General features: G+C 50.5%; 56 protein-coding genes (2 of these 56 running past the window's edge). 30 read left to right on the top strand and 26 right to left on the bottom strand.

Annotated features, from left to right (window positions below; genetic code table 11):
• Positions 1 to 866, bottom strand: the 5' portion of a protein-coding gene (cydA, locus tag G434_RS02165) for a cytochrome ubiquinol oxidase subunit I (RefSeq protein ID WP_000884361.1). 703 nt of this gene lie to the left of the window's left edge; the window shows 866 of its 1,569 coding nt (coding positions 1-866); its start codon is at positions 864 to 866; its stop codon lies beyond the left edge, outside the window.
• An 805-nt stretch (positions 867 to 1,671) separates the two neighbouring features.
• On the opposite strand from cydA, the gene G434_RS02170 reads away from it, so the two are divergent.
• The 11 genes from G434_RS02170 to cobO all read left to right on the top strand — a co-directional run bounded on the left by G434_RS02170 (position 1,672) and on the right by cobO (position 13,710).
• Positions 1,672 to 2,616 (top strand): hypothetical protein, encoded by a 945-nt coding sequence (locus G434_RS02170; protein ID WP_001305591.1) that lies wholly within the window; start codon positions 1,672 to 1,674, stop codon positions 2,614 to 2,616.
• An 80-nt stretch (positions 2,617 to 2,696) separates the two neighbouring features.
• A complete protein-coding gene (locus tag G434_RS0126180) occupies positions 2,697 to 3,119 on the top strand; it encodes a hypothetical protein (RefSeq protein WP_000613115.1) in 423 nt (140 codons plus the stop codon).
• 547 nt (positions 3,120 to 3,666) lie between these two features.
• On the top strand, positions 3,667 to 4,116 hold the full coding sequence (gene glmS / locus G434_RS02175; protein ID WP_000710394.1) for a methylaspartate mutase subunit S: 450 nt from the start codon (positions 3,667 to 3,669) through the stop codon (positions 4,114 to 4,116).
• The gene (gene glmL / locus G434_RS02180; protein ID WP_001167707.1) at positions 4,116 to 5,504 is read left to right on the top strand and encodes a methylaspartate mutase accessory protein GlmL; all 1,389 of its coding nucleotides are present in this window, start codon (positions 4,116 to 4,118) and stop codon (positions 5,502 to 5,504) included. Before glmS ends, glmL begins: the two co-directional genes overlap by 1 nt.
• Positions 5,505 to 5,522: 18 nt before the next feature.
• The gene (locus tag G434_RS02185; RefSeq protein ID WP_000423334.1) at positions 5,523 to 6,968 is read left to right on the top strand and encodes a methylaspartate mutase subunit E; all 1,446 of its coding nucleotides are present in this window, start codon (positions 5,523 to 5,525) and stop codon (positions 6,966 to 6,968) included.
• The gene (locus tag G434_RS02190; protein WP_000695027.1) at positions 6,968 to 8,209 is read left to right on the top strand and encodes a methylaspartate ammonia-lyase; all 1,242 of its coding nucleotides are present in this window, start codon (positions 6,968 to 6,970) and stop codon (positions 8,207 to 8,209) included. The genes G434_RS02185 and G434_RS02190 overlap by 1 nt, the downstream gene beginning before the upstream one ends.
• A gap of 3 nt (positions 8,210 to 8,212) precedes the next feature.
• Positions 8,213 to 9,583: an acyclic terpene utilization AtuA family protein gene (locus G434_RS02195; protein WP_000124259.1), complete on the top strand. Its 1,371-nt coding sequence runs from the start codon at positions 8,213 to 8,215 to the stop codon at positions 9,581 to 9,583.
• Positions 9,580 to 9,897, top strand: coding sequence for a DUF4387 domain-containing protein (locus tag G434_RS02200; protein WP_000813947.1), 318 nt, complete (start codon positions 9,580 to 9,582; stop codon positions 9,895 to 9,897). Before G434_RS02195 ends, G434_RS02200 begins: the two co-directional genes overlap by 4 nt.
• 160 nt (positions 9,898 to 10,057) lie before the next feature.
• Positions 10,058 to 11,338 carry a dicarboxylate/amino acid:cation symporter gene (locus G434_RS02205; RefSeq protein ID WP_000724204.1) on the top strand — a complete coding sequence of 427 codons (1,281 nt, stop codon included), beginning with the start codon at positions 10,058 to 10,060 and terminating at the stop codon, positions 11,336 to 11,338.
• 107 nt (positions 11,339 to 11,445) lie between these two features.
• Entirely contained in the window at positions 11,446 to 13,098 is a 1,653-nt protein-coding gene (locus G434_RS02210) for a class I fumarate hydratase (RefSeq protein ID WP_000042475.1), read from the top strand.
• Between the two features lie 9 nt (positions 13,099 to 13,107).
• Positions 13,108 to 13,710: a cob(I)yrinic acid a,c-diamide adenosyltransferase gene (cobO, locus tag G434_RS02215; RefSeq protein WP_000388207.1), complete on the top strand. Its 603-nt coding sequence runs from the start codon at positions 13,108 to 13,110 to the stop codon at positions 13,708 to 13,710.
• 33 nt (positions 13,711 to 13,743) lie between these two features.
• On the opposite strand, the gene G434_RS02220 is transcribed toward cobO, so the two are convergent.
• The 9 genes from G434_RS02220 to sdhC all read right to left on the bottom strand — a co-directional run bounded on the left by G434_RS02220 (position 13,744) and on the right by sdhC (position 25,251).
• Positions 13,744 to 14,649 carry a LysR substrate-binding domain-containing protein gene (locus G434_RS02220; protein WP_001214259.1) on the bottom strand — a complete coding sequence of 302 codons (906 nt, stop codon included), beginning with the start codon at positions 14,647 to 14,649 and terminating at the stop codon, positions 13,744 to 13,746.
• A gap of 665 nt (positions 14,650 to 15,314) precedes the next feature.
• A complete protein-coding gene (gene sucD, locus G434_RS02225) occupies positions 15,315 to 16,184 on the bottom strand; it encodes a succinate--CoA ligase subunit alpha (protein WP_000025458.1) in 870 nt (289 codons plus the stop codon).
• Positions 16,184 to 17,350, bottom strand: coding sequence for an ADP-forming succinate--CoA ligase subunit beta (gene sucC, locus G434_RS02230; RefSeq protein WP_001048602.1), 1,167 nt, complete (start codon positions 17,348 to 17,350; stop codon positions 16,184 to 16,186). Before sucC ends, sucD begins: the two co-directional genes overlap by 1 nt.
• 274 nt (positions 17,351 to 17,624) lie before the next feature.
• The gene (odhB, locus tag G434_RS02235) at positions 17,625 to 18,842 is read right to left on the bottom strand and encodes a 2-oxoglutarate dehydrogenase complex dihydrolipoyllysine-residue succinyltransferase (RefSeq protein ID WP_000099827.1); all 1,218 of its coding nucleotides are present in this window, start codon (positions 18,840 to 18,842) and stop codon (positions 17,625 to 17,627) included.
• 14 nt (positions 18,843 to 18,856) lie between these two features.
• Complete coding sequence (gene sucA / locus G434_RS02240) at positions 18,857 to 21,658, bottom strand: 2-oxoglutarate dehydrogenase E1 component (protein WP_001181473.1); 2,802 nt, start codon at positions 21,656 to 21,658, stop codon at positions 18,857 to 18,859.
• A gap of 349 nt (positions 21,659 to 22,007) precedes the next feature.
• On the bottom strand, positions 22,008 to 22,724 hold the full coding sequence (sdhB, locus tag G434_RS02245) for a succinate dehydrogenase iron-sulfur subunit SdhB (protein WP_001235254.1): 717 nt from the start codon (positions 22,722 to 22,724) through the stop codon (positions 22,008 to 22,010).
• A gap of 15 nt (positions 22,725 to 22,739) precedes the next feature.
• Positions 22,740 to 24,506 carry a succinate dehydrogenase flavoprotein subunit gene (gene sdhA, locus G434_RS02250; protein ID WP_000775539.1) on the bottom strand — a complete coding sequence of 589 codons (1,767 nt, stop codon included), beginning with the start codon at positions 24,504 to 24,506 and terminating at the stop codon, positions 22,740 to 22,742.
• Positions 24,506 to 24,853 carry a succinate dehydrogenase membrane anchor subunit gene (gene sdhD, locus G434_RS02255; protein ID WP_000254365.1) on the bottom strand — a complete coding sequence of 116 codons (348 nt, stop codon included), beginning with the start codon at positions 24,851 to 24,853 and terminating at the stop codon, positions 24,506 to 24,508. Before sdhD ends, sdhA begins: the two co-directional genes overlap by 1 nt.
• Positions 24,847 to 25,251 carry a succinate dehydrogenase cytochrome b556 subunit gene (sdhC, locus tag G434_RS02260; RefSeq protein WP_000263347.1) on the bottom strand — a complete coding sequence of 135 codons (405 nt, stop codon included), beginning with the start codon at positions 25,249 to 25,251 and terminating at the stop codon, positions 24,847 to 24,849. Before sdhC ends, sdhD begins: the two co-directional genes overlap by 7 nt.
• A 380-nt stretch (positions 25,252 to 25,631) precedes the next feature.
• On the opposite strand from sdhC, the gene G434_RS30095 reads away from it, so the two are divergent.
• The 7 genes from G434_RS30095 to G434_RS02290 all read left to right on the top strand — a co-directional run bounded on the left by G434_RS30095 (position 25,632) and on the right by G434_RS02290 (position 33,697).
• Positions 25,632 to 25,739, top strand: coding sequence for a hypothetical protein (locus G434_RS30095; protein ID WP_001513234.1), 108 nt, complete (start codon positions 25,632 to 25,634; stop codon positions 25,737 to 25,739).
• A gap of 205 nt (positions 25,740 to 25,944) precedes the next feature.
• Entirely contained in the window at positions 25,945 to 27,228 is a 1,284-nt protein-coding gene (gene gltA, locus G434_RS02265; protein WP_000785834.1) for a citrate synthase, read from the top strand.
• A gap of 389 nt (positions 27,229 to 27,617) precedes the next feature.
• Complete coding sequence (locus G434_RS02270; RefSeq protein WP_000472419.1) at positions 27,618 to 28,184, top strand: fimbrial protein; 567 nt, start codon at positions 27,618 to 27,620, stop codon at positions 28,182 to 28,184.
• Between the two features lie 50 nt (positions 28,185 to 28,234).
• Complete coding sequence (locus tag G434_RS02275; RefSeq protein WP_072256432.1) at positions 28,235 to 30,694, top strand: fimbria/pilus outer membrane usher protein; 2,460 nt, start codon at positions 28,235 to 28,237, stop codon at positions 30,692 to 30,694.
• A 15-nt stretch (positions 30,695 to 30,709) separates the two neighbouring features.
• On the top strand, positions 30,710 to 31,441 hold the full coding sequence (locus G434_RS02280) for a fimbrial biogenesis chaperone (protein ID WP_000143511.1): 732 nt from the start codon (positions 30,710 to 30,712) through the stop codon (positions 31,439 to 31,441).
• Positions 31,438 to 32,499 carry a fimbrial protein gene (locus G434_RS02285; protein ID WP_016238992.1) on the top strand — a complete coding sequence of 354 codons (1,062 nt, stop codon included), beginning with the start codon at positions 31,438 to 31,440 and terminating at the stop codon, positions 32,497 to 32,499. Before G434_RS02280 ends, G434_RS02285 begins: the two co-directional genes overlap by 4 nt.
• 151 nt (positions 32,500 to 32,650) lie before the next feature.
• Positions 32,651 to 33,697: an AbrB family transcriptional regulator gene (locus tag G434_RS02290; RefSeq protein WP_001376771.1), complete on the top strand. Its 1,047-nt coding sequence runs from the start codon at positions 32,651 to 32,653 to the stop codon at positions 33,695 to 33,697.
• On the opposite strand, the gene nei is transcribed toward G434_RS02290, so the two are convergent.
• The 5 genes from nei to ybgI are packed head-to-tail and all read right to left on the bottom strand — an operon-like array spanning position 33,694 to position 37,593.
• Positions 33,694 to 34,485 carry an endonuclease VIII gene (gene nei, locus G434_RS02295; RefSeq protein ID WP_001114002.1) on the bottom strand — a complete coding sequence of 264 codons (792 nt, stop codon included), beginning with the start codon at positions 34,483 to 34,485 and terminating at the stop codon, positions 33,694 to 33,696. The two genes, G434_RS02290 and nei, sit on opposite strands and share 4 nt — an antisense overlap.
• A 35-nt stretch (positions 34,486 to 34,520) precedes the next feature.
• Positions 34,521 to 35,255, bottom strand: a complete 735-nt coding sequence (gene pxpA / locus G434_RS02300; protein WP_000687174.1) for a 5-oxoprolinase subunit PxpA — start codon at positions 35,253 to 35,255, stop codon at positions 34,521 to 34,523.
• A complete protein-coding gene (gene pxpC, locus G434_RS02305; protein WP_000912719.1) occupies positions 35,245 to 36,177 on the bottom strand; it encodes a 5-oxoprolinase subunit PxpC in 933 nt (310 codons plus the stop codon). Before pxpC ends, pxpA begins: the two co-directional genes overlap by 11 nt.
• Entirely contained in the window at positions 36,171 to 36,827 is a 657-nt protein-coding gene (gene pxpB, locus G434_RS02310) for a 5-oxoprolinase subunit PxpB (RefSeq protein WP_001188343.1), read from the bottom strand. Before pxpB ends, pxpC begins: the two co-directional genes overlap by 7 nt.
• Before the next feature lie 22 nt (positions 36,828 to 36,849).
• Positions 36,850 to 37,593 carry a radiation resistance protein YbgI gene (gene ybgI, locus G434_RS02315; protein ID WP_000798871.1) on the bottom strand — a complete coding sequence of 248 codons (744 nt, stop codon included), beginning with the start codon at positions 37,591 to 37,593 and terminating at the stop codon, positions 36,850 to 36,852.
• A 270-nt stretch (positions 37,594 to 37,863) separates the two neighbouring features.
• Here ybgI and dtpD point away from each other — a divergent pair, with 270 nt between their 5' ends.
• Positions 37,864 to 39,345, top strand: coding sequence for a dipeptide permease DtpD (gene dtpD / locus G434_RS02320; protein WP_001032698.1), 1,482 nt, complete (start codon positions 37,864 to 37,866; stop codon positions 39,343 to 39,345).
• Between the two features lie 41 nt (positions 39,346 to 39,386).
• On the opposite strand, the gene phrB is transcribed toward dtpD, so the two are convergent.
• The 6 genes from phrB to G434_RS02350 all read right to left on the bottom strand — a co-directional run bounded on the left by phrB (position 39,387) and on the right by G434_RS02350 (position 43,267).
• The gene (gene phrB, locus G434_RS02325) at positions 39,387 to 40,805 is read right to left on the bottom strand and encodes a deoxyribodipyrimidine photo-lyase (RefSeq protein ID WP_000207154.1); all 1,419 of its coding nucleotides are present in this window, start codon (positions 40,803 to 40,805) and stop codon (positions 39,387 to 39,389) included.
• The gene (locus G434_RS02330; RefSeq protein WP_001076021.1) at positions 40,802 to 41,311 is read right to left on the bottom strand and encodes a YbgA family protein; all 510 of its coding nucleotides are present in this window, start codon (positions 41,309 to 41,311) and stop codon (positions 40,802 to 40,804) included. Before G434_RS02330 ends, phrB begins: the two co-directional genes overlap by 4 nt.
• A gap of 84 nt (positions 41,312 to 41,395) precedes the next feature.
• Positions 41,396 to 41,803 carry a contact-dependent growth inhibition system immunity protein gene (locus tag G434_RS02335; RefSeq protein WP_000790734.1) on the bottom strand — a complete coding sequence of 136 codons (408 nt, stop codon included), beginning with the start codon at positions 41,801 to 41,803 and terminating at the stop codon, positions 41,396 to 41,398.
• 12 nt (positions 41,804 to 41,815) lie between these two features.
• Positions 41,816 to 42,100: a hypothetical protein gene (locus G434_RS02340; RefSeq protein ID WP_001309346.1), complete on the bottom strand. Its 285-nt coding sequence runs from the start codon at positions 42,098 to 42,100 to the stop codon at positions 41,816 to 41,818.
• 82 nt (positions 42,101 to 42,182) lie between these two features.
• Positions 42,183 to 42,536, bottom strand: coding sequence for a hypothetical protein (locus G434_RS02345; RefSeq protein WP_001033414.1), 354 nt, complete (start codon positions 42,534 to 42,536; stop codon positions 42,183 to 42,185).
• A gap of 524 nt (positions 42,537 to 43,060) precedes the next feature.
• The gene (locus G434_RS02350; RefSeq protein ID WP_000424927.1) at positions 43,061 to 43,267 is read right to left on the bottom strand and encodes a YbfA family protein; all 207 of its coding nucleotides are present in this window, start codon (positions 43,265 to 43,267) and stop codon (positions 43,061 to 43,063) included.
• A gap of 312 nt (positions 43,268 to 43,579) precedes the next feature.
• Here G434_RS02350 and kdpF point away from each other — a divergent pair, with 312 nt between their 5' ends.
• From kdpF to kdpE, 6 genes are read left to right on the top strand one after another with little or no spacing between them, the layout of a single operon-like run.
• The gene (gene kdpF / locus G434_RS0126155; protein WP_001365534.1) at positions 43,580 to 43,669 is read left to right on the top strand and encodes a K(+)-transporting ATPase subunit F; all 90 of its coding nucleotides are present in this window, start codon (positions 43,580 to 43,582) and stop codon (positions 43,667 to 43,669) included.
• On the top strand, positions 43,669 to 45,342 hold the full coding sequence (kdpA, locus tag G434_RS02355; protein WP_000126623.1) for a potassium-transporting ATPase subunit KdpA: 1,674 nt from the start codon (positions 43,669 to 43,671) through the stop codon (positions 45,340 to 45,342). The genes kdpF and kdpA overlap by 1 nt, the downstream gene beginning before the upstream one ends.
• 22 nt (positions 45,343 to 45,364) lie before the next feature.
• The gene (gene kdpB / locus G434_RS02360; RefSeq protein WP_000087926.1) at positions 45,365 to 47,413 is read left to right on the top strand and encodes a potassium-transporting ATPase subunit KdpB; all 2,049 of its coding nucleotides are present in this window, start codon (positions 45,365 to 45,367) and stop codon (positions 47,411 to 47,413) included.
• A gap of 8 nt (positions 47,414 to 47,421) precedes the next feature.
• Entirely contained in the window at positions 47,422 to 47,994 is a 573-nt protein-coding gene (gene kdpC / locus G434_RS02365; RefSeq protein WP_001309344.1) for a K(+)-transporting ATPase subunit C, read from the top strand.
• Positions 47,987 to 50,671 (top strand): two-component system sensor histidine kinase KdpD, encoded by a 2,685-nt coding sequence (gene kdpD, locus G434_RS02370; RefSeq protein ID WP_001309343.1) that lies wholly within the window; start codon positions 47,987 to 47,989, stop codon positions 50,669 to 50,671. Before kdpC ends, kdpD begins: the two co-directional genes overlap by 8 nt.
• The gene (kdpE, locus tag G434_RS02375) at positions 50,668 to 51,345 is read left to right on the top strand and encodes a two-component system response regulator KdpE (RefSeq protein WP_000186111.1); all 678 of its coding nucleotides are present in this window, start codon (positions 50,668 to 50,670) and stop codon (positions 51,343 to 51,345) included. Before kdpD ends, kdpE begins: the two co-directional genes overlap by 4 nt.
• Before the next feature lie 111 nt (positions 51,346 to 51,456).
• Here the strand turns inward: kdpE and G434_RS02380 are convergent, their stop codons facing one another.
• The 3 genes from G434_RS02380 to seqA all read right to left on the bottom strand — a co-directional run bounded on the left by G434_RS02380 (position 51,457) and on the right by seqA (position 54,367).
• Positions 51,457 to 51,951, bottom strand: coding sequence for a hypothetical protein (locus G434_RS02380; protein WP_000851058.1), 495 nt, complete (start codon positions 51,949 to 51,951; stop codon positions 51,457 to 51,459).
• Positions 51,952 to 52,155: 204 nt separating this feature from the next.
• Complete coding sequence (pgm, locus tag G434_RS02385) at positions 52,156 to 53,796, bottom strand: phosphoglucomutase (alpha-D-glucose-1,6-bisphosphate-dependent) (RefSeq protein ID WP_001295675.1); 1,641 nt, start codon at positions 53,794 to 53,796, stop codon at positions 52,156 to 52,158.
• A gap of 25 nt (positions 53,797 to 53,821) precedes the next feature.
• Positions 53,822 to 54,367: a replication initiation negative regulator SeqA gene (gene seqA / locus G434_RS02390; protein WP_000848387.1), complete on the bottom strand. Its 546-nt coding sequence runs from the start codon at positions 54,365 to 54,367 to the stop codon at positions 53,822 to 53,824.
• 184 nt (positions 54,368 to 54,551) lie between these two features.
• Between seqA and ybfF the strand changes: the two genes are divergently transcribed.
• The 5 genes from ybfF (at position 54,552) to fur (ending at position 57,154) form a co-directional block, all read left to right on the top strand.
• Entirely contained in the window at positions 54,552 to 55,316 is a 765-nt protein-coding gene (gene ybfF, locus G434_RS02395; RefSeq protein WP_000773283.1) for an esterase, read from the top strand.
• A gap of 139 nt (positions 55,317 to 55,455) precedes the next feature.
• Positions 55,456 to 55,749, top strand: coding sequence for a LexA regulated protein (gene ybfE, locus G434_RS02400; RefSeq protein WP_001300829.1), 294 nt, complete (start codon positions 55,456 to 55,458; stop codon positions 55,747 to 55,749).
• Positions 55,750 to 55,888: 139 nt separating this feature from the next.
• Positions 55,889 to 56,419 carry a flavodoxin FldA gene (gene fldA, locus G434_RS02405; RefSeq protein WP_001018618.1) on the top strand — a complete coding sequence of 177 codons (531 nt, stop codon included), beginning with the start codon at positions 55,889 to 55,891 and terminating at the stop codon, positions 56,417 to 56,419.
• Positions 56,420 to 56,628: 209 nt separating this feature from the next.
• Positions 56,629 to 56,715, top strand: a complete 87-nt coding sequence (gene uof, locus G434_RS0126145) for a fur leader peptide (RefSeq protein WP_001695552.1) — start codon at positions 56,629 to 56,631, stop codon at positions 56,713 to 56,715.
• Positions 56,708 to 57,154: a ferric iron uptake transcriptional regulator gene (gene fur / locus G434_RS02410; protein WP_000131702.1), complete on the top strand. Its 447-nt coding sequence runs from the start codon at positions 56,708 to 56,710 to the stop codon at positions 57,152 to 57,154. The genes uof and fur overlap by 8 nt, the downstream gene beginning before the upstream one ends.
• An 84-nt stretch (positions 57,155 to 57,238) precedes the next feature.
• Here the strand turns inward: fur and chiQ are convergent, their stop codons facing one another.
• Complete coding sequence (gene chiQ, locus G434_RS02415) at positions 57,239 to 57,565, bottom strand: ChiQ/YbfN family lipoprotein (protein WP_000733592.1); 327 nt, start codon at positions 57,563 to 57,565, stop codon at positions 57,239 to 57,241.
• Positions 57,566 to 57,614: 49 nt separating this feature from the next.
• Positions 57,615 to 57,671 carry the 3' end of a chitoporin ChiP gene (gene chiP / locus G434_RS02420; RefSeq protein WP_001258828.1) on the bottom strand. Its footprint extends 1,350 nt past the window's final position, so the window shows 57 of its 1,407 coding nt (coding positions 1,351-1,407); its start codon lies beyond the right edge, outside the window; it ends in the stop codon at positions 57,615 to 57,617.

The following is a 57,671-nucleotide window of genomic DNA, read 5'->3' as shown; positions in this document are numbered from 1 at the left end:
GGGATCTGGATCGCAAATTTGTTCGTCTCCTCTTCCTGATCAGGAATGCCGAACAGAGTAAAGGCAGCAGGCGCAGGTTGCGTTTCCCACTCGGCTTCAATAGCAGCCAGTTTGGTTTTCTGCACGTCGCCCATTTCGTAACCAGATTCATCACCCAGAACAATAACAGACAGAACGGCAGCCATACCGAAGCTGGCAGCGATAGCAAAGGAGCGTTTAGCGAAGGCGAAGTCACGACCTTTCAGCATATACCATGCGCTGATACCGAGGATGAACATCGCGCCAGTCACATAACCAGACGCTACAGTGTGAACGAATTTCACCTGAGCAACCGGGTTAAGCACCAGCTCGGAGAAGCTCACCATCTCCATACGCATAGTTTCAAAGTTGAAATCGGACGCGATTGGGTTTTGCATCCAGCCGTTCGCAACCAGAATCCACAGTGCGGACAGGTTTGAACCGAGCGCCACCAGCCAGGTGACACACATATGCTGAACTTTACCCAGACGATCCCAACCGAAGAAGAACAGACCTACAAAGGTGGATTCGAGGAAGAAGGCCATTAGACCTTCGATTGCCAGCGGCGCACCGAAGATATCCCCTACATAGTGGGAATAGTAAGACCAGTTAGTCCCGAACTGGAACTCCATGGTCAGACCGGTAGCCACACCCAGAGCGAAGTTGATACCAAACAACTTGCCCCAGAACTTGGTCATATCTTTATAAATCTGTTTGCCGGAAAGGACGTAGACCGTTTCCATAATGGCCAGCAGGAACGCCATACCGAGCGTCAGTGGCACAAAAAGGAAGTGGTACATCGCGGTCAAGGCAAACTGTAAGCGCGACAGTTCGACTATATCTAACATCATGACTCCTTGCTCATCGCATGAAGACTCCGAGAGTGAACCCCGTTAGAAAGGGTCACACGCATGCCCCAATACAAAATTATTTGCTCGCCTCTATCGTTGCCATTTCATCAAAAGAGGAAAAGACAATGATAAAAAAGTTACAAATATGTTAATGAATAAACCAAATTGATCCCGTAATTATATTACGCCGCAAAATCCTTACAATAAACAGGTTTTTATTGAGCAAATTTGCATTTTTCGACAGTGATCAATTTATAGCGAAATTGTCACGATCTCACCAATTTGATCTACGACAATTTATCGTGTTTTGCAGATTTTTTTCAAGAATTAAAAATTGATTTATATCAAAACCAACCAAATATGTTAATTATGTATAAACCATAGATCATTGGTGATTTTATTGTTAATTTATTGTGAAATATTTATGCAACACAATTATTACAATGAAAAGGTATAGATAAAAAACCAGTGTTTTATTTAACAGAACCGCCTTATCCACTTTTTATAATACCAATTGATTAGATTAGCCAATTTGTTGCTATTTTACATAACATATTTTTATCAAAGTTAATTGATTGTTGCGTTTATGAGCACCGGCCGTAAGCCCGTTATGTTATTGTTTCATTAGTAATAATCACTTAAATGTATCGATGAAACAGGTATGACTTAGCGGGAGTGATTGTTTCTGAGTGAACAGAGACCACTTTCGCCTGATAAATGAAAAATGAGCGATTTTTGCAAGTTAGTTTTTCTATAGCCGAGTACGCTCAGCGCCTCGCTTGATTACAATGAGGTTGCTGCTATGAGTCCTGATAATATCAGTTCTGCTGTCAATCGCTTCTCAGGTTGGCCATCTAATGATCCTCTAAAAACAGATAAAGAATCAATGACATCACCCATGACTGTGCAGGTAATAAAGATGATTGCCGCCATCCTTGACCCACATCGGATAGTCGTTGGAATCGATACACTTTATACAACGCAGCGCGAAACATTTACCTCAGAGAGTCAACAGCTCATTGAATCAGCATTGCAAACACTTCATGTGATGAATTTAAATAACCTGGAAACAAATCTCGATGAGGAAGGTCACTATCTGGCTTTTGGATATAACGTTGACACTCCTGACAGAATAACCGTTTCTGCTTATAATGAAAAAAAGCCTGGCTGCTATGGCCAATGTCTTTTAATACAGGATGACGAAACAGACTTATTTAACCTGATAAAAGTTAAAATTTTTGAAGCCAGGCATAATTATGTCGCTCAATTGATGAGCGATCCGGAATTTATGTTCAAATTTAGTTATAGCGCTCAACAAAATAGATTAGAACCTCATCTTCTGGTTCCCACTTATTTCCCTCTAAAAACAAACGAACCGGTTACGCAAGAGGATGTACTGTTACTTTATCGTTTCTTTAAAATGGATGGTGATTTTAATATATTAACATCAGATGAATACATGAGTATCATGACACCTCTAATGAAGTGTGAGCGTAGCATCCACGACCACAACAGGTATGTGACGGGCAAAGATACCCTTCTTCTGGACTATCCTCCTTCTGGTAACCAGATATATTTCCATATTTTTCCTGACGAATCAGCAACACTAGTCCTTTATTTTTCAAACAATGACATTGAATGTTTCGTCTTTGAAAGAGATATTCCGAGCCAGTATCGCTTTTTCAAAATGTTTACCAATCTGGCACTGGTTATTGATCAGTTAACCGATGCCAATCAAATACTTTAATTTTTATATATTCCCTGTGGCAAATATTGCTAAACAATGCCCGGGGATTAATTTTTATTACTCACGGAAAGATTTAAATAATGATCCCATCTCAAATCTCTTTCAACACCCTTCCTGTCAATGCAACATACGCTTCAGAGACAACAGTTGACACACAAAAATTCTCTGACATCCTCTACTCAGCGGGGTGTTCCCTAAAGGATCTGGCTTATTTGAGCAGATGTCTGGCATCAATACATCCGACTATCGCCAAAAACATTTATGAAACAGAAAATCTCAGCGATCAAAAATTACTACATATTGATTGCCGTAGTACAAATGAAATCAAGATAAATATCTTTTTTGGTCAACAACGAGAAGGATTAATTGAAATTAGTTCTGACACAGTCATTTTTTCGATACTGTCTTCATTGATTGACTCCACCATTTCTAAATTTCAACACCAAAACCCCGTTAACGGTTCTGTAAATCCTGACCTATTGTATGAGGATTATACTGATTAAATCCCTCCTGTCGCGAAAAATGGCCTGCGTTATTGCCAGACGTAATAAAACTTTTGATTAACGTTTCTCGTACTGGTAGCACCTTCATGTACTTTTCTTTTTTACGAAAAATCAAAAGAGCTAACAAAGGTCATAATTCGCATGAATCATTAATTATTTGTTATTTTCAACATTATTTTTACATTAAGCAGAGATGAATTGCAGTGAAATTCGACTTAACTTTTATGAAATGCATTTACTCATGGCTAAAGCCACGTCACAAAAATGCAAATTAGAAGTTGATCACAATTATCTCAATACATCAAATCAAGTTAATTTTAAAAATTTAACATTCATGACATTAGTTGACATAACACACTGAATTAAAATGAGAATTTGAAAACACACTTTAAACAATCATTTCCCGAAAGACATTTTGAAAATAGATCAATTGCAACATTACGGTCAGATAAAGACACTCCTGTGATATTAAACCTGTGCCGTTATGAGCGGCCATAAATACGACGTGTGTAACTTATTTTACTCTCTGTCTTACAAAGGATTACCCATGAAGAAAGCAACACTTGTGATTGGCGTTATTGGCGCGGACTGCCATGCAGTAGGCAATAAAGTTCTGGACCGCGTTTTTAGCAACCATGACTTCAGAGTTATTAATCTGGGCGTAATGGTCAGCCAGGACGAATATATTGATGCTGCCATTGAAACTGGTGCTGACGCGATTGTCGTCTCCTCTATCTATGGGCATGGCGATATCGATTGTCTGGGCATGCGCGAACGCTGCATCGAGCGTGGGCTGGGTAACATCCTGCTCTATGTGGGCGGTAACCTGGTGGTCGGAAAACATGACTTCGCTGACGTGGAAACCAAGTTCAAAGAGATGGGATTTGATCGCGTCTTTTCCCCAAGTCATGACTTAGAAGATGTTTGTCAGCTGATGGCCCACGATATCAACCAACGTCATAACGTTGATACTCGCATTCTTGAAGAGGCAATCTGATGCAAATCGTCTCTGTCGATATTGGTTCGACGTGGACCAAAGCAGCCCTCTTCACCCGGGAGGGGGACGCGTTAACGTTGGTTAACCACGTTCTGACCCCAACCACCACCCATCATCTGGCGAAGGGGTTTTTCTCCAGCCTGGACCAGGTGTTAAACGTAGATGATGCCCTCCCCCTGTTAAACAGTGGTGAGGTTGCATTGAAGTATTCCTCCTCTGCCAAAGGTGGGCTGGCGGTTGCCGCAATGGGATTGGTGCCTTCTATCACCCTGGAAACCGCGAAAGTAACCGCTCACTCTGCGGGTGCTAAAATTGCGCAATATTACGCCTACAAGCTGAACCGCCGTGATATCCAGGCACTGGAAGAAACGCAGCCCGATATTCTCTTATTCACCGGCGGCACCGATGGCGGAGAAGAAAGCTACGGACTGAATAACGCCCGTGTGTTGGCAGAATCCAAACTCGACTGCGCCATTATTTATGCCGGAAACCGGGATATTCAGGACGAGGTGCAGGAGATCCTCGGGCATAAAGACCTGACCATCGTCGACAACGTTCTGCCCGATCTTGACCATCCGAACCCTTTAGCTGCACGCCAGGCTATCTGCGACATATTCCTTAAACGCATCGTTAAAGGGAAAGGGCTGGATGTCATTGTTGATAAAACAGGCGAAGAACCAATGCCGACACCATGGACGGTCTTTGAACTGGTTAAGGCAATCAGTAACGTCGATCACAGCTGGAAAGAGTTCATGCTGATCGACATGGGCGGCGCAACCACCGATGTCTATTCCGCCTGTGCCAACACGCTCTCGCCCGACACTGTTTTACATGGCGTACCGGAACCCTTCGTAAAACGGACGGTGGAAGGCGATCTGGGAATGCGCGTCTCGGCAATGGTGGTTGGTGAAAGTGCGAAAGAGTTAGTCAATGTGAATTTTGCTCAGCAACCCGCACAGCTGGACGCTTTTTATCATTACCTCCGCCATCTAGTCGCTCATCCCGACTACTTACCCGCGAATGCAGAAGAAAAATATTTCGATACCGTCCTGGCCGGACTGTGTGTGGGTTATGCCACCGAAAGACATGCGGGCACCAAAAAAGAGGTCTGCACCTGCGTCGGCAATGTCGATTTACAGATGGGACGAGACCTGACAACCGTGCGTAAAGTCGTGGGATCCGGCGGATGGCTCTCGCGTGCCAGTCAGTTCGATATGCATCACTGGTTGAAATACCGCGAGTTAAACGACGACGGTAAACGCATTCTCTTACCGACCGAATTTGAATATTACCGCGATTCCCGGGGGCTATTACCACTGCTGGCAAACGTCGCCAGAGTCGATCCGCTGGCCGCCGCGCGCACCAGTATTCAATGCTTAACCCTATAACAATTAAGGCTGCAATCAATGGAACTTCGAAATAAGAAATTAACCCATAACGAATTCATGACCGAGCGGCAACAGGTATTGAAAACCTGGGAAACCGGCAAGGATGTTGAAAACTTTGAAGATGGCGTTAAATACCAACAAACCATTCCTGAGCATAAACGCTTCTCTCTTGCCCTGCTGAAAGCAGACAAGGAAGGTAAAACTCTTAGCCAACCGCGCGCAGGCGTGGCGCTGATGGACGAACACATCGAACTACTGAAAACACTACAAGAAGAGTGCGATCTGCTGCCGAGCACCATCGATGCATATACCCGTCTGAATCGGTACGAAGAAGCTGCTGTAGGGATTAAAAAATCCATCGAAGCCGGAACCTCTAAACTGAACGGTTTACCGGTCGTTAACCACGGCGTCGCAGCTTGCCGTCGCCTCACCGAAACTCTGCAAAAACCGCTACAGATCCGCCACGGCACGCCAGATGCGCGTCTGCTGGCTGAAATCTCGATGGCCAGCGGCTTTACCAGTTATGAAGGCGGCGGCATTTCCTACAATATTCCGTATGCCAAACGCGTAACGCTGGAAAAATCGATCCGCGACTGGCAGTACTGCGACCGTTTAATGGGGATGTATGAAGAACACGGGATCCGCATCAACCGCGAACCGTTTGGCCCACTAACGGGTACGCTGATCCCGCCGTTTATCTCGCACTCTATCGCGATAATCGAAGGCTTGCTGGCGCTGGAACAGGGTGTGAAATCTATCACCGTTGGTTATGGACAGGTCGGCAGCCTGACGCAGGATGTTGCGGCGATCCAGTCTCTGCGTGAACTTGCACACGAATATTTTCAGAGCTATGGCTATACCGACTATGAATTAAGTACCGTGTTTCACCAGTGGATGGGCGGCTTTCCGGAAGACGAATCGAAAGCGTTCGCTATTATCTCCTGGGGCGCAGCCGTCGCGGGGATGTCTGGTGCCACCAAAGTCATCACCAAAAGCCCGCACGAAGCCTGGGGTATCCCGACTGCCGCTGCCAACATTCAGGGGCTGAAAGCCTCCCGCCAGATGCTCAACATGGTCAACGAGCAGAAATTCCCGCCGTGCCCTGCGGTTGAACTGGAAATTGAACTGATTAAGAGCGAGGTTCGCGCAGTACTGAATAAAGTGTTCGAACTGGGTAATGGTGATATTGCGCGCGGTACGGTGCTGGCATTTGAAGCGGGCGTACTGGATGTGCCGTTTGCACCAGCCGCGTGTAACGCGGGCAAAATTCTTCCGGTCCGTGACAACACCGGCGCGATACGCGTACTGGAAGCTGGAGCCGTTCCATTGCCAAAAGATATTCTCGACCTCCACCACGATTACGTTGCTGAACGCGCACGCTTTGAAGGACGCCAACCGACATTCCAGATGGTTGTAGATGACATCAATGCTGTATCCCACAGTAAATTAATAGGAAGACCATAATGAAAATAAAACAGGCCCTGTTCACCGCTGGCTACTCCTCATTCTATTTCGATGACCAGCAGGCGATAAAAAACGGAGCGGGTCATGACGGCTTTTTTTATACCGGGGAGCCGGTAACACAGGGGTTTAACGCCGTTCGTCAGGCCGGGGAGTGCGTATCGGTACAGTTGATTCTGGAAAACGGCGCGGTCGCCGTAGGTGACTGTGCTGCCGTACAGTATTCCGGGGCAGGTGGTCGCGATCCACTGTTCCTCGCTGAGCACTTTATTCCGTTTCTCAACGACCATATCAAGCCATTACTGGTAGGCCGCGATGTGGATGCTTTCCTGCCGAATGCCCGTTTCTTCGACAAATTGCGTATTGACGGCAACTTGCTGCATACCGCCGTGCGCTACGGATTATCACAGGCGCTGCTTGATGCTACCGCGCTGGCAACCGGCCGTCTGAAAACTGAAGTAGTTTGCGATGAATGGCAGTTGCCACGCGTGGCGGAATCCATTCCATTATTTGGTCAGAGCGGTGACGATCGATATATCGCCGTCGATAAGATGATCCTTAAGGGCATCGACGTGCTGCCCCATGCACTGATTAATAACGTCGAAGAGAAACTAGGCTTTAAAGGTGAAAAACTGCGCGAATATGTCCGCTGGCTGTCGGATCGTATTCTGAGCAAGCGCACCAGCGCACGCTACCACCCTACCCTGCACATCGATGTATACGGCACTATCGGTCTGATCTTCGATATGGATCCGCTTCGCTGTGCGCAATACATCGCCAGCCTGGAAAAAGAAGCGCAAGGCCTGCCGCTCTACATTGAAGGGCCGGTCGATGCCGGTAACAAGCCCGATCAAATTCGCCTGCTGACCGCGATTACCAAAGAGCTGACGCGCCTCGGTTCCGGCGTGAAAATTGTGGCCGATGAATGGTGTAACACCTACCAGGATATTGTTGATTTTACTGATGCCGCCAGTTGTCACATGGTGCAAATCAAAACCCCGGATCTGGGCAGTATTCACAACATCGTCGATGCGGTTCTTTACTGCAATAGCCACAGCATGGAAGCGTACCAGGGCGGCACCTGCAATGAAACTGATGTCAGTGCCCGCACCTGTGTCCACGTCGCCCTTGCCGCTCGCCCTATGCGTATGCTGGTAAAGCCAGGGATGGGCTTTGACGAAGGCCTCGATATCGTCTTCAACGAAATGAATCGTACTATCGCGCTGTTGCAGGCTAAGGATTAACAAATGGCTCGTTCTTTTAAAGTGTTATCGCCAACGGCAATCCTCGGGTATGGATTCCCGGAAGAGAGCTTCCGTAAAGCGATGGCAGAATCGCCCGATCTGATCGCCGTTGATGCAGGCTCTTCCGATCCAGGCCCCCACTACCTCGGGGCAGGCAAACCGTTTACCGATCGCGCAGGGGTCAAGCGCGATCTGCGCTATATGATCACCGCAGGCGTGCAAAATAATATACCGGTGGTGATCGGAACGGCTGGCGGTTCTGGTGCCGCACCACACCTGGAGTGGTGCCGAGAAATAATTCATGAGATTGCCCAGGAAGAGCACCTCTCGTTCTCAATGGCGCTGATCCCGGCAGACGTTGACAAAGCCATCGTCCACCAGGCGCTGGATAACGGCAAAATCACGGCGCTGGAGTTTGTCCCGCCGTTAACCCACGACGCGATTGACGAAAGTACGTATATCGTTGCGCAAATGGGCATCGAACCCTTCCAGCGGGCGCTGAAAGAAGGCGCGCAAGTGGTGCTGGGCGGGCGCGCTTACGACCCGGCCTGCTTTGCTGCGCTTCCGATCATGCAAGGCTTTGATGAAGGTCTGGCGCTGCATTGTGGGAAAATCCTTGAATGCGCGGCAATCGCCGCAACGCCCGGCTCAGGCTCTGACTGTGCGATGGGCATCATTGATGACAACGGCTTTACGCTGAAGACATTTAATCCGAAGCGTAAATTTACCGAAACGTCAGCGGCTGCACACACACTGTATGAGAAATCCGATCCCTACTTCCTGCCTGGACCTGGCGGCGTGTTGAACCTGAAAGGCTGCACATTTAAAGCGGTCAATGACAGCGAAGTGTACGTCAGCGGTTCTAAGCATGAAGAAACGCCGTATTCCCTGAAACTGGAAGGTGCGCGACGGGTGGGCTTCCGCTGTCTGACCATCGCCGGAACGCGCGACCCGATCATGATCGCCGGGATCGATAAAATCATCGATGAAGTCAAAACCAGCGTTTCGCGTAACCTGTCGCTCGACGATGACAGCATTCACATCAATTTCCACCTGTACGGCAAAAACGGGGTGATGGGCGACCATGAACCGATGCAAACTGCCGGGCATGAGCTGGGGATTGTCCTTGATGTAGTTGCACCGACCCAGGAGATTGCCAACAGCGTTTGCTCGCTGGTGCGCTCTACTATGCTGCACTACGGCTATGAAAACCGCATCGCTACCGCAGGCAACCTGGCGTTCCCGTTCTCCCCTTCTGATATCCAGGGCGGGCCAGTATACGAATTTTCCATATATCACCTGATTGAAGCCAACGACGCTCTGCGTTTTGATTTCCATATTGAACAGGTGACGCCAGAAGGAGTTCAGGCATGAAACAGTCAATTGTCTCACTGGCGCAAGTCATTCGTTCGAAAAATGCCGGACCTTACGAACTGGTTTTAGATATTTTATTTAAAACGAAAGAAAACTATGAGCGAGTTAAATCATCAGGGCAATTAACCCCAGAACTGATCGCGCGCTTATATCATGTTGAACCTGACTTTATTCACCGTATTGTCTGGTTTGATCCTTCTAACGCAGTAAAAATCGTCATGCCACGAGATATTATCTCCGGGAATGTAGGTGACAATGATGTCTATGGCGCACAGCAACATGCACCTTTATTAAATATGAGTTTCGATTTGTAAAAATCCGAACACTTTTAGCCAACTGACATCCCGTCACTTATTGCAGTTCAACACTTCAGCTATTTGTAAGGTTGTAATAGCAGGTAGATGCCTGAATCTCTATTCGGGCATCTACTTCTCCTGATTCTGATTTATCGCGGTGCACCTGATGGAGGAAAAAATGAAGAAAATAAGTTTAACCACGATGATTCTTTTGGCGCTGGTACTTGGAATGATTATCGGCGTAGTGCTCAATAACACTGCTTCACCGGAAACCGCAAAACTCTATGCGCAAGAAATATCGATATTCACGACGATTTTCTTACGACTGATAAAAATGATTATCGCTCCGTTAGTGGTCTCTACCCTGGTGGTAGGTATAGCTAAAATGGGAGATGCCAAAGCCCTTGGTCGTATTTTTTCTAAAACACTCTTTTTATTTATTTGCGCCTCATTGCTGTCAATTGCCTTAGGCTTGATAACAGTAAATTTCTTCATGCCAGGCACAGGAATTAATTTTGTTGCACACGGAGCCGAAACCACCGGAGTGGTCGCGTCAGAACCCTTTACGCTAAAAGTATTTATTTCGCATGCTTTCCCCACCAGCATTGTCGATGCCATGGCGCACAATGAAATTTTGCAAATCGTGGTGTTCTCAATTTTCCTCGGCTGTAGCCTGACGGCGATTGGCGAGAAAGGCAGCGCCATCGTTCACGCCTTAGATTCGCTGGCACATGCCATGTTAAAGCTCACTGGCTACGTCATGCTCTTCGCTCCCCTGACCGTATTCGCTGCTATTTCAGCATTGATTGCTGAACGAGGACTGGCAGTTATGGTGAGCGCCGGGATCTTTATGGGTGAATTTTATTTCACCATGTTATTACTTTGGGTGCTGCTTATCGGTCTGGCCATCGTTTATGTTGGCCCCTGCATCAGACGCCTGACCCGCGCCCTTTCGGAACCCGCCCTGCTGGCATTTACCACATCCAGTTCTGAAGCGGCTTTTCCGGGAACGCTTGAAAAACTGGAGCAATTTGGCGTTTCCCCCAAAATTGCCAGCTTTGTCTTACCCATTGGCTACTCATTTAATCTCGTTGGATCAATGGCCTACTGCTCCTTCGCCACAGTTTTCATCGCCCAGGCCTGCAATATCCATTTATCCATCGGTGAGCAAATCACCATGCTGTTGATCCTGATGTTGACCTCGAAAGGAATGGCTGGCGTACCACGCGCCTCAATGGTGGTTATCGCCGCCACGCTCAACCAGTTCAATATTCCGGAAGCGGGGCTGATCTTGCTGATGGGCGTTGATCCGTTCCTTGATATGGGGCGTTCAGCGACAAACGTCATGAGCAACGCAATGGGCGCTGCGATGGTGAGTCGGTGGGAAGGCGAACATTTCGGCGAGGGCTGTCGGGGTAAAGCATTAAAACCCAATGAATCGAACGTTGCTCTGCCCTGAGGGGGATCTTAAGCAATCAGAAGCCAATGACTACGCATTTTTATAAGCCGGATCATGAAGTTAGACGGCAATTAAGTAAAACTAACGTTTAAGGTGAAAAGTGAAATATGTCCAAACCATTTATCTGGCAAGAACCGTTTCTACAAAATAAAGACGGTACAGAATATACATTAATTAGCGATCAACATATTACAGTAACGGAATTAGACGGCGAAGAAGTGATAAAAATCGCTCCTGAAGCATTAACGCTGCTTGCCCGGCAGGCATTTTATGAAGCCTCTTTTTTCTTACGTTCCGCTCATTTGCAACAGGTCGCCAGCATTCTTAACGATCCGCAGGCCAGTAGTAATGATAAATACGTTGCGTTGCAGTTATTACGTAATGCTGAAGTCTCAGCAAAAGGGGTATTACCCAACTGTCAGGATACCGGCACCGCAACTATTGTTGCCAGTAAAGGGCAACAGATATGGACGGGAGGTAACGACGCTGAAGCCTTAAGCAAAGGCATTTACAGTACTTTCCAGGAAAATAATCTGCGCTTTTCACAAAATGCGCCGCTGGATATGTATACCGAAGTCAATACGCAAACCAATCTCCCGGCGCAGATTGATATCAGCGCTGTCGCTGGTAATGAGTACCATTTTCTCTGTGTTAATAAAGGGGGCGGCTCTGCCAATAAAGCCGCGCTTTATCAGGAAACCAAATCCTTATTGCAACCAGAAAAACTGACCGCATTTTTAATCGAAAAAATGAAATCGCTGGGCACCGCTGCCTGCCCGCCTTACCACATCGCCTTTGTCGTCGGAGGGCTTTCAGCCGATCAAACCTTAAAAGTTGCCAAGCTGGCCTCAACGAAATATTACGACAATTTGCCCACCAGCGGAAACGAGCAAGGACAAGCATTCCGTGATATTGAGCTGGAAAAAGTATTGCTCGAGGCCAGTCAGCAATTTGGTATTGGTGCGCAATTTGGAGGTAAATATTTCGCTCATGATATTCGCGTCATTCGTCTGCCGCGTCACGGTGGCTCCTGCCCGATAGCTATGGCGCTCTCCTGTTCTGCCGATCGCAATATCAAAGCAAAAATTAACAAGCACGGTATCTGGCTGGAAAAACTCGAACACAATCCGGGGCAATATATTCCAGCCTCACTGCGGGAAGAAAATCACGCGCAACATGTACAACTGGATCTAAACCGTCCGTTGCGTGACGTGATGCAGGATCTCGCCAGATTACCGGTAGGCACCCGCGTGTCGTTAAGTGGTCCCATCGTAGTGGCACGCGATATCGCCCACGCCAAAATAAAAGCGCGGCTGGATAACGGCGAACCGATGCCGGATTACCTGAAGCATCATATTGTCTATTACGCTGGCCCGGCGAAAACACCGGAGAACATGGCCTGCGGTTCACTGGGTCCAACCACGGGCGGTCGAATGGACGGTTATGTCGATACCTTCCAGGCTGCTGGCGGCAGTCTGGTAATGTTATCGAAAGGTAACCGCAGCCAGCAGGTCACCGATGCCTGTCACAAACATGGCGGCTTCAATCTGGGAAGTATTGGCGGTGCAGCTGCGTTACTGGCGCAAGAATATGTCAAAAGTCTGCGTTGCCTGGAATACCCGGAGCTGGGTATGGAAGCGGTGTGGATGATGGAAGTGGAAAATCTGCCCGCATTCATCCTGGTAGATGATAAAGGCAATAATTTCTTTAGTCAGTTTGAGCAGCAACACCGCTGCGCCAGTTGCCCTGCGGGACATTAAGGAAAATGAATGGAAGCGCGAATTTCAACTGAACGGCATGTGCAGCGCCAGCAGAAATTGAAGGAACAGGTCGATACGCGCGTCGCGGCGGCGATAGAGAAAAAAGGGATTTTGATTGTTTTCACCGGCAATGGCAAAGGGAAATCCACTGCCGCGTTTGGTACTGTGACGCGCGCGGTGGGTCATGGCAAAACGGTGGGGGTTGCGCAGTACATCAAGGGACAATGGGACAACGGCGAATACAACCTTCTCCAGCCGCTCGGGGTTGAGTTTCATATTATGGGAACCGGTTTTACCTGGGAGACACAGAACCGGCAAGCGGATATCGACGCGGCGAAAGAGGTCTGGTCGGAAAGCAAACGGATGCTGGCTGACAAGCGTTACGACTTAGTGGTGCTTGATGAGCTGACCTATATGCTGGCTTACCATTATCTGGATACCGAAGAAGTGATCGCTTCTCTGCAAAACCGCCCGGCACAACAAAGTGTCATTGTCACCGGACGCGGTTGCCACAGTCAGATATTAAAAATGGCAGATACGGTCAGCGAAATCCGCCCCGTCAAACATGCTTTTGATAACGGCATTCAGGCCCAGCCGGGCATCGACTGGTAATAACTGCGCCTGGCATCCCGCCAGGCGCAGGTTTTACATCTCCTGCGGTACAACCGATTTCGCCAGCAACCATTCACGAAATTGCTGCAAGTGCGGTGAGTCAAACTTCTCTTCCTGCCACGTCATAATAAAACGGTTACCGGTACGAATAGGCACATCACAGGGGATCACCATATCGCCACTATCCAAATCATGTTGAATAGCGAAACGTGGTAACAGCGCCACGCCGAGATTCGAGCGCACGGCGGCAATCAGCATTGAAAGCAAATCGAAACGTGGTCCGTTGTTGACTAGCGGACTGCTAACGCCAGATAAGGCAAACCACTCTTCCCAGCCAGTAATACGGGTACTTTGATGCAGAAGTGGTAATTCTGTAAGCAGTTCTGCCACTGACAGTTTTTGATCGGACATTGCAAGCAAACTGCCGCTGCATACCGGCAAAATCTCCTCTTCAAAGAGATATTCTACTTCCGCCCAGGGCGCGCAAAAATTTTCGCGCATAATGACAGCATCGTACTCCCGATTAAGAAAATCGCCGTTATTAGCTAAAGAGTGAATATTAACAATAATATCGGGATGTAACTTTGTGAATTCATGTAAATTTGGGATTAACCAGTGGGTACTAAACGTAGGATTCACGGCAAGTTCAATAACCTGAACCGTAGGCTGCCAGGTCATAATGGTATTGGTATCTCGTTCCAGCTTATTTAATGTTTCTTTTACTATCCCCAGGTAATACTTCCCTGCATCATTAAGAAAAATACGTTTTTTAGAGTGTGAAAATAACGGAGTATGTAAAAATTCCTCCAGCGCACTCACTTGTCTGAATACTGCACTTTGGGTCAACGCTAACTCCTCTGCCGCTCTGGTATAACTTTCATGACGTGCGACGACCTCAAAAGTCACCAGCAGCTCCGTTTTAGGTATTTTTCCTCGCATAATGCCGTCCCTTAAAAATAGTTTAAACCATCAAAAATACATTACTTATTACGAAGTAATGGTAACCAAAGCAGCAATAAATAATTTATAAGAATCATGATTGACATTTATAACCCAGTAAGCCTGGCGTGACAAATATCTTAATCAGATAATAATAATCCGAAAAGCACAGCGCCTTTCGAATTATCCGGAATCACATTAAGTGAAAATTATTAAATTGATATCATTTATCATATCTGTGGATATTATGATAAACAATCAACAAAGATTTTATTTTTGATTTATAGCATATCCCTCTAAGAATTTTTGCGATGCTGCAATATCCGGGGTAAAGACCCGATCCTGGCTGACAAATGGCACGACTTGACGATAAGCGGTGAACATCGCTTTTGTTGATTTACTTAACGCTACGGTCAAACGCTGGGAAGCCAGTGCATCAGGTAACGATTCGAAATTCGCCGTCGTTCTTATTCGTGGCTTGCGGTCGGTTGCGGCAATCCACAGTGGCTGTGGCCATGCAGTCAAGCCAGCGGTCAGATTTCGACCGTGGTTAACATTTAAGGCATAAAAAAGGCCATCATACGATGGCCAACCATGTCGAAACCGACAGCCCTTCGCCATTCCTGTAGAGGGAAGCGGCGAGGGCTATTTCTTATTACAGATATTTATTTCAGAACAGTTTTCAGTGCTTCACCGATATCCGCCAGGCTGCGAACGGTTTTCACGCCTGCGGCTTCCAGAGCAGCGAATTTCTCATCCGCAGTCCCTTTACCACCGGCAATGATGGCACCCGCGTGGCCCATACGTTTGCCTTTCGGCGCAGTCACACCAGCGATGTAACCCACAACAGGCTTGGTAACGTGCTCTTTGATGTACGCAGCCGCTTCTTCTTCAGCGCTACCGCCGATCTCACCGATCATCACGATCGCTTCGGTCTGCGGATCTTTTTCGAACATTTCGAGGATGTCGATAAAGTTAGAGCCAGGGATCGGGTCACCGCCGATACCGACACAGGTCGACTGACCGAAACCGTAATCCGTGGTCTGTTTAACCGCTTCATAGGTCAGTGTACCGGAACGGGAAACGATACCCACTTTACCCGGTTTGTGAATGTGACCCGGCTGGATACCGATTTTGCATTCACCCGGAGTGATAACGCCCGGGCAGTTCGGGCCGATCATACGAACGCCTGCTTCATCCAGTTTCACTTTCACGGTCAGCATATCCAGCGTCGGGATGCCTTCAGTGATGGTGATAATCAGTTTGATGCCTGCATCAATAGCTTCCAGAATGGAGTCTTTGCAGAACGGTGCTGGTACGTAGATAACAGAAGCGGTAGCGCCAGTAGCAGCAACAGCTTCACGCACGGTGTTGAACACTGGCAGGCCGAGGTGGGTGGTGCCGCCTTTACCTGGGGTTACGCCGCCAACCATTTTAGTGCCGTATGCAATGGCCTGTTCTGAGTGGAAAGTCCCCTGGCTACCGGTAAAGCCCTGGCAGATAACCTTGGTGTTTTTATCAATTAAAATGGACATTATTTCCCCTCCACTGCGGCAACAACCTGCTGAGCTGCATCCGTCAGACCTTTTGCTGCAATAATATTCAGGCCGCTGTCAGCCAGTTTCTTCGCGCCGAGTTCGGCGTTGTTACCTTCCAGACGTACCACGACCGGTACGTTAACACCCACTTCCGCTACCGCGCCGATGATACCGTCAGCGATCAGGTCGCAACGAACGATACCGCCGAAGATGTTAACCAGAACGGCTTTCACTTTGTCGTCAGAGAGGATGATTTTGAACGCTTCGGTTACGCGCTCTTTGGTTGCGCCGCCGCCAACGTCCAGGAAGTTAGCTGGTTCGCCGCCGTGCAGTTTAACGATGTCCATCGTACCCATCGCCAGACCTGCGCCGTTAACCATACAACCGATGTTACCGTCCAGCGCAACGTAGTTCAGTTCCCACTGTGCAGCCTGTGCTTCACGTGGATCTTCCTGCGACTGGTCACGCATTTCACGCAGATCAGGCTGGCGGAACAGTGCGTTGCCATCAGCGCCCAGTTTGCCGTCGAGGCAAATCAGATCGCCCTGTTTGGTAATGACCAGCGGGTTGATTTCGATCAGCGCCAGGTCGCGCTCCAGGAAAATGGTCGCCAGGCCCATGAAGATTTTGGTGAACTGCTGAACCAGTTTACCTTCCAGACCCAGTTTGAACGCCAGCTCGCGTCCCTGATACGGCATCGGACCAGTCAGCGGATCAAGCGCAACTTTATGGATCAGGTGCGGAGTTTCTTCCGCCACTTTTTCGATTTCCACGCCGCCTTCGGTGGATGCCATAAAGACCACACGACGGGAACTACGGTCTACAACGGCACCGAGATACAGCTCTTTAGCGATATCGGTCGCTGCTTCAACCAGAATCTGGTTAACCGGTTGGCCATTGGCATCTGTTTGATACGTTACCAGACGCTTGCCCAGCCAGTTTTCTGCAAAAGCACGGATGTCTTCTTTGCTGTTTACAACTTTCACACCGCCCGCTTTACCGCGGCCACCAGCGTGAACCTGACATTTCACTACCCACGGACCGGCACCGATTTTTGAAGCGGCTTCTTCTGCTTCGCGCGGAGTAGTACAGGCATAACCCACCGGGGCTGGTAAGCCATAGCGGGCAAAAAGTTGTTTTGCCTGATATTCATGTAAGTTCATGTGTTCTGTCCATCCTTCAGTAATCGTTATCTTTTAAACCGTAGACCGAATATTTCGTATCGCTTCCGGGTATTGTCGGTCACCCGTAGGCCTGATAAGACGCGCAAGCGTCGCATCAGGCATCGCGTGTCGGATGCGGCGCGAGCGCCTTATCCGACCTACATTGATGGTCCCCGTAGGCCTGATAAGACGCGTCAGCGTCGCATCAGGCTTCAATTGCCGGAGAAGGCGATAATGCCTCATCCGGTCTACAGTGCAGGTGAAGCTTAAACTACTACACGTCCAGCAGCAGACGCGTCGGATCTTCCAGCAACTCTTTGATCGTTACCAGGAAGCCCACGGATTCGCGACCATCGATCAGACGGTGATCGTAGGACAGCGCCAGGTACATCATCGGCAGGATCTCAACCAGACCATTCACCGCCATCGGACGATCTTTGATAGCGTGCATACCCAGAATTGCGCTCTGCGGCGGGTTGATGATCGGCGTAGACATCAGGGAACCGAACACACCACCGTTGGTGATGGTGAAGTTACCACCGGTCAGATCTTCAACCGTCAGCTTGCCATCACGGCCTTTGACTGCCAGCTCTTTGATTTTCTTCTCGATGTCTGCCATGCCGAGGGTATCGACATCACGCAGTACCGGCGTCACCAGGCCGCGCGGCGTAGAAACCGCCATGCTGACGTCGAAATAGTTGTGGTAAACCACGTCATCGCCGTCGATAGAAGCATTCACTTCCGGGTAACGTTTCAGGGCTTCAACCACCGCTTTCACGTAGAAGGACATAAAGCCCAGACGGATGCCGTGGCGTTTTTCAAACGCTTCACCGTACTGCTTACGCAGATCCATAATCGGCTTCATGTTGACTTCGTTGAACGTGGTCAGCATGGCGGTGGAGTTTTTCGCTTCCAGCAGACGCTCTGCCACACGCTTACGCAGGCGAGTCATCGGGACACGTTTTTCGCTACGTGCAACCAGAGCCGGTTGCGCCGCCGGAGCAGCCGCTGCCGGAGCAGACTCTTTCGCCGGGGCTTTCGCCAGATGTTTTTCCACATCTTCACGGGTCAGACGACCACCCACACCGGTGCCTTTAATGGCGCTGGCGTCGAGGTTGTGTTCAGCCAGCAGGCGACGGATCGCCGGGCTTAACGCATCGTTGTTTTGCTCTTCCAGAGACGCCTGCTGGCGTTGCGCCGGAGTGGACGCTTTCTCTTCAGATTTGGCGCTGGTTTCTTTACCGGCGCTGTTGCCTTCACGCAGGCGACCAAGGATCTGACGAGACGTTACCGTTGTACCTTCATCTTCCAGAACCGCATCCAGAATGCCGTCTGCTGATGCCGGTACTTCCAGTACCACTTTGTCAGTTTCGATTTCTACCAGCACTTCATCACGTACGACTGCGTCGCCGGGTTTTTTATGCCAGGTTGCGACGGTGGCATCGGCTACGGATTCAGGCAGGTCAGGGACCAGAATATCTACGCTACTCATTGTGTATCCTTTATTTATTCGACGTTCAGCGCGTCATTAACCAGATCTTGTTGCTGTTTCTGGTGAACGGACATATACCCTACCGCCGGAGAGGCGGAGGCCGGGCGGCCTGCATAACGCAGAGAAGCCCCAAACGGAATCACTTCACGGAAATGATGCTGGCTGCAGTACCATGCGCCCTGGTTGAGCGGTTCTTCCTGGCACCAGACAAAATCCTTGACGTGAGCAAACTGCTGCAACACTTCCTGCATCGCTTTATGCGGGAACGGGTAGAGTTGCTCGATACGCACAATGGCGACATCGTGTTGATTGTTCTTACGACGTTGTTCCAGCAGGTCGTAATAAACCTTACCAGAACACATCACTACACGCTTAACGCCCTTCGGATCAAGCTCGTCGATTTCACCGATGGCTGGCAGGAAGGTGCCGTTCGCCAGTTCTTCGAGGCTGGAAACCGCCAGCGGATGACGCAGCAGGGATTTCGGCGACATCACGACCAGCGGACGACGCATCCCGCGCAGCGCCTGACGACGCAGCATGTGGTAAACCTGTGCCGGGGTAGAAGGTACGCAAACCTGCATGTTTTGCTCAGCACAAAGTTGCAGATAACGTTCCAGACGCGCGGAGGAGTGCTCCGGCCCCTGCCCTTCGTAACCGTGCGGCAGCAACATCACCAGACCACACATCCGGCCCCATTTCTGCTCGCCAGAGGAGATGAACTGGTCGATAACCACCTGAGCACCGTTAGCGAAGTCACCGAACTGTGCTTCCCAGATAGTCAGAGTGCGTGGTTCTGCGGTGGCATAACCGTATTCAAACGCCAGCACGGCTTCTTCAGACAGTACGGAGTCCCAGACACGGAACGCGCCCTGGCCGTTATGGATGTGTTGCAGCGGCGTGTAAGTGGAACCGTTAGACTGGTTGTGGATCACCGCGTGGCGGTGGAAGAAGGTACCGCGACCGGAGTCTTCACCCGACAGGCGAACCGGAATGCCTTCGTCAACCAGCGTGGCGTAAGCGAGGTTTTCCGCGCCGCCCCAGTCGAACAGTTTCTCACCGGCAGCCATCGCCTGGCGATCGCCATAAATCTTGGCAACGCGAGACTGCATTTCAACTGCTTCCGGCACCGTGCTGATGCGTTTAGCCAGTTCCTGCAGGCGCTTCATCTCAACTTTGTTCGGGTACTCTTCGTCCCATTCGTGGTTGAGGTACGGTGACCAGGTGAAAGAGTGCATGTTCATCGGACGCCACTCTGCTACCACGCAATCGCCAGCATCCAGCGCATCGCGGTACAGGTTAACCATCTCGGTGGCATCTTCCAGCGTCGCGACTTTTTCTTGCTCCAGCTTGTCAGCGTAGATTTTGCGCGGCGTCGGATGTTTTTTGATTTTCTGATACATCAGCGGCTGGGTTGCGCTCGGCTCGTCGGCTTCGTTATGGCCATGACGGCGGTAGCACACCAGGTCGATGAAGACATCACGTTTAAAGGTGTTACGGAAATCGAGCGCCAGACGGGTCACAAAGGCAACGGCTTCAGGATCATCCGCGTTAACGTGGAAAATCGGTGCCTGAACCATCTTACCGATATCAGTACAGTACGGCGTCGAACGGGCATCCAGCGGGTTAGAGGTGGTGAAGCCAACCTGGTTGTTGATAACGATACGTACCGTACCGCCAACTTCATAGCCACGCGCTTTCGACATGTTCAGGGTTTCCTGAACCACGCCCTGCCCGGTCACTGCGGCGTCACCGTGGATGGTAATTGGCAGCACTTTGTTGCTGCTCGGCTCATCAAGTCTGTCCAGACGGGCACGAACAGAACCGATAACTACCGGGCTTACAATCTCAAGGTGAGACGGGTTAAACGCCAGCGCCAGGTGCACCAGGCCGCCATCGGTCTGGAAGTCAGACGAGAAGCCCATGTGGTATTTCACGTCGCCCGTGCCGAGGTGTTCTTTATGTTTACCGGCAAACTCGTCGAACAAGTCTTGCGGTTTTTTACCCAGCACGTTCACCAGCACGTTCAGACGACCACGGTGCGCCATCCCGAGAACCACTTCGCGGGTGCCGCTGTTGCCAGCGTGGCGGATCATCTCTTTGAGCATCGGGATTAACGCGTCACCGCCTTCCAGCGAGAAGCGTTTTGCGCCAGGGAATTTTGCGCCGAGGTAACGTTCAAGGCCTTCAGCGGCGGTCAGTTCGCTTAAGAAGCGTTTTTTCTCTTCGCTATTGAAAGTCGCGCGACCAGACTCGATACGCTGTTGGATCCAGCGTTTTTCTTCGGTGCTGGTAATATGCATATACTCGGCACCAATCGGGCCGCAGTAGGTTTGCTTGAGGGCTTCCAGCAGCTCGCCGAGTTTCATGGTTTCTTTGCCGCTGGCAAATGAACCGACGTTGAAGGTCTCCTGGAAGTCTGCTTCGGTCAGATCGTGGAAAGACGGATCCAGATCGGCCACTTTATCTTGCTGCCACAGTCCCAGCGGATCGAGATTCGCATGCTGGTGACCACGGAAGCGGTATGCGTTAATGAGCTGCAGGACTTTAACCTGCTTCACATTGGTGTCAGGGTCGGAGATCGTTGAAGAGTAACGTGAAGCGTCTTTCGCCAGGCGGCGGAAATATTCACGCGTTTGAGAGTGGAATTGATCCGGTTTGACTCCCGTACCAGGTAACTGCTGGAACGTCGAACGCCAGTTAGCGTCAACCGAGTCAGGATCGGTTAAGAAGTCTTCATAGAGCTGTTCTATCCAGCTCTGGTTTGCGCCAGAGAGGTAAGAAGAGTCCAACCAGGCTTTCAAAGCGCTGTTCTGCATCGTGATCCCTTAAGCATCTTTTTTATGCTTACTTCGCCGTGGATACTACCACGCACAGTGATGTGCGTGCCGGGGTTCACTTGCGAGCTCTTGTCTACGTAGTGGCTCGCGAAGGAACCTTTAAAAACTGTCTTAGTGTCAGGGGCAGTTTTTAAAGATTTCCTGCATTTCTTTTGTAGGCCGGATAAGGCATTCACGCCGCATCCGGCGCTGTTTGCCTGATGCGACGCTTGCGCGTCTTATCAGGCCTACGATTTCTGCATTTCTTTTGTAGGCCGGATAAGGCGTTCACGCCGCATCCGGCACTGGTTGCCTGATGCGACGCTTGTGCGTCTTATCAGGCCTGGGTTTACGCATTACGCTGCAACAACATCGACTTGATATGGCCGATGGCGCGCGTCGGGTTCAGCCCCTTCGGACATACACTGACGCAGTTCATGATGCTGTGACAGCGGAATACGCTGAATGCATCGCTCAAACCGTCGAGGCGGCTGTCAGTCTCGGTATCACGGCTATCGATCAGGAAACGATATGCCGCTAACAAGCCTGCCGGGCCGATAAACTTATCGGGATTCCACCAGAAAGACGGACAAGAGGTTGAACAACATGCGCAGAGAATACATTCATACAACCCGTCGAGTTTTTCGCGCTGCTCTGGCATCTGTAAATGCTCGCGAGCTGGCGGATTTTGTCCATTATTCAACAGGTAAGGCTTAATTTTCTCATATTGCGCATAGAATTGTCCCATGTCTACCACCAAATCGCGGATCACCGGTAAACCTGGCAGCGGGCGAATCACAATCTTCTTGCCCGGCTGGTTGAGTGCCGAAATCGGGGTAATACAGGCCAGACCATTCTTGCCGTTCATGTTCAGACCGTCGGAACCGCACACACCTTCACGGCAGGAGCGGCGGAACGACAGGCTGGGATCTTTCTCTTTCAGCTGGATAAGCGCATCCAGCAGCATCATGTCGCGACCTTCATCCGCTTCCAGGGTGTAATCCTGCATACGCGGAGCATCATCAACATCCGGGTTATAGCGATAAATTGAAAACTCGAGTCTCATTTTCCTGTCTCCGCATTAGTAAGTACGAATCTTCGGCGGGAATGCCGGGCGCAGTTTCGGTTCCATGTTGACGCTTCGGCGCGTCATGGATTCCGCCTCTGGCAGATACAGGGAGTGGCACAGCCAGTTTTCATCATCACGATCCGGGAAATCGAAGCGGCTATGCGCGCCACGGCTTTCGGTACGGAAGTTGGCAGAAACAGCTGTTGCATACGCCGTTTCCATCAGGTTATCCAGTTCCAGGCACTCAACGCGCTGGGTGTTGAACTCGCTGGAAGTGTCATCCAGACGGGCATTTTTCAGACGCTCGCGGATCACTTTCAACTGCTCAAGCCCTTTCGCCATCGCATCACCTTCACGGAAGACCGAGAAGTTATGCTGCATACATTCTTGCAGTGCTTTACGGATCGCCACCGGATCTTCACCGTTACGGTTGTTGTTCCAGCGATTCAGACGATCCAGAGACGCTTCTACATCAGACTCGCTGGCATCGCGCAGTGCGCCCTGCTCAGCAATAGACTCTTGCAGATGCAGACCCGCTGCGCGACCAAAGACCACCAGGTCCAGCAGCGAGTTGCCGCCAAGACGGTTAGCGCCGTGTACCGATACACAAGCGATTTCACCAACGGCAAACAGCCCCGGAACAACCACATCTTCGCCTTTCTCGTTCACCGTCAGCGCCTGACCGGTCACTTTGGTCGGAATACCGCCCATCATGTAGTGACAGGTTGGGATAACCGGAATCGGCTCTTTCACCGGATCAACGTGAGCGAAGGTACGGGAGAGTTCCAGGATACCCGGCAGACGGGATTCGAGAACTTCTTTACCCAGGTGATCGAGTTTCAGTTTCGCGTGTGGCCCCCACGGACCATCACAGCCGCGACCTTCACGGATTTCAATCATGATGGAACGCGCCACCACATCACGGCCCGCCAGGTCTTTGGCGTTCGGCGCATAACGCTCCATAAAGCGTTCGCCATGTTTGTTCAGCAGATAACCGCCTTCACCACGGCAACCTTCGGTGACCAGTACGCCCGCACCTGCAATGCCGGTCGGGTGGAACTGCCACATTTCCATATCCTGCACTGGTACGCCTGCACGGATAGCCATGCCGACGCCGTCGCCAGTGTTAATGTGGGCGTTAGTGGTGGACTGATAAATACGCCCTGCCCCGCCAGTCGCCAGCACGGTAGCGCGGGCTTTGAAATAAACCACTTCACCAGTTTCGATGCACAATGCGGTACAACCAACCACTGCGCCATCCTGGTTCTTCACCAGATCCAGCGCATACCACTCGGAGAAAATGGTGGTGTGGTTTTTCAGGTTCTGCTGATAAAGGGTGTGCAACAGTGCGTGACCGGTACGGTCAGCAGCCGCCGCAGTGCGTGCCGCCTGCTCGCCGCCGAAGTTTTTCGACTGACCGCCAAACGGACGTTGATAGATACGACCATCATCAAGACGCGAGAACGGCAGGCCCATGTGTTCGAGTTCCAGAATCGCTTCCGGCCCGGTTTTACACATATATTCAATCGCGTCCTGGTCACCGATATAGTCCGACCCTTTTACGGTATCGTACATATGCCATTCCCAGTTATCTTCATGGGTATTACCCAGCGCAACGGTAATGCCGCCTTGCGCAGAAACGGTATGGGAACGGGTCGGGAAGACTTTAGAGAGCAGCGCACAGGTCTGACCGCTCTGGGAAATTTGCAGCGCCGCGCGCATACCTGCGCCACCGGCACCAATCACAACTGCATCAAATTCTCTGACTGGCAATTTCATCACACACCCCACACCACAACGAATCCATAAATCACGTAAACCACCAGTGCAACGACAATCACCAGTTGCAGCATCAGGCGCAAGGCCAGCGGTTTAACGTAGTCGGTCAACACCTGCCACATGCCGATCCAGGCATGAATCAAGATAGAAAACAGCGCCAGCAGGGTGAACACTTTGGTGAACGCAGAGGCGAAGAAACCGATCCAGACTTCATATGTCAGCTCGCCACTGGTAGCGAAAAAACCGACCATATAAATGATGTAGAGCGTCAGGACGATAGCGGTAGCGCGAACGAGGATGAAATCATGTACGCCATTGCGTCCTAATGCGGAGGCGTTGCTTACCATACGAGGACTCCTGCGAGAAGTGAAAGCACGACAGTAATAACAAAGGAGATTTTGGCGGAGCGTTTACCCGCTTCGAATGTTTCTTCCAGATAGCCAAAATCCATCATCATGTGGCGAATACCTACGACGACGTGATACGCCAGAGCGGTAAGGATGCCCCACATGATAAATTTGACGAAGAAGCTGCCCATAATCGCGGAAGCTTGCTCGAAACCTTCAGGGGAAGAGAGGCTGGTACCCAGAAGCCACAGCAGGATGCCCACTGCAACAAAGGTGATCACACCGGAAACGCGATGGAGAATGGACGCTATCGCCGTGATGGGGAACCGGATGGTCTGTAGGTCCAGATTAACAGGTCTTTGTTTTTTCACATTTCTTATCATGAATAACGCCCACATGCTGTTCTTATTATTCCCTGGGGACTACGGGCACAGAGGTTAACTTTCTGTTACCTGGAGACGTCGGGATTTCCTTCCTCCGGTCTGCTTGCGGGTCAGACAGCGTCCTTTCTATAACTGCGCGTCATGCAAAACACTGCTTCCAGATGCGAAAACGACACGTTACAACGCTGGGTGGCTCGGGATTGCAGGGTGTTCCGGAGACCTGGCGGCAGTATAGGCCGTTCACAAAATCATTACAATTAACCTACATATAGTTTGTCGGGTTTTATCCTGAACAGTGATCTAGGTCACGATAACAACATTTATTTAATTTTTAATCATCTAATTTGACAATCATTCAACAAAGTTGTTACAAACATTACTAGGAAAAGCATATAATGCGTAAAAGTTATGAAGTCGGTATTTCACCTAAGATTAACTTATGTAACAGTGTGGAAGTATTGACCAATTCATTCGGGACAGTTATTAGTGGTAAACAAGTTTAATAATTCGGATTGCTAAGTACTTGATTCGCCATTTATTCGTCATCAATGGATCCTTTACCTGCAAGCGCCCAGAGCTCTGTACCCAGGTTTTCCCCTCTTTCACAGAGCGGCGAGCCAAATAACAAACGGGTAAAGCCAGGTTGATGTGCGAAGGCAAATTTAAGTTCCGGCAGTCTTACGCAATAAGGCGCTAAGGAGACCTTAAATGGCTGATACAAAAGCAAAACTCACCCTCAACGGGGACACAGCTGTTGAACTGGATGTGCTGAAAGGCACGCTGGGTCAAGATGTTATTGATATCCGTACTCTCGGTTCAAAAGGTGTGTTCACCTTTGACCCTGGCTTCACTTCAACCGCATCCTGCGAATCTAAAATTACTTTTATTGATGGTGATGAAGGTATTTTGCTGCACCGCGGTTTCCCGATCGATCAGCTGGCGACCGATTCTAACTACCTGGAAGTTTGTTACATCCTGCTGAATGGTGAAAAACCGACTCAGGAACAGTATGACGAATTTAAAACTACGGTGACCCGTCATACCATGATCCACGAGCAGATTACCCGTCTGTTCCATGCTTTCCGTCGCGACTCGCATCCAATGGCAGTCATGTGTGGTATTACCGGCGCGCTGGCGGCGTTCTATCACGACTCGCTGGATGTTAACAATCCTCGTCATCGTGAAATTGCCGCGTTCCGCCTGCTGTCGAAAATGCCGACTATGGCCGCGATGTGTTACAAGTATTCCATTGGTCAGCCATTTGTTTACCCGCGCAACGATCTCTCCTATGCCGGTAACTTCCTGAATATGATGTTCTCCACGCCGTGCGAACCGTATGAAGTTAATCCGATTCTGGAACGTGCTATGGACCGTATTTTGATCCTGCACGCTGACCATGAACAGAACGCCTCCACCTCCACCGTGCGTACCGCTGGCTCTTCGGGGGCGAACCCGTTTGCCTGTATCGCAGCAGGTATTGCTTCACTGTGGGGACCTGCGCACGGTGGTGCTAACGAAGCGGCGCTGAAAATGCTGGAAGAAATCAGCTCCGTTAAACACATTCCGGAATTTGTTCGTCGTGCGAAAGACAAAAATGACTCTTTCCGCCTGATGGGCTTCGGGCACCGCGTGTACAAAAATTACGACCCGCGCGCCACCGTAATGCGTGAAACCTGCCATGAAGTGCTGAAAGAGCTGGGTACCAAAGATGACCTGCTGGAAGTGGCTATGGAGCTGGAAAACATCGCGCTGAACGACCCGTACTTTATCGAGAAGAAACTCTACCCGAACGTCGATTTCTACTCTGGTATCATCCTGAAAGCGATGGGTATTCCGTCTTCCATGTTTACCGTTATCTTCGCGATGGCACGTACCGTTGGCTGGATCGCCCACTGGAGCGAAATGCACAGTGACGGTATGAAGATTGCCCGTCCGCGTCAACTGTATACAGGATATGAAAAACGCGACTTTAAAAGCGACATCAAGCGTTAATGGTTGATTGCTAAGCCGTTTACTTTCCGGACCCGCCTTTAATAGAGCGGGTTCTTTTTTATATGGCTGAACATAATAAATTGTAAAAATTAAACCAGATGCAAATACCCATTAATAAGGTGAAAAAATGTGACAAGTCACATACTGAGCAGAATGATAAGTTTATTTTTATACTTTCCTGCCGGTAGCATTGTTAACCCAATGAAAATTATGCATATCCATCCCACCCCATCTTTCATCTCATTAAACAATAAATTTATGCACTCAATTATTCCATTCTTTATATAACAAGCTTTTTAATATTGTTAAATAAAACCAAATACATTCAACTGTCAGTTAATATATTCTTGCCTCGCAACACTCTATCTCATTATTTAAAGGACTCAGCTATGTTTAAAGGACAAAAAACATTGGCCGCACTGGCCGTATCTCTGCTGTTCACTGCACCTGTTTATGCGGCTGATGAAGGATCCGGTGAAATTCACTTTAAAGGTGAAGTTATTGAAGCACCGTGTGAAATACATCAGGATGATATTGATAAAGAAGTTGAACTCGGTCAGGTGACCACCAGCCACATTAATCAGTCGCATCACAGCGATGCCGTTGCTGTCGACCTGCGCTTAGTCAACTGCGATCTGGAAAACTCCAACAACGGTTCCGGCGGCAAGATTTCTAAAGTTGCAGTCACCTTTGACAGCTCAGCGAAAACCACCGGCGCAGATCCGATTCTCAACAACACCAGCACGGGTGAAGCGACCGGTGTCGGCGTGCGTTTAATGAATAAAGATCAAAGCAATATCGTTTTAGGCACCGCTACTCCAGATATCGACCTGGCACCAACCTCCAGCGAACAAACGTTAAATTTCTTTGCGTGGATGGAACAAATTGATCAGGCTACGCCCGTAACACCAGGCGCAGTTACGGCGAATGCGACCTACGTACTGGATTATAAATAAGTATCACTTTGGCGGCGTCATCGCCGCCTTTCTTCAAATATTTATCAGGTATGGACACCGTGAATATTTATCGACTCTCTTTTATATCCTGCCTGGTCATGGCGATACCTTCCGCATTGGCGGTCGAATTCAACCTGAATGTCCTCGATAAATCGATGCGAGATCGCATTGATATTTCATTATTAAAGGGAAAAGGGGGCATTGCTCCCGGTGAATATTTTGTTAGCGTTGCAGTAAATAACAACCAAATCAGTAACGGACAAAAAATTGACTGGAAAAAGAACGGTGACCAAACCATTCCGTGTATTAATGATTTACTGGTAGATAAATTTGGTTTAAAACCTGAAGTTCGTCAGTCGTTACCACGGTTAAACCAGTGCGTCGATTTTAGCTCCCGGCCTGAAATTCTCTTCATTTTTGATCAGGCTAGCCAGCAACTGAATATCACTATTCCACAAGCCTGGCTGGCGTGGCACTCAGATAACTGGACTCCCCCCTCAACATGGAAAGAAGGTGTCGCCGGCGTCCTGATGGACTACAACCTGTTTGCCAGCAGCTACCGCCCACAGGATGGTAGCAACAGCACTAACCTGAACGCCTATGGAACAGCCGGAATTAACGCGGGAGCATGGCGTTTACGCAGTGATTACCAATTGAATCAGACCGATAGCGATGATAACCATGAACAGTCAGGCGAAATATCACGCACCTATCTTTTTCGTCCATTACCGCAATTAGGTTCAAAATTAACCCTTGGTGAAACGGATTTCAGTTCCAATATTTTCGACGGCTTTTCTTATACCGGCGCGGCACTGGCAAGTGACGATCGGATGTTACCGTGGGAGCTACGCGGCTACGCCCCACAAATCAGCGGCATTGCACAAACCAACGCCACCGTCACCGTGAGTCACTCAGGGCGAGTTATTTACCAGAAAAAAGTCCCACCAGGTCCGTTTATCATTGATGACCTTAATCAGTCCGTCCAGGGTACGTTGGATGTCAAAGTGACGGAAGAAGATGGTCGGGTGAACAATTTCCAGGTTTCGGCAGCATCGACGCCTTTCCTTACGCGCCAGGGGCAGGTTCGCTATAAACTTGCTGCCGGTCAGCCGCGAACATCTATGTCTCATCAAACTGAAAATGAAACCTTTTTTAGCAATGAAGTTTCCTGGGGGATGCTGTCAAATACCTCACTGTACGGCGGCCTGCTGATTTCGGGTGACAACTACCATTCTGCCGCAATGGGTATCGGGCAAAATATGCTCTGGCTTGGTGCATTGTCGTTTGATGTCACCTGGGCCAGTAGTCAGTTTGATACTCAGCAAGACGAGCGGGGCTTAAGTTACCGCTTTAATTACAGCAAACAAGTGGATGCCACTAACAGCACGATTTCGCTCGCCGCTTATCGCTTCTCAGATCGTCATTTTCACAGCTACGCCAACTATCTGGATCACAAATACAACGACAACGATGCGCAGGACGAAAAACAGACGATCAGCTTATCCGTGGGGCAACCGATTACCCCACTGAACCTCAATCTGTACGCCAACCTGCTGCATCAAACCTGGTGGAATGCAGACGCCTCCACGACCGCCAACATCACGGCGAGTTTTAATGTTGATATTGGTAACTGGAGAGATATCTCGATCTCGACGTCATTCAATACAACCCATTACGAAGATAAAGATCGCGACAATCAGATTTACCTGTCGATTTCGCTCCCCTTCGGTAACGGGGGGCGGGTCGGTTATGACATGCAAAACAGTAATCACAGCACCACGCACCGCATGTCGTGGAATGATACGTTAGATGAACGTAATAGCTGGGGCATGTCTACCGGACTGCAATCCGACCGTCCGGATAATGGAGCCCAGGTGAGCGGTAACTATCAGCACCTGAGTTCAGCGGGTGAGTGGGATATTTCTGGTACCTATGCCGCCAATGATTACAGTTCCGTCAGCAGCAGCTGGAGCGGTTCTTTCACGGCAACTCAATATGGTGCGGCGTTCCATCGTCGCAGCTCCACCAATGAACCACGTCTGATGGTCAGTACCGATGGCGTGGCAGATATTCCGGTTCAGGGCAATCTCGACTACACCAACCATTTTGGCATTGCGGTGGTGCCTTTGATTTCCAGTTACCAGCCTTCCACCGTGGCGGTGAACATGAATGACTTACCCGACGGCGTAACAGTGGCAGATAACGTTATCAAAGAAACGTGGATTGAAGGCGCGATAGGTTACAAATCGCTGGCTTCCCGTTCCGGTAAAGACGTTAACCTCATCATTCGCAACGCCAGCGGTCAGTTCCCTCCCCTCGGTGCGGATATCCGCCAGGAGGATAGCGGCATTAGCGTGGGAATGGTTGGCGAGGAAGGACACGCCTGGTTAAGTGGAGTCGCTGAAAATCAACAATTTACCGTGATCTGGGGTGATAGCCAGCGTTGCTCGATCCATCTTCCTGAACATATGGAAGACACCGCAAATCGCCTGATTTTACCTTGTCATTAATTAAGGAAATGAAAAATGACATTTATGAAAGGACTTCCCCTTTTGTTGTTGATTGCCAGTCTGTGCAGCTACGCTGCGCTACAACCCGATCGCACTCGCATTGTGTTTAACGCTAATGATAAAGCCACCAGCCTACGAGTGGATAATCGTAGCGATAAACTCCCCTACCTCGCTTATTCCTGGCTCGAAAATGAAAAAGGGGAGAAAAGCGACGATCTTCTGGTCGCCCTGCCACCGATACAACGTCTGGAACCGAAAGCAACAACGCAGGTGCGGATAGTCAAGCAAGCCTCGACCGCGAAATTACCGGGCGATCGCGAAACGCTATTTTTCTACAATATGCGTGAAATTCCTCCCTCCCCAGAAAAAAACAGCGGCCATGCCGTTCTGCAGGTCGCCATCCAGAGTCGTATCAAGGTGTTCTGGAGACCGTCCGCGTTACGCAAGAAAGCAGGAGAAAAAGTCGAGCTACAGTTACAAGTCAGCCAGCAGGGCAATCAACTTAACTTAAAAAACCCGACCGGCTATTACCTGACAATCGCCTACCTGGGACGAAATGAGCAAGGTGTTCTCCCGGGCTTCAAAACCGTGATGGTTGCGCCTTTTAGTACAGTAATTACAAACACCGGAAGTTATAGCGGCAGTCAGTTTTATCTCGGTTATATGGATGATTACGGCGCGTTACGCATGACGACGCTCAATTGCAACGGACATTGCCGTTTACAAGCAGTGGAGGCGAAGAAATGAGTACTGGCAAAGGATTGTTGCTCGTCATCTGTCTGTTATTTCTGCCATTGAAGTCTGCGCTAGCGCTGAACTGCTATTTTGGTACTTCCGGCGGAACGGTAGAAAAATCGGAAGCGATTCAACCCTTTGCTGTGCCAGGTAATGCCAAACCCGGCGATAAGATCTGGGAATCTGACGATATTAAAATTCCCGTCTATTGTGACAACAATACCAACGGCAACTTTGAAAGCGAACATGTCTACGCATGGGTAAACCCCTACCCGGGGGTACAGGATCGTTATTATCAACTCGGCGTGACATACAATGGTGTCGATTACGATGCCAGTCTGGGGAAAAGCCGCATCGACACCAACCAGTGTATCGACAGTAAGAACATTGACATTTATACCCCTGAGCAGATCATCGCGATGGGATGGCAGAACAAAATTTGTTCGGGCGATCCCGCTAATATTCACATGTCGCGTACCTTTCTCGCTCGCATGCGGTTATACGTCAAAATACGAGAAATGCCGCCGCATGATTATCAAAGTACGCTTAGCGACTATATCGTCGTGCAATTTGACGGTGCCGGTAGCGTTAACGAAGATCCTACCGCCCAAAACCTGAAATATCATATTACTGGTCTGGAAAACATTCGCGTGCTGGATTGCAGCGTCAATTTTTCTATTTCACCGGAAACACTGGTGATTGATTTTGGTAAATTTAATTTGCTGGATATTCGGCGACATAACATGACGAAAACGTTCAGTATTAAAACGACCAAGAGCCAAAACGATCAATGCACCGACGGATTTAAAGTCAGTTCCTCGTTTTATACTGAAGAAACGTTGGTTGAAGAAGATAAAGCATTGTTGATTAGTAATGGTCTGAAGCTACGTTTACTGGATGAAAACGCCTCGCCTTATACATTCAATAAATATGCTGAATACGCCGATTTCACCAGTGACATGTTGATCTACGAAAAAACCTATACAGCTGAACTTTCGTCCATTGCAGGTACCCCCATCGAGGCTGGGCCCTTCGATACAGTGGTGCTTTTTAAGATTAACTATAACTGATTTGCCATGATACCCTTTGCAGCCGGAAAGGGCATCTCTTTCAGAAAATTGCTGATTTTCCCCTTTTCCTTGATTGCTGTTATTTTTTCCTGGCCCGGCTTTCTTTATGCTGTATCGATACACCAAAGAAAAAATAATGAGGGAACGAAGGATGCCAGTTTTGCAGTGGGGAATGTTATGTGTGCTCTCACTTCTCCTTTCTATTGGTTTCCTCGCGGTTCATCTCCCGGCGGCGCTATTACTTGGGCCGATGATCGCCGGGATCATCTTTAGTATGCGCGGAATTACTCTGCAACTTCCCCGCTCTGCTTTTCTCGCCGCCCAGGCCATTCTTGGCTGCATGATTGCGCAAAACCTCACTGGTTCGATTCTCACCACGCTGGCCGTCAACTGGCCGATCGTGCTTACAATTTTACTGGTGACGCTGCTTTCCAGCGCCATCGTGGGTTGGTTATTGGTGCGCTATAGCTCACTGCCTGGAAATACCGGTGCCTGGGGTTCTTCTCCTGGCGGCGCGGCGGCAATGGTCGCTATGGCGCAAGATTACGGCGCAGATATTCGCCTGGTGGCGTTTATGCAATATCTGCGAGTGCTGTTCGTCGCGGGGGCCGCTGTTCTGGTCACCCGCATGATGCTGGGCGATAACGCTGAAGCGGTTAACCAGCAGATCGTCTGGTTCCCGCCAGTGAGCATTAATCTCCTGCTTACGATTTTGCTCGCGGTCGTTGCCGGTACGGCGGGATGCTTGCTACGTCTTCCTTCCGGCACGATGCTCATCCCGATGCTGGCGGGCGCAGTGCTCCAGTCTGGTCAGCTCATCACGATTGAACTCCCGGAATGGCTGCTGGCGATGGCGTATATGGCAATTGGCTGGCGGATTGGTCTTGGTTTCGATAAGCAAATCTTACTGCGGGCATTGCGCCCGCTGCCACAAATCTTGCTGTCGATTTTTGCTCTGCTGGCTATTTGTGCAGGTATGGCGTGGGGACTGACCCGGTTTATGCATATTGATTTTATGACTGCCTACCTCGCCACCAGTCCCGGCGGGCTTGATACCGTGGCGGTCATCGCCGCAGGGAGCAATGCCGATATGGCGCTTATTATGGCGATGCAAACCCTGCGCCTGTTCAGTATTTTGCTGACGGGGCCAGCCATTGCGCGGTTTATTTCAACCTATGCGCCGAAGCGGTCGGCCTAGTGCTGGCAGCCTGGACACCAGTAAAACGGGCGCGAGGACAACGTGGTTTTCTCAATGATGCTGCCACAGCGTTCACACGGTTCGCCATCACGATGAAAAACCTTAAAGCGAAACAACGCCCCATGATGTTTATTCTCATCCACCTGCCCCCGCGTAGCGTAAGAAAGTCGAGGAATATCCAGTAACGCGTGTGCGAGTGCATCCAGTTGCGCCGCACTGAGATCTTTCGCTTTATGATTGCCGGTTAACCCCACCTGCCAGAGGATCTCCACCCGCAAATAATTGCCAAGTCCTGCCAGAAACGCCTGATCGAGCAGTAATCCAGCAAACTGACGGTTACGAAAGCGCGGCGACAATAATCGTTCCTTTACCACCTCCGGCGTCAGATTCGGATCCAGCACATCGGGGCCAACGCGTTGTAAAAACGGATGCGTGGTCAGTTGTTCCGGGGTCAACATCTCAATATCCGAGGCGCTATAAAGCAGAATGGTTTTGTCAGCCGTTTGCAGTTTTACCCGCAATACTCGCGTGGTCTGCGGCTCTTCGCCGGTATCAACCACGCGCCAGACGCCGTAAAGCTGATTATGGCTGTAGAGCGTTAAACCGTTGGAAAAATGAGTTAACAACGCCTTACCTCGCGTTTCCACATGGGTAACGTGTTGACCGATAAGTTGTGATTGATAAGATTTTAACTGCGGGAAGGCAAACCAGACATCAGTTAGTGGTTTGCCTTTGATCGCCGCCTCCAGGTTATCCGCTGCACGGCGGATCTCCGGGCCTTCAGGCATGGTGATATCCTTTTTTCATTCTTTATTAAGCGGGGTTATGCTGCGACAACAATCCCCTTTTCGGCAAATGTAGAGCGTAGTCGGCGGGCGAACGCCAGTGCGTGCTCGCCATCGCCATGCAGGCAGACCGTTTGCGCCGTGACCGTTGCCCATTCGCCGGTGATGCTTTTGACTCTGCCGTGTTGCACCATCTCCAACGTTTGCTCCAGCGCCTGTTCTTCGTTTTCAATCAACGCGCCTGGCTGGCTTCGCGGCACCAGCGAACCGTCTGCCTGATAACCGCGATCGGCAAACACTTCCTCGCGCGTTGTCAGGCCATATTGCTTGCCTGCACGAATCAGCTCGCTTCCTGCCAGCCCGACGAGAATCAATGCCGGATCGCAAGCGTATACCGCTCTGGCGATGGCGTCTGCCAGTTGTGCCTCTTTCGCCGCCTGGTTGTATAACATGCCGTGCGGTTTGACATGACACATTACGCCGCCTTGCGCACGGGTAATCGCTGCCAGCGCGCCAATTTGATACAGCGTCTGGGCGTAAACGGTTTCTGGCGGCAGCTGCATGGCTCTGCGACCAAAATTTTCCCTGTCGGGAAAACTCGGATGAGCGCCAATCGCAACACCATTTTTTATTGCTTCACGCACGCAAGCCTGCATGGTTTGCGCATCGCCTGCATGAAATCCACAGGCAATATTGGCAGAGGAAACCAGCGTTAATAGCTCTGCATCGCTGGCATAGCCTTCGCCCAGATCGGCGTTCAGGTCAATTTTCATTGTGCAGCCGCCACGCTAATTGTTCGAAATAACGTTGCTGATCTTGCCGTGCTTTCAGTGCTTCTTCCAGTGAACACTGGACAAAATGAATCGGCTGACCGAGCGGAATTTGCGCCAGATGGTACATATCAGCCTCGATGATACAGGCAATACGCGGATAACCACCGGTGGTTTGCGCATCGTTCATCAACACAATCGGCTGGCCGTTATGCGGCACTTGCACCACACCCGGCAACAAACCGTGAGATAACAGTTCGCGATCGGTGGTGCGTTTTAAAATTTGCCCCTGTAAGCGATAGCCCATGCGGTTACTTTGCGGACTAAGCTGCCACGGCGAACGCCAGAATGCATCCTGCGAGGCGCGATCGAACTCATGATATTCCGGCCCCGGCAAGGCGCGAATGCGGTTGCCCCACAGCAGCTGTTTAACGCCCTGCGCTTCCATAAAATCACGCTTCGATTTGCCAATCGGGAGTCGGTCACCATCCTTCAGTAAACGGCCTTCCAACCCACCAATCCCCACTTTGAGATCGGTGCTGCATGACCCCATTACCGGCGGAACATCAATACCACCCGCGACCGCCAGATAACTGCGCATCCCGTGCTGCGGGCGTTTAAGCGTTAAACGCTGGCCTGCTTTCATCGGCAATCGCCAGCCGGTCCAGACGGCATTATCATCCAGCCGCGCTTCGCAACCTGCCCCCGTCAGGGCAAACCACCCATCAGTTTCGAACTCTACCGTTAACTGACCGAGCGTGATCTCCAGCGCGGGGGCATTGGCGTCATTACCCACCAGCAGGTTAGCAATGCGTAACGCAGGCATATCCAGTGCGCCGCAGTGGCTGATACCCGACTGGCGAAAACCGTGACGACCGCCATCCTGCACAGTGGTATACATGCCCGCACGAATAATCTTCAGCATACTCCCTCCTTCTGCGGTACAAAGCGCACGCTGTCTCCCGGACGTAATAAGATGGGTTCGTCACGCGCCGGATCAAACAGGCTGAGTGAGGTATGACCAATCAACTGCCAGCCCCCCGGCGTTGCCAGCGGATAAACACCAGTCTGCGGCCCGCCGATCCCGACAGAACCTGCCGGAACGAGCAAGCGCGGTTCAGCGCGACGTGGCGTGTGTAGTTGTTCCGGCAAACTCCCGAGATACGGGAAGCCCGGTTGAAAACCTAAAAACCAGACCACGTATTCCACGGAGGAGTGCAATTCAACAACCTGTTTTTCGCTCAACCCACAATGCGCCGCGACCACCGCCAAATCCGGTCCGCCTGCGCCACCGTAAACCACCGGAATTTCAATAAAACGAGACTCCGGCTCCAGCGCCTCACTCTCCTCCCACCAGCGTTGCAAACGCTCTATGGCATCCAGTGCCAGCGACTCAGGATTACGTAAAATCACCGTGATATTGTTCATGCCGGGAATGGCTTCAACCACATTCGGCATATCCACCAGACGCTGCGCCAGTCGCCAGATCCGTTTCTGGCTAGCCAGCGTCACCGGCGGTTCCAGCTCCAGCACTACCGCCGTTTCACCTATCAGATAACAACGCGCTCGTTGCACTTTCGATCCCTCTGATTATTCGTTATGCAGGATTAGGAATATCAATAAAGGTCACATCAAGATCGGTATTTTCATTCAGCCACTCGCTCAATGCGCGAATACCACCGCGTTCAGTGGCATGGTGACCCGCAGCATAAAAATGCAATCCCTGCTCGCGGGCTGAATGAATGGTCTGTTCAGAAACTTCGCCAGTAATAAAAGCATCCACGCCAAAACGCGCGGCGCTATCGATAAAACTTTGCCCGCCGCCCGTGCACCAGGCAACGCGCTGGACCACCTCAGGTCCGGTATCGCCACACCATAACGGCTTACGTCCCAGACGCGCTTCAATCCAGGAGGCTAGTTCCAGTCCCGGCACAGGCATGGTCAGTTCGCCCCACGGCACCAACGGCTCAATTTCGCCCATGACCGTGATCCCCAGTAACGCCGCCAGCTGTGCGTTATTGCCCAGCTCAGGATGTGCGTCAAGCGGCAAATGCCAGCCATACAGGTTGATATCATTCGCCAGCAACGTTTTTAAACGGTTACGCTTCATGCCGCGAATGACCGGAGATTCGCCTTTCCAGAAGTAGCCATGATGCACAATGACCGCATCCGCGCCCAGACGCACTGCCTCATCGAGCAAAGCCTGGCTGGCAGTGACACCGGTAACAATTTTTTGCACCGTCTCTTTGCCTTCCACCTGCAAACCATTCGGCGCGTAATCACTAATCGCCGCGCTGTTCAGTTTTTCGTTAATCAGTTGTTCCAGTTCGGTGTTTTTCATCTTCGCGCCTTCCGTATTCTGATAGCTACACCGTTAACATAGCGTTACCTCGCCTGTTCGTCGATAGCCAATCTTTTGACATATTAAGAAACAAACCCGACGCCAAAAGACGCAAATTGTTTATATCATCACGCTTCAGCTAATGTATATTTATGCAATCAGACAGCATATTGCATAAATAATCAGATCTGTATCAAAGTTTTAACTTTAAGGAAACACAAGCACGCCGCGCAACTATTACGTGACGTTGCAGTCAATTGTGGAATTATTATGAATAAACACGCATCACAGCCGCGCGCTATTTACTATGTCGTTGCGCTGCAAATCTGGGAATATTTTAGCTTTTACGGCATGCGTGCCCTGCTGATTCTCTATCTCACCAATCAACTAAAATACAACGATACTCACGCCTACGAGTTATTTAGCGCCTACTGTTCGCTGGTGTATGTCACGCCAATCCTCGGTGGCTTTTTGGCGGATAAAGTTCTCGGCAATCGCATGGCGGTGATGCTGGGGGCGTTGTTGATGGCGATCGGTCATGTGGTGCTGGGTGCTAGTGAGATCCATCCGTCATTCCTCTATCTGTCCCTGGCGATTATCGTCTGCGGCTATGGCCTGTTTAAATCTAACGTAAGCTGTTTGCTCGGCGAGCTGTATGAGCCAACCGATCCGCGTCGTGATGGCGGTTTCTCGCTGATGTATGCGGCGGGTAACGTGGGGTCTATTATCGCACCTATCGCCTGTGGTTACGCCCAGGAAGAGTATAGCTGGGCGATGGGCTTTGGCCTGGCGGCGGTTGGCATGATCGCGGGTCTGGTCATTTTCTTATGTGGCAATCGTCATTTCACTCATACCCGCGGCGTTAACAAAAAAGTACTGCGTGCGACAAACTTTCTCCTGCCGAACTGGGGATGGCTGCTGGTTCTGCTGGTGGCAACGCCTGCGCTGATTACCGTATTGTTCTGGAAAGAGTGGTCGGTATACGCCTTAATTGTCGCGACTATTATTGGCCTGGGTGTACTGGCAAAAATTTATCGCAAAGCAGAAAATCAGAAACAGCGTAAGGAGCTGGGGCTGATTGTGACGCTCACCTTCTTCAGTATGTTGTTCTGGGCCTTCGCACAGCAGGGCGGCAGCTCGATTAGCCTTTATATCGACCGCTTCGTTAATCGCGATATGTTTGGTTATACCGTTCCGACTGCTATGTTCCAGTCGATTAATGCCTTCGCAGTTATGCTGTGCGGTGTGTTCCTGGCGTGGGTGGTTAAAGAGAGCGTCGCAGGTAATCGTACCGTGCGCATCTGGGGAAAATTTGCTCTTGGCCTTGGCCTGATGAGCGCCGGATTCTGCATTCTGACCTTAAGCGCCCGCTGGTCCGCAATGTATGGTCACTCTTCTCTGCCACTAATGGTGTTAGGCCTGGCGGTGATGGGCTTTGCGGAACTGTTTATCGACCCGGTTGCTATGTCGCAGATTACGCGCATTGAAATCCCTGGCGTGACTGGCGTATTAACTGGCATTTATATGCTGCTTTCCGGCGCGATTGCGAACTATCTGGCTGGCGTGATTGCCGATCAGACATCGCAAGCTTCGTTTGATGCTTCCGGGGCGATCAACTACTCCATCAATACATATATTGAAGTATTTGATCAAATTACCTGGGGCGCACTGGCGTGTGTAGGAGTGGTGTTGATGATTTGGCTGTATCAGGCGCTGAAATTCAGAAACCGCGCGCTGGCGCTGGAATCTTAACAGGCCAGCACCATACCTGATAAAACGCTCGCTGCGTTTTATCAGGCTCCTTTCCTCGCTTCTTCGTACGCTGCCAGCGTTCGCAGCCTTGCCTCTTTGTGATCAACTATCGGTTGCGGATAATCCAGCGTCACACCTGCTTTCTGCGCCCACTTCCACGGCTCATGCACCGCTTTCCCTGGTACATCGCGCAGTTCCGGTAGCCACCGGCGGATAAACTCGCCTTCGCGGTCAAATTTCTCGCCCTGGGTTGTCGGGTTAAAAATACGAAAATACGGCGCTGCATCGGTTCCGGTTGAAGCGGCCCACTGCCAGCCACCGTTATTGGCTGCCAAATCACCATCAATCAGCTGCGACATGAAATACCGCTCGCCTTCGCGCCAGTCGATCAATAAATCTTTCACCAAAAAACTGGCTGTAATCATCCGTAGCCGGTTATGCATCCAGCCAGTGCTGTTAAGCTGACGCATGGCAGCATCGACAATCGGGTATCCCGTTTTGCCTTCCTGCCAGGCCTGTAAATGTGCGGGATTGCGCTGCCACTGCACACGATCCGTCCAGACAATAAACGGACGATGTTTACACAACGAGGGATAATACGTCATCAAATGGCGGTAGAACTCGCGCCAGATCAACTCATTAAGCCAGACACTACCGGCCCCACCTTCCAGCGCCTGCGGCTGTTCCGCCAACAGGCGATGCAGACACTGGCGAGGCGATAACCCGCCCGTTGCCAGGCTGGCGGACAAACGGCTGGTGCCTTCTACCGCAGGGAAATCTCGCTGTTGCTCGTACTCCCCTGCTCCGCTCTGGCAAAACTGGCGTAATTGCGCAATCGCCGCTTTCTCTTCCACCGGGAAATGCGCAGTATCGAAAGGCTGACGAGGATAATTCAGCGTAATGGATGGCGCGGGTTCTATCATTCCGCTGCTACGTACTTTTGGCGCAGCGACGCACTCCGGCATCCCTTCTCGCAGCCGTTTCAGCCAGGCGTTTTTAAATGGCGTAAAGACTTTGTACATCTCATGATTGCCAGTCATCACCGCCCCCGGCGGCAGGATCACGCTGTCATCAAATCCTTCACACACCACGTTACGCAGCGCTCTTTCAACTTCCACATCCCGCGCCCGCTCATTCACTTCATACTGATAGTTATAAAAAAGATGAGTAACGCTGTTTTCCGCGCACACCTGTTTAATTATTTCGACGCTGGCGGCAAAGTCATCCACTTCACGGAACAATAAAGGAATACCTTTTTCCGCCAGCGCTATTCGTAGCCCATTCAGTTGAGCATTGATAAGTTTAGCCTGACGCGGCGACATGTTATGCGTCGCCCACTGGCGTGGTGTAGCGATATACAGCGCCAGCACGCGTGCAGACGAATTGCGGCAGGCGGCAGCCAGTGCGAGATTATCGTGCAGACGTAAATCCTGGCGAAACCAGACCAGATGGGTAGTCATAAAACTCCTGCATGGCGCAAGTTAATCACACGCGGCCAAAGTTCGAAATAACGCTGCCCTGAAAGCCAGGCGTCAGGATAAAGCGCCATATAGTGTTTGATACGCATCAGCGGCGCAAGAAGCGGTTGCTCGCCACGGCGATAACTGTCGATAAGCGCCGCCAGCTGCTGGCGTTCTGTGGAATCAATATGCGGGCGAAAATACCCCTGAACGTGCATCAAAACGTTAGTATGATCGCGCCGGTTGGCAGGGTGAGAAAGCAAAACAATTACGCGTTGGCGGTACTGGTTGTAATAGTCATCCAGATTTTGCCACTGGTGAATATCAGCCACAAACGGGCCAAGTTTGCGGTACTCCGGCTGGGAATGGGCCAGAAAGACGAGTTTATAGCGGCTGTGATAATCGAGAAGCGCCCCGCGCGTTAAGCCATGTTCTTTCAGTCGATGTAACTCGTGGAGAGCGAAGATACGGATTAGGGTGCTTTCATCAAATCGTTGCTGATTCATTACTGCTCCTGAACGGTTTACAGGAGTAAGTGTAGACGGCAGTATTGAAAAAACGAAACGAATAAATGAGATCGGTAAAGAAATTCAATAACTCATAATAAATTTCATGGTGGCGATAAATAGTTTCTTTTCTTCATCACTCATGGTAGAAGCGTTTAACATGTTGCCATAAAATTTACTGATGATATTTTTTAATTGCAGCAAATGCAAAGGAGAAAAATAGTCACTCCCGATGAGATTACTCAATACCAGCAATAATTCTCCATTATATAAATAACCTACCATAAGATTAATCTCTATCATCTCAATTGCTTTTTGTACAGCAAGCGCTGGTAAGATATTCTGACGAAGCATTTTGGCAATATCATTTTCATCCAGTTCATCCGGTGTTTTATCCAATAAAGAGTTATACCAGTTTATTAAACCACTTTTGAAAGCGAATGAATCATATTGCAGGTGATAAATCTGTTTTAGGGTTTCTTTATTTTTCATTTTATAATGTCTTTATTTGCTATGATTTTTCTGATTTAATTCTATATCATTTAAAGCATTTTCAAGCCAATCATCCATGTTCTTAATTTTAGCCCGCTCATACAAATCATGCACAACATCTTCATAACGCCGTCCATCATTGACCATACAATTAGCTGTATGAGGCAGAACATGTATAAAATCAGACAATATAAAACAAGCCTTTGCATTTCCAGAGTTAGCTGCAGTTCTGATATCAATCAAGCCTCTGGCAATTAATTTAAGAATAACACTAACATCTTGCATTTTAATTTCCATATCATCCAGTTAAATTTTAGTCGTAAATCGTCTATCTAAAAAAGATGAAATTAACATTTATAAATTTATTACAATATAAAAATCAAAAATATACATCATCAGCTTCTACTGAAAACTCCATGGCTCCTAAGGCACCTAAATCAATACTAAATATGGTATCACTTTCCTTAGCACTCCCAACATAGATAAAATAGCCTAAATCCCCATCCTGACCTATCAAAAAATAGTCAGGCTCCACTCGTTGAATATCATATGTTTCATTTCTTTCAATAAGATCAGAATAGTTATACAGATATAATATTTCATGCTTCTTATTAGTTATTTCATAGGCCTCACTATCTTTAATTTCTTCTATTAAGAAACGTTTATACACTGGAGGAAATTTGATTGACATGTCAAATTCAATTTTATTTATATATTCTATGATTTTATTCATGTTAAGAATACCTGAGCGGTTAATTATCGGTTATTGTGATGAATATATATTCGCTTTTAATTTTCAATAACTCATCACGGAAATACATATTGCTTTGTAGGCAAGCGCTAATAATACTTTATGAACCTGACTTCCGCCAGATATTCAACCTAAATATTCATGACGCAGTAATGTTTTAGAAAGCCACTAACTGCCCAGATAGTGCATCATCTACTACATTGGCGATTATACTCTAAATAATTCAAGTTGCAGGAAGGCGACAAGCGAGTGACAAATTCGTCAGGAACGAATTTGCCCAGTCGCAGGCTGACCTTCGGTGAGAGACATGGATGTCTCTCATTAATCCCCAGGAGCTTACATAAGTAAGTGACTGGGGTGAACGAACGCAGTCGCAGCACATGCAACTTGAAGTATGACGAGTATATAAAAAACCCCTGATTCCAGTTCCTTGTGCTGCGATCCTAACCAAAAAAAAACCGCCAGCGTTTCCGCTGGCGGTTTTCAATGTATTCAGAACTCAGCAATCAGTAAAAATCACCGGTTGCCTTTTCGGCCTGATCCATCCAAACCGGTTTATCGCTGGTTTTCGACCAGACGCGATGCAGATAGCTGTAAAAGCGGGCGCGGTCTTTCCAGAAAAGCATGAAAGGCAGCGCCAGAACGCCCACTGCAACCGCATAAGTACGGCGTAAAAAGATAAGCCATGCAGGATATTCTCTGTAGAGTTCCATACTTTTCTCCCCCTTTTGTATCTACCCGGTGAATGGCACCGGAAAAATGAATTTGTTTATCTGATGAAAATAGTACCGCCTTTTGTGTAATTTTACTACTCATCCGACCACTTATTTTTGCTTATTGATGGTTTATTTGCATTCACCGTGTAATTAAGTTACATGAAAGTTAAATTAATACTAATCATTAGTTAAATCATGGCTTTTGCCATTTTTATACTTTTTTTACACCCCGCCCGCAGATTTTTGCGAAATCTTTGCAGCCAGAATTCTACCCTTCCGGTATCACTTTTAGGCCACTGGAGGTGCACTGTGAGTGCAGGCGTGATAGCCGGCGTGTTGCTGGTGTTTTTATTACTGGGTTATCTGGTTTATGCCCTGATCAATGCGGAGGCGTTCTGATGACTGCGCAAGGGTTCTTACTGATCGCCACGTTTTTACTGGTGTTAATGGTGCTGGCACGTCCTTTAGGCAGCGGGCTGGCGCGGCTGATTAATGACATACCTCTTCCCGGTACAGCGGGTGTTGAACGCGTACTCTTTCGTTTACCTGGCGTCTCTGACAGTGAGATGAACTGGAAGCAATATCTCTGTGCCATTCTCGGCCTGAACATGCTGGGGCTGGCGGTGCTGTTTTTTATGTTGCTCGGTCAGCACTATCTGCCGCTTAACCCACAGCAGTTGCCGGGGCTGTCGTGGGATCTGGCGCTGAATACTGCCGTCAGCTTTGTCACCAATACCAACTGGCAATCTTACAGCGGTGAAACCACGTTGAGCTATTTCAGCCAGATGGCGGGCTTAACGGTGCAAAACTTTCTTTCTGCCGCCAGCGGGATTGCGGTGATTTTTGCCCTCATTCGTGCATTTACCCGCCAGAGCATGAGCACACTCGGGAATGCCTGGGTCGATCTGCTACGCATCACGTTATGGGTGCTAGTCCCTGTGGCGTTGTTGATCGCACTGTTTTTTATTCAACAAGGTGCGCTGCAAAACTTTCTGCCCTATCAGGCAGTGAATACCGTTGAAGGAGCGCAACAGCTGTTACCCATGGGTCCGGTGGCTTCTCAGGAAGCGATAAAGATGCTCGGCACTAACGGCGGTGGCTTCTTTAATGCCAACTCGTCGCATCCGTTTGAAAACCCAACCGCACTGACCAACTTCGTGCAGATGCTGGCGATCTTCTTGATCCCAACGGCACTGTGCTTTGCCTTTGGCGAAGTGGCGGGCGATCGCCGTCAGGGGCGCATGTTGCTGTGGGCGATGTCAGTGATTTTTGTCATCTGCGTAGGCGTGGTGATGTGGGCAGAAGTTCAGGGTAATCCTCATCTGCTGGCGCTGGGTGCGGACAGCAGCATCAATATGGAAGGTAAAGAGAGCCGTTTCGGCGTGCTGGTCAGTAGCCTGTTTGCGGTCGTGACTACGGCGGCTTCCTGTGGCGCGGTGATTGCGATGCATGATTCGTTTACCGCTCTCGGTGGCATGGTGCCGATGTGGCTGATGCAAATTGGTGAAGTGGTATTCGGCGGTGTCGGTTCTGGTCTTTACGGCATGATGCTGTTTGTTCTGCTGGCGGTGTTTATTGCCGGGCTGATGATTGGTCGTACACCGGAATATCTGGGTAAAAAAATCGACGTACGTGAGATGAAACTGACCGCGCTGGCGATTCTGGTCACCCCGACGCTGGTGCTGATGGGCGCGGCGCTGGCAATGATGACCGACGCCGGACGTAGCGCCATGCTCAACCCTGGCCCGCATGGTTTTAGCGAAGTGCTGTACGCCGTGTCATCCGCCGCTAACAACAACGGCAGCGCCTTTGCCGGATTAAGCGCCAACTCTCCGTTCTGGAACTGTTTACTGGCGTTCTGCATGTTTGTTGGTCGCTTCGGGGTGATTATCCCGGTGATGGCAATTGCCGGTTCGCTGGTGAGTAAAAAGAGCCAACCCGCCAGCTCCGGCACGCTGCCAACGCACGGCCCGCTGTTTGTTGGCCTGTTAATCGGCACCGTGTTGCTGGTTGGCGCACTGACCTTTATCCCTGCCCTGGCGCTTGGTCCGGTGGCGGAATATCTCTCCTGATGATATTGAGTGAGCACTGAATATGAGTCGTAAACAACTGGCGCTATTCGAACCAACACTTGTCCTTCAGGCGCTGAAAGAAGCGGTGAAAAAATTAAACCCGCAGGCGCAATGGCGCAATCCGGTGATGTTTATCGTCTGGATCGGCAGTTTGCTGACCACCTGTATTTGCATCGCAATGGCAAGCGGTGCGATGCCTGGCAATGCGCTGTTTAGCGCGGCAATTAGCGGCTGGCTGTGGGTCACCGTACTGTTCGCTAATTTCGCCGAGGCGCTGGCAGAAGGCCGCAGTAAAGCGCAGGCCAACAGTCTGAAAGGGGTGAAAAAAACTGCCTTTGCCCGCAAGCTGCGTGAGCCGAAATATGGCGCTGCGGCGGACAAAGTTCCCGCCGATCAACTGCGTAAAGGCGATATCGTACTGGTAGAAGCTGGCGATATTATCCCCTGCGATGGTGAAGTCATTGAAGGGGGCGCATCGGTCGATGAAAGCGCCATCACCGGGGAATCGGCACCGGTGATCCGTGAATCCGGCGGCGATTTTGCCTCCGTCACTGGCGGCACGCGTATTCTTTCTGACTGGCTGGTGATTGAGTGCAGCGTTAACCCCGGCGAGACATTTCTGGATCGGATGATCGCGATGGTGGAAGGCGCGCAGCGACGTAAAACGCCAAACGAGATTGCCCTGACCATCCTGCTGATTGCCCTGACTATCGTCTTTTTACTGGCAACCGCCACGCTGTGGCCGTTTTCCGCGTGGGGCGGTAATGCAGTCAGCGTAACGGTACTGGTGGCGCTGCTGGTCTGTCTGATCCCAACGACCATTGGCGGTCTGTTGTCAGCGATCGGCGTCGCCGGGATGAGTCGGATGCTGGGCGCGAATGTGATTGCCACCAGCGGACGTGCAGTTGAAGCGGCGGGTGACGTTGACGTCCTGCTGCTGGATAAAACCGGCACCATCACGCTAGGTAACCGTCAGGCATCGGAGTTTATCCCTGCGCAGGGCGTAGAGGAAAAAACGCTGGCCAACGCCGCACAACTGGCTTCGCTGGCTGATGAAACGCCGGAAGGTCGCAGTATTGTGATCCTCGCCAAGCAGCGTTTTAATCTGCGCGAGCGCGATGTGCAGTCGCTCCATGCCACCTTTGTACCGTTTACTGCGCAAAGCCGGATGAGCGGGATCAACATCGACAACCGCATGATCCGTAAAGGTTCTGTCGATGCCATTCGCCGCCATGTTGAGGCTAATGGTGGTCACTTCCCTGCCGATGTCGATCAAAAAGTCGATCAGGTTGCGCGTCAGGGGGCCACGCCGCTGGTGGTGGTGGAAGGTTCCCGTGTGCTGGGCGTTATTGCGCTGAAAGATATCGTCAAAGGCGGTATTAAAGAGCGCTTCGCCCAGCTGCGCAAAATGGGCATTAAAACGGTGATGATTACCGGCGATAACCGTCTGACTGCCGCCGCCATTGCTGCGGAAGCGGGCGTCGATGATTTTCTCGCCGAAGCGACACCGGAGGCCAAGCTGGCATTGATTCGTCAGTATCAGGCGGAAGGCCGTTTGGTGGCGATGACCGGCGACGGCACCAATGATGCTCCGGCGCTGGCGCAGGCAGATGTCGCGGTAGCGATGAACTCCGGTACTCAGGCGGCGAAAGAAGCGGGCAATATGGTGGATCTCGACTCTAACCCGACCAAGTTGATCGAGGTGGTGCACATTGGCAAACAGATGCTGATGACCCGTGGCTCGCTGACCACCTTCAGCATTGCCAACGATGTGGCGAAATACTTCGCCATTATTCCGGCGGCGTTCGCGGCAACATATCCACAGTTAAATGCGCTGAACATCATGCGCCTGCATTCGCCCGACTCCGCAATCCTCAGTGCGGTCATTTTCAACGCCTTGATTATCGTCTTTTTGATTCCCCTGGCGTTAAAAGGCGTGAGTTATAAACCGCTTACCGCTTCTGCCATGTTGCGCCGTAACTTATGGATTTACGGTCTGGGTGGGCTGCTGGTGCCGTTTATTGGTATCAAAGTCATTGATTTACTGCTGACCGTTTGCGGTCTGGTGTGAGGTTTACCATGCGTGGATTACGTCCGGCATTATCGACATTTATCTTTCTGTTATTGATTACTGGCGGCGTTTACCCGCTGCTAACCACCGCGCTGGGGCAATGGTGGTTTCCCTGGCAGGCCAACGGTTCGTTGATCCGTGAAGGTGATACGGTGCGCGGTTCGGCATTAATCGGGCAGAATTTTACCGGCAACGGCTATTTTCATGGTCGCCCGTCGGCAACGGCAGAAATGCCCTATAATCCACAGGCTTCTGGCGGGAGCAATCTGGCGGTCAGTAACCCTGAGCTGGATAAACTAATAGCCGCACGCGTTGCTGCATTACGGGCCGCTAACCCTGATGCCAGCGCGAACGTTCCGGTTGAACTGGTGACGGCATCGGCAAGCGGGCTGGACAATAACATCACCCCGCAAGCGGCAGCCTGGCAGATCCCACGCGTGGCGAAAGCGCGTAATCTCAGCGTTGAACAGCTCACGCAACTGATCGCAAAATACAGCCAACAACCGCTGGTGAAATATATCGGCCAGCCGGTCGTCAACATTGTCGAACTCAATCTGGCGCTGGATAAGCTTGATGAATAACGAACCCTTACGTCCCGACCCCGATCGTCTGCTGGAACAAACTGCCGCGCCGCATCGGGGGAAGCTGAAAGTTTTCTTCGGTGCCTGCGCAGGCGTCGGGAAGACCTGGGCGATGCTGGCAGAAGCCCAGCGACTGCGGGCGCAAGGGCTGGATATTGTGGTTGGCGTGGTAGAAACCCACGGGCGGAAAGATACCGCCGCAATGCTGGAAGGGCTGGCTGTTCTGCCGTTAAAACGCCAGGCGTACCGTGGGCGGCACATCAGCGAGTTTGATCTCGATGCCGCCCTCGCCCGCCGTCCGGCACTGATCTTAATGGACGAACTGGCGCACAGTAATGCGCCAGGTTCTCGTCATCCTAAACGCTGGCAGGACATCGAAGAGCTGCTGGAAGCTGGCATTGATGTTTTCACAACCGTCAACGTTCAGCATCTGGAAAGTCTGAATGATGTGGTCAGCGGCGTCACCGGAATTCAGGTACGGGAAACCGTGCCCGATCCTTTTTTCGATGCCGCCGACGACGTGGTGCTGGTGGACTTGCCCCCGGACGATCTGCGTCAACGGCTGAAAGAAGGTAAAGTCTATATTGCCGGGCAGGCGGAACGCGCCATTGAACATTTTTTTCGCAAAGGCAATCTGATCGCCCTGCGCGAACTGGCACTGCGCCGTACTGCCGATCGCGTAGATGAGCAAATGCGCGCCTGGCGGGGGCATCCTGGCGAAGAGAAAGTCTGGCACACGCGCGACGCGATCCTTTTATGCATCGGGCATAACACCGGCAGCGAAAAACTGGTCCGCGCGGCGGCGCGGCTGGCGTCACGGCTGGGTAGCGTCTGGCACGCGGTGTATGTTGAAACCCCTGCCCTGCATCGCTTACCGGAGAAAAAACGTCGGGCAATTCTCAGCGCCTTACGTCTGGCGCAGGAGCTGGGCGCAGAGACGGCAACACTTTCTGATCCAGCGGAAGAGAAAGCGGTAGTGCGTTATGCCCGTGAACATAATCTTGGCAAGATTATTCTCGGTCGCCCGGCCTCGCGCCGCTGGTGGCGTCGGGAAACGTTTGCTGACCGACTGGCGCGCATCGCCCCCGATCTCGATCAGGTGCTGGTCGCGCTTGATGAACCACCCGCCCGCACGATAAACAACGCGCCGGATAGCCGCTCGTTTAAAGACAAGTGGCGGGTACAGATTCAGGGATGCGTGGTTGCCGCCGCGTTATGCGCCGTTATCACCTTAATTGCCATGCAGTGGCTGATGGCGTTTGATGCCGCCAACCTGGTGATGCTGTATCTACTTGGCGTGGTGGTGGTGGCGCTATTTTATGGGCGCTGGCCTTCGGTGGTTGCTACCGTCATTAATGTGGTGAGTTTCGATCTCTTTTTTATCGCCCCACGCGGCACGCTCGCCGTCTCTGATGTGCAATATCTGCTGACCTTCGCGGTGATGTTAACCGTCGGGCTGGTGATCGGGAACCTTACTGCTGGCGTTCGTTATCAGGCGCGGGTAGCCCGTTACCGCGAGCAACGCACACGGCACTTATATGAAATGTCGAAAGCTCTGGCGGTGGGCCGCAGTCCGCAGGACATCGCCGCCACCAGCGAACAATTTATTGCCTCCACGTTTCATGCCCGCAGTCAGGTGTTGTTGCCCGATGACAACGGTAAATTGCAGCCGTTAACACATCCGCAAGGAATGACGCCGTGGGACGATGCCATCGCGCAGTGGAGTTTTGATAAAGGCCTGCCTGCGGGCGCGGGCACCGACACGTTACCCGGTGTACCGTACCAGATTTTGCCGCTAAAAAGCGGCGAGAAAACCTACGGGCTGGTGGTGGTGGAACCGGGGAATCTGCGCCAGTTGATGATCCCGGAACAGCAACGCCTGCTGGAGACGTTTACGCTGTTAGTCGCCAATGCCCTTGAGCGGCTGACACTGACCGCCAGCGAAGAACAGGCGCGGATGGCAAGCGAACGAGAACAGATCCGCAACGCCCTGCTGGCGGCGCTTTCGCATGATTTACGCACGCCGCTTACGGTGCTGTTCGGTCAGGCAGAAATCTTAACGCTCGATCTGGCGAGCGAAGGATCGCCCCACGCCCGCCAGGCCAGCGAGATTCGTCAGCATGTGCTGAACACGACCCGACTGGTGAATAATCTACTGGATATGGCGCGAATTCAGTCCGGCGGCTTTAATTTGAAGAAAGAGTGGTTAACGCTGGAAGAAGTGGTCGGCAGCGCGCTGCAAATGCTGGAACCGGGTTTATCGTCGCCCATCAATCTTTCTCTGCCAGAACCGCTGACCTTAATCCACGTTGACGGGCCACTCTTTGAACGGGTGCTGATTAATCTGCTGGAGAACGCGGTGAAATACGCGGGTGCGCAGGCCGAAATTGGTATCGATGCCCACGTTGAGGGCGAAAATCTACAACTGGATGTCTGGGATAATGGCCCCGGTCTTCCGCCAGGCCAGGAGCAGACGATATTTGATAAGTTTGCTCGCGGGAATAAAGAGTCGGCGGTGCCGGGTGTAGGGCTTGGGCTGGCAATTTGTCGGGCGATTGTGGATGTACACGGCGGCACCATTACCGCGTTCAACCGACCGGAAGGTGGTGCCTGTTTTCGTGTTACACTTCCCCAGCAAACTGCCCCTGAACTTGAAGAATTTCATGAGGATATGTGACAAACGTTCTGATTGTTGAAGATGAACAGGCTATTCGTCGCTTTCTGCGCACGGCGCTGGAGGGCGATAGGATGCGCGTCTTTGAGGCCGAAACGCTGCAACGCGGCTTGCTGGAAGCGGCTACCCGTAAGCCAGATTTGATTATTCTCGATCTCGGCCTGCCCGATGGTGATGGGATTGAGTTTATCCGCGACCTGCGCCAGTGGAGCGCGGTGCCGGTGATTGTGCTTTCCGCACGTAGCGAAGAGAGCGATAAAATCGCCGCGCTGGATGCCGGAGCGGATGATTACCTGAGTAAGCCATTTGGTATTGGCGAATTGCAGGCCCGTCTGCGCGTCGCATTACGCCGCCACTCTGCCACCACCACGCCCGATCCGCTGGTGAAATTTTCCAATGTTACCGTCGATTTAGCGGCTCGAGTGATCCATCGCGGTGAGGAAGAGGTGCATCTCACCCCGATTGAGTTCCGCCTGCTGGCGGTGTTGCTTAATAATGCGGGAAAAGTGCTCACCCAGCGCCAGCTACTTAACCAGGTGTGGGGGCCAAACGCGGTCGAACACAGTCATTATTTGCGTATTTATATGGGGCATCTGCGACAAAAACTGGAGCAAGATCCCGCCCGCCCCCGCCACTTCATTACTGAAACCGGTATTGGGTATCGGTTTATGCTTTAGGGTCTGAATTGCCGGATGCGGCGTGAACGCCTTATCCGACCTACACATCGTCCCGTAGGCATGATAAGACGCGTCAGCGTCGCATCAGGCATGGCACTCATCGCGATATGTTTAATGCGTATTTATCTGTTTCAACTCTTGCTGGCATTTTTCTGACTGGCAGCGTCGCAACTCGATAATCCCGACATGCATCATCGAGCCAAAAAATCCGCTTTCGCTGACATAATCCTCATTAACAATCGGTCGAGTGCCAGGCTTGCCCTGGCAAACCCGCATAAAAAATGAGGTGTAGCACTGCCAGCCACGATTTAAACTGCTCTTTTCTTGTGGTGACATATCGTGAAGATAAGTAAGTTCTTTTTCGTTCCCGCCTGACAACTGCCAGCGGCGGGTATTATCAGGTAAGTTATCGCCACGGCAATTTGTCTTACACCGGGAAGGCGCAATATTTACCGCAATGCTACCCGTTAATCCTCTGGTTTTATCTTTAGGGGTCAGTAACCAGTCACCAGCTAATGATGATTGTTCAGGTTGGGCGCATGCTGTCAGTAGTAGTGTGGCGGTAATTAATGCCACTCTGACGACCAGACTCCTTTTGGTCTTCATTTTGAATTCCCTTGAGCTATTCAGTTTGTTGGCAAAGTGCTCGTTGTTCATGCCGGATGCAGCGTGAACGCCTTATCCGGCCTACAAAATAGCGCAAATTCAATATATTGCACCATCCTCGCAGGCCTGATAAGCGTAGCGCATCAGGCAGTCATAAGTAAAAAAGGGCGATCTTCCGACCGCCCTTTTTCTTATTTAATGTGTTTACGCGTTTTTCAGAACTTCGCTAACAATCTCAACCGCTTCTTTCTCGATCTGCTTGCGATGCTCTTCACCGAGGAAGCTTTCGCAATAAATCTTGTACGCGTCTTCCGTGCCTGACGGACGCGCGGCGAACCAGCCGTTGTCAGTCATCACTTTCAGACCGCCGATAGAAGCACCGTTGCCCGGTGCCGCCGTCAGGCGCGCGGTGATCGGGTCGCCTGCCAGGGTGCTGGCGCTCACCATTTCCGGAGACAGCTTAGACAGCGCCGCTTTTTGTGCGGAAGTCGCAGCTGCCTGCAAACGGTTGTAGCTCGGCGCACCAAAGCGTTTTGCCAGTTCGTTGTAGTGTTCCTGCGGATTCTTACCGGTGACAGCGGTGATTTCCGCCGCCAGCAGACACATGATGATGCCGTCTTTGTCGGTGGACCACGGCGTGCCGTCGAAACGCAGGAAGGAAGCCCCTGCGCTCTCTTCGCCGCCAAAGCCGAAGCTGCCGTCGAACAGACCATCAACAAACCATTTGAAACCTACCGGGACTTCTACCAGCTTACGGCCCAAATCATTGACCACACGGTCGATCATCGCAGAAGAAACCAGCGTTTTACCGACAGCAACATCTTTGCCCCACTGCGGACGATGCTGGAACAGGTAGTTGATCGCCACCGCCAGGTAGTGGTTCGGATTCATCAAACCTGCCGGAGTGACGATACCGTGACGGTCATAATCCGGGTCGTTAGCAAACGCCAGATCGAACTTATCACGCAGTGCCAGCAGGCCCGCCATCGCACACTCGGAGGAGCAGTCCATACGGATCGCGCCGTCTTTATCGAGGTGCATAAAGCGGAAGGTTTGATCGACCTGATCGTTAACGATGGTCAGGTTGAGATTGTAATACTCGCCAATGCGCTTCCAGTATTCGATACCGGAACCACCCAGCGGATCAACGCCCAGCGTCAGGCCCGCTTTCTGAATCGCCGCCATATCAACGATATCAGCCAGACCTTCCACAAACGGCTGCACCAGATCCTGCTCTTTCACATGACCGGATGCCATCGCTTCGTCGAGGGAGATACGCTTCACGCCTTTCAGGCCATCAGCCATCAGTGCGTTGGCCCTGTCTTCCACCACTTTAGTGACGTTGGTATCAGCCGGGCCACCATTTGGCGGATTGTACTTGATACCACCATCTTCCGGCGGGTTATGAGACGGTGTAATCACGATACCGTCTGCCAGCGGGCCACCTTTTTTATTGTGAACCAGGATGGCATTGGAAACGGCAGGCGTCGGAGTGAAGCCATTGTTTTCCTGCACAATAACATCTACGCCGTTCGCTGCCAGCACTTCCAGTACGGAAATGAACGCAGGCTCGGACAGAGCGTGAGTATCTTTACCCACATAGCAAGGGCCAGTGATGCCGTTTTTCGCACGTTCTTCAGCAATTGCCTGAGCGATCGCCAGAATGTGCGGCTCGTTAAAGCTGTGGCGCGCTGCACTGCCACGGTGACCGGAAGTACCGAATTTCACCGCGTGCTCCGCATTCCCTGCTTCTGGTTTCAGTACATAATATTGCGCCGTCAGTTGGGCGACGTTAATCAAATCACTCTGTTGTGCAGGTTGGCCTGCACGATTGTGGATTGCCATTGCTTTGTCCTTTGTCTGCAACGTTTTAGATAGTTCCGCAAACCTTCTCAATCAATTCCGCCGGGAATTGCATCGACTGCATGATGTGTTCGATCATGCTGCATTTACGGCCGGTGTTGGTGTTGGTGATCACCCAATACGGCGTGCCAGGCACATGTTTCGGCTTGGTCTGATTACCATTTTTCAGCAGCGTTTGTTCATCTGCCGCAAAGTAAACGCGTGTACGACCGTGCAACGATTCCGTTGCCTCGGCAAACGCCTGGGCGTCAAGAGAATATAGTGTAGACAACAGCAGCATGAAGCGATTGACCGCTCGCTTTTGCTCTGCGTATTCATCCGAAAGCAGAAGTTCACGCATTGCGCGAACCTTGTCTTTAATCGTTTTGACCGGCTTCGCTTCGACGATAGCAGGTGACGCAACGCGAACCTCTTTCGTCACCGGAGCAGCAGGCTGTGATGCGGCGGAAAATTTCAACATACGCCGTAAAATGTCGGATGCGCTCTCGCCGATATGCTTAGTGTGGCTGGCAATATAGCTGTAGAGTTCATCATCAACTTCAATCGTTTTCATCTTAATCCAGTGCAGTGTCTTAGCTGAATACAAGTCGCCAGGAGTATATGAATAAATCCCGGCAGCGGATAGCGTCAAGCCTGGCTTGCAGAAAAACTCGGAATAAACCTTATTTGTTGCAGCCCTGTGGCACAATGGTCAACATAATACCCTAACCCGACAACGCGAAAAAAAGAACTTTGCCATGAAATTGAATATCCGCGCGCAAACTGCACAAAACCAGCACAATAATTCTCCCATCGTTCTTGTCCACGGTCTGTTTGGCAGCCTCGACAACCTTGGCGTACTGGCTCGCGATCTGGTAAACGATCACAATATCATCCAGGTTGATATGCGTAACCACGGTCTTTCACCGAGAGATCCGGTGATGAATTACCCGGCGATGGCGCAGGATCTTGTTGATACTCTGGATGCACAGCAGATCGACAAAGCAACATTTATCGGTCACTCCATGGGCGGTAAAGCGGTAATGGCACTTACTGCACTGGCCCCCGATCGCATCGATAAATTGGTGGCGATTGACATCGCGCCGGTCGACTATCACGTACGCCGTCATGATGAGATTTTCGCGGCTATCAACGCCGTAAGTGAATCGGACGCACAAACTCGCCAGCAAGCAGCAGCAATAATGCGCCAGCATCTTAATGAAGAAGGGGTGATTCAGTTTCTGTTGAAATCTTTTGTTGACGGGGAGTGGCGCTTTAACGTGCCGGTATTGTGGGAACAGTATCCACATATTGTGGGTTGGGAGAAAATCCCGGCATGGGATCTCCCTGCCCTGTTTATCCCTGGCGGCAATTCTCCGTATGTTAGCGAGCAGTACCGCGATGATTTACTGGCACAATTTCCACAGGCACGGGCGCATGTGATTGCAGGCGCGGGTCACTGGGTCCATGCTGAAAAACCGGATGCGGTATTACGCGCTATCCGTCGCTATCTCAATGATTAACGCAACTGATTAAAAACCCAGCGCCCGCGTCGCTTTCCGCGCGCGGGCGTTGGCGTGACTCATCGCGCTGATGTATTATGGCGCGCTATCCATCCGGGCAGAGGCCTGGCTGATTGTTTCCCCCGAAGTCACCAAAATCATGGCCAAAGAACAAACGGACCGTACGACATTAGATCTGTTCGCGCACGAGCGTCGACCGGGACGACCGAAAACTAATCCGCTTTCGCGCGATGAACAGCTGCGTATTAATAAACGCAACCAGCTAAAACGCGACAAAGTACGTGGCCTTAAGCGTGTCGAACTGAAGCTGAACGCGGAAGCTGTCGAGGCGCTGAACGAGCTGGCGGAATCGCGCAATATGAGCCGTAGCGAACTGATCGAAGAGATGTTAATGCAGCAACTGGCGGCGCTGCGTAGTCAGGGCATCGTTTAAATTTCCACTTTCATGTAGCACAGTGTGCAGTCCTGCTCGTTTGCTGATTCCGCAAGACTGCCTGTTCTGCTATGATTGCCTTTATCCGTGGGCAATTTTCCACCCCCATTTCAATAAGTTTCAAGAGGTTATTTCACTCATGGCTATCACTGGCATCTTTTTCGGCAGCGACACCGGTAATACCGAAAATATCGCAAAAATGATTCAAAAACAGCTTGGTAAAGACGTTGCCGATGTCCATGACATTGCAAAAAGCAGCAAAGAAGATCTGGAAGCATATGACATTCTGCTGCTGGGCATCCCAACCTGGTATTACGGCGAAGCGCAGTGTGACTGGGATGACTTCTTCCCGACTCTCGAAGAGATTGATTTCAATGGCAAACTGGTTGCGCTGTTTGGCTGTGGTGACCAGGAAGATTACGCTGAATACTTCTGTGACGCATTGGGCACCATCCGCGACATCATTGAACCGCGCGGTGCAACCATTGTTGGTCACTGGCCAACTGCGGGCTACCATTTCGAAGCGTCAAAAGGTCTGGCAGATGACGACCACTTTGTCGGTCTGGCTATCGACGAAGACCGTCAGCCGGAACTGACCGCTGAACGTGTAGAAAAATGGGTTAAACAGATTTCTGAAGAGTTGCATCTCGACGAAATTCTCAATGCCTGATGTGATGCGGCGTAGACTCATGTCTACGCCGTATTAATAGATAATGCCAATCAAAATAATTGCTACAAATTTGTAACTTTTGCTGTTGTACCTGTACAATGTCCCGGTGTTCAAGTGGCCTTGCCGTTGTAAATGTAAGCTGTGCCACGTTTTTATTAACAATATTTGCCAGGGACTTGTGGTTTTCATTTAGGCGTGGCAACTCTATAATGATACGCATTATCTCAAGAGCAAATTCTGTCACTTCTCCTAATGAAGTGAACCGCTTAGTAACAGGACAGATTCCGCATGACTGATAACAATACCGCCCTAAAGAAAGCTGGCCTGAAAGTAACGCTTCCTCGTTTAAAAATCCTGGAAGTTCTTCAGGAGCCGGACAACCATCACGTCAGTGCGGAAGATTTATACAAACGTCTGATCGATATGGGTGAAGAAATTGGTCTGGCTACGGTATATCGCGTACTGAACCAGTTTGACGACGCTGGTATCGTCACCCGCCACAATTTTGAAGGCGGTAAATCCGTATTTGAACTGACACAGCAACATCACCACGATCACCTGATCTGCCTCGACTGCGGCAAGGTAATCGAATTTAGTGATGACTCCATCGAAGCGCGTCAGCGTGAAATTGCCGCAAAACATGGCATTCGCCTGACTAACCACAGTCTCTATCTTTACGGTCACTGTGCCGAAGGCGATTGCCGCGAAGATGAGCACGCGCACGAAGGCAAATAAGCCAGCCTGAATGAGAAAAAGCCAACCTGCAGGTTGGCTTTTTTATGCAAGGGAAATAAGAAAAGCGAGAGTTACAGCTCTCACTTATTTGTTATTACTGCGAATTTCCTGCCAAACTTTATCACAATCGGCTTTCACCGCCTGATCATTTCCGGTTTGCGTTGCACGCAGACACTGCTGATAATCCAGTACGCGTACACTTTCCTGGTCGGCAAACTGCTGATGTTGTTTCTCTTTCTTCAGCACGTTTAACACGCTCTGGCAGGCTTCAATTTTTTCTGGCGAACCTTGTGCGGTGTTGATACAGGCGCTGTATGCCTCTTTCAGACGGCTGTCTTCCTGTGGCGCGGTTGATTGCGCACAAGCCACCAGCCCCGATGCCATCATGGCGATGAGAATCAGTTTTTTCATAGCAAATTCCTCAAACGTGCGGCAGGCACAAAACCTGCCGCGTCGGGCATCAGAAGATGGTGAATGGTGCAATTACCATAAATTTCACGTCACGCTCATCCTGGAA

This window comes from Escherichia sp. KTE172 (assembly GCF_000408845.1).
Taxonomy (GTDB): Bacteria; Pseudomonadota; Gammaproteobacteria; order Enterobacterales; family Enterobacteriaceae; genus Escherichia; species Escherichia coli.
This window is presented reverse-complemented; position numbering and strand designations above follow the sequence as displayed.

Coding starts and splice junctions, on each gene's coding strand:
- G434_RS02170 (WP_001305591.1), top strand. CDS start 1,672: ATGAGTCCTGATAATATCAGTTCTGCTGTCAATCGCTTCTCAGGTTGG.
- G434_RS0126180 (WP_000613115.1), top strand. CDS start 2,697: ATGATCCCATCTCAAATCTCTTTCAACACCCTTCCTGTCAATGCAACA.
- glmS (WP_000710394.1), top strand. CDS start 3,667: ATGAAGAAAGCAACACTTGTGATTGGCGTTATTGGCGCGGACTGCCAT.
- glmL (WP_001167707.1), top strand. CDS start 4,116: ATGCAAATCGTCTCTGTCGATATTGGTTCGACGTGGACCAAAGCAGCC.
- G434_RS02185 (WP_000423334.1), top strand. CDS start 5,523: ATGGAACTTCGAAATAAGAAATTAACCCATAACGAATTCATGACCGAG.
- G434_RS02190 (WP_000695027.1), top strand. CDS start 6,968: ATGAAAATAAAACAGGCCCTGTTCACCGCTGGCTACTCCTCATTCTAT.
- G434_RS02195 (WP_000124259.1), top strand. CDS start 8,213: ATGGCTCGTTCTTTTAAAGTGTTATCGCCAACGGCAATCCTCGGGTAT.
- G434_RS02200 (WP_000813947.1), top strand. CDS start 9,580: ATGAAACAGTCAATTGTCTCACTGGCGCAAGTCATTCGTTCGAAAAAT.
- G434_RS02205 (WP_000724204.1), top strand. CDS start 10,058: ATGAAGAAAATAAGTTTAACCACGATGATTCTTTTGGCGCTGGTACTT.
- G434_RS02210 (WP_000042475.1), top strand. CDS start 11,446: ATGTCCAAACCATTTATCTGGCAAGAACCGTTTCTACAAAATAAAGAC.
- cobO (WP_000388207.1), top strand. CDS start 13,108: ATGGAAGCGCGAATTTCAACTGAACGGCATGTGCAGCGCCAGCAGAAA.
- G434_RS02220 (WP_001214259.1), bottom strand. CDS start 14,649: ATGCGAGGAAAAATACCTAAAACGGAGCTGCTGGTGACTTTTGAGGTC.
- sucD (WP_000025458.1), bottom strand. CDS start 16,184: ATGTCCATTTTAATTGATAAAAACACCAAGGTTATCTGCCAGGGCTTT.
- sucC (WP_001048602.1), bottom strand. CDS start 17,350: ATGAACTTACATGAATATCAGGCAAAACAACTTTTTGCCCGCTATGGC.
- odhB (WP_000099827.1), bottom strand. CDS start 18,842: ATGAGTAGCGTAGATATTCTGGTCCCTGACCTGCCTGAATCCGTAGCC.
- sucA (WP_001181473.1), bottom strand. CDS start 21,658: ATGCAGAACAGCGCTTTGAAAGCCTGGTTGGACTCTTCTTACCTCTCT.
- sdhB (WP_001235254.1), bottom strand. CDS start 22,724: ATGAGACTCGAGTTTTCAATTTATCGCTATAACCCGGATGTTGATGAT.
- sdhA (WP_000775539.1), bottom strand. CDS start 24,506: ATGAAATTGCCAGTCAGAGAATTTGATGCAGTTGTGATTGGTGCCGGT.
- sdhD (WP_000254365.1), bottom strand. CDS start 24,853: ATGGTAAGCAACGCCTCCGCATTAGGACGCAATGGCGTACATGATTTC.
- sdhC (WP_000263347.1), bottom strand. CDS start 25,251: ATGTGGGCGTTATTCATGATAAGAAATGTGAAAAAACAAAGACCTGTT.
- G434_RS30095 (WP_001513234.1), top strand. CDS start 25,632: ATGCGTAAAAGTTATGAAGTCGGTATTTCACCTAAGATTAACTTATGT.
- gltA (WP_000785834.1), top strand. CDS start 25,945: ATGGCTGATACAAAAGCAAAACTCACCCTCAACGGGGACACAGCTGTT.
- G434_RS02270 (WP_000472419.1), top strand. CDS start 27,618: ATGTTTAAAGGACAAAAAACATTGGCCGCACTGGCCGTATCTCTGCTG.
- G434_RS02275 (WP_072256432.1), top strand. CDS start 28,235: ATGGACACCGTGAATATTTATCGACTCTCTTTTATATCCTGCCTGGTC.
- G434_RS02280 (WP_000143511.1), top strand. CDS start 30,710: ATGACATTTATGAAAGGACTTCCCCTTTTGTTGTTGATTGCCAGTCTG.
- G434_RS02285 (WP_016238992.1), top strand. CDS start 31,438: ATGAGTACTGGCAAAGGATTGTTGCTCGTCATCTGTCTGTTATTTCTG.
- G434_RS02290 (WP_001376771.1), top strand. CDS start 32,651: ATGCCAGTTTTGCAGTGGGGAATGTTATGTGTGCTCTCACTTCTCCTT.
- nei (WP_001114002.1), bottom strand. CDS start 34,485: ATGCCTGAAGGCCCGGAGATCCGCCGTGCAGCGGATAACCTGGAGGCG.
- pxpA (WP_000687174.1), bottom strand. CDS start 35,255: ATGAAAATTGACCTGAACGCCGATCTGGGCGAAGGCTATGCCAGCGAT.
- pxpC (WP_000912719.1), bottom strand. CDS start 36,177: ATGCTGAAGATTATTCGTGCGGGCATGTATACCACTGTGCAGGATGGC.
- ybgI (WP_000798871.1), bottom strand. CDS start 37,593: ATGAAAAACACCGAACTGGAACAACTGATTAACGAAAAACTGAACAGC.
- dtpD (WP_001032698.1), top strand. CDS start 37,864: ATGAATAAACACGCATCACAGCCGCGCGCTATTTACTATGTCGTTGCG.
- phrB (WP_000207154.1), bottom strand. CDS start 40,805: ATGACTACCCATCTGGTCTGGTTTCGCCAGGATTTACGTCTGCACGAT.
- G434_RS02330 (WP_001076021.1), bottom strand. CDS start 41,311: ATGAATCAGCAACGATTTGATGAAAGCACCCTAATCCGTATCTTCGCT.
- G434_RS02335 (WP_000790734.1), bottom strand. CDS start 41,803: ATGAAAAATAAAGAAACCCTAAAACAGATTTATCACCTGCAATATGAT.
- G434_RS02340 (WP_001309346.1), bottom strand. CDS start 42,100: ATGGAAATTAAAATGCAAGATGTTAGTGTTATTCTTAAATTAATTGCC.
- G434_RS02345 (WP_001033414.1), bottom strand. CDS start 42,536: ATGAATAAAATCATAGAATATATAAATAAAATTGAATTTGACATGTCA.
- G434_RS02350 (WP_000424927.1), bottom strand. CDS start 43,267: ATGGAACTCTACAGAGAATATCCTGCATGGCTTATCTTTTTACGCCGT.
- kdpA (WP_000126623.1), top strand. CDS start 43,669: ATGACTGCGCAAGGGTTCTTACTGATCGCCACGTTTTTACTGGTGTTA.
- kdpB (WP_000087926.1), top strand. CDS start 45,365: ATGAGTCGTAAACAACTGGCGCTATTCGAACCAACACTTGTCCTTCAG.
- kdpC (WP_001309344.1), top strand. CDS start 47,422: ATGCGTGGATTACGTCCGGCATTATCGACATTTATCTTTCTGTTATTG.
- kdpD (WP_001309343.1), top strand. CDS start 47,987: ATGAATAACGAACCCTTACGTCCCGACCCCGATCGTCTGCTGGAACAA.
- G434_RS02380 (WP_000851058.1), bottom strand. CDS start 51,951: ATGAAGACCAAAAGGAGTCTGGTCGTCAGAGTGGCATTAATTACCGCC.
- pgm (WP_001295675.1), bottom strand. CDS start 53,796: ATGGCAATCCACAATCGTGCAGGCCAACCTGCACAACAGAGTGATTTG.
- seqA (WP_000848387.1), bottom strand. CDS start 54,367: ATGAAAACGATTGAAGTTGATGATGAACTCTACAGCTATATTGCCAGC.
- ybfF (WP_000773283.1), top strand. CDS start 54,552: ATGAAATTGAATATCCGCGCGCAAACTGCACAAAACCAGCACAATAAT.
- ybfE (WP_001300829.1), top strand. CDS start 55,456: ATGGCCAAAGAACAAACGGACCGTACGACATTAGATCTGTTCGCGCAC.
- fldA (WP_001018618.1), top strand. CDS start 55,889: ATGGCTATCACTGGCATCTTTTTCGGCAGCGACACCGGTAATACCGAA.
- uof (WP_001695552.1), top strand. CDS start 56,629: ATGATACGCATTATCTCAAGAGCAAATTCTGTCACTTCTCCTAATGAA.
- fur (WP_000131702.1), top strand. CDS start 56,708: ATGACTGATAACAATACCGCCCTAAAGAAAGCTGGCCTGAAAGTAACG.
- chiQ (WP_000733592.1), bottom strand. CDS start 57,565: ATGAAAAAACTGATTCTCATCGCCATGATGGCATCGGGGCTGGTGGCT.